The organism is Enhygromyxa salina (assembly GCF_002994635.1).
Classification (GTDB): Bacteria; Myxococcota_A; Polyangia; order Nannocystales; family Nannocystaceae; genus Plesiocystis; species Plesiocystis salina_B.
This window is the reverse complement of record NZ_PVNL01000019.1, coordinates 1-57,671: the sequence shown is the minus strand read 5'-3', so window position 1 is coordinate 57,671 and position 57,671 is coordinate 1. Positions and strand designations below refer to the sequence as shown.

Here is a 57,671-nt window from a genome sequence, read left to right as displayed (position 1 = left end):
TGCCGTCGACCTTGCTCGCGGCGCTGCGCACTGGCTCGGTGCTGGCCGTGCACGGCGGCAACTTCGACTTTGATGAGGTCGTCGAGCTGGTCGGCAGCGGCGTCGACGAGCTCGACCACCTGCTGAGCCGGGCGATCCAGCGCGACCTGATCAACGAGCGCCGCGGGGGCGATCACGTGACGCTGACGTTCACCAGCGAGCTGCTGCGCCGCATCATCCACGCCGAGCTCACACCGATCGCCCGTCGCAAGCTGCACCTGCACTGTGCCGCTCGCCTGCGCATGTCGGCGCCGCACACCCCGGGCCACGTCGCCCGCATGACCCACCTGATCGAGGCTGACGCGATCGTCGAAGCCCGGCCCTTGGTGCTCGAGCGGGTCCAGCGGGCGCTGGATGACGGGCGCCCGAACCAGGCGCTGCCGCAGCTCCTGAGCCTGCTCGAGCGGGCTGACTCGCTGCCCACCTTCGAGCGCGCCGAGCTGTCGCTGCTGCTCGCCGAGCTCGAGCTGGCCCGCGATGAGACCCACCGGGCCCTGGCCGCGCTGCAGCGCCTGGCGGCGACGCTCGATCAGGCCGACGAGCCCCGGCTGGCGCGACTCGGGGAGCGCGGCGCCGAGCTGGCCAAGCAGCTCGACCACCGCACCCTCGCGGATCGCTTGCTCGGCCTGCGGCCCCGAGATCGACGCGCGTCCGAGCGCCAGCGGCGGGCCCGGGCCGAGCTCGCCGCGCTGCGTCCGGCGTCGAGCTCCCGGTCGATGCACATCGGCGATCTATTGCTGATGCACGGCGAGTACACGGCCGCGCGCGAGGCCTACGACAGCGCCCGCCGCCGGGCCGCGAGCGACAGCGATCCCAACGAGCAAGCCCGGCAGCTGCAGAAGCTCGCGCGGGTCGCGAGCAAGCTCGGCCACTACGAGAGCGCGATCGGGTACTGCCGCGAGGGCCTCGAGCTGCTGGCCGGCAAGCGCTCGCTCGAGCGCGTGGGCCTGTGGGCCCTGGCTGCGTACTCGCACGGGGCCGCGGGTCACTACGATCGGGTCGAGGCCGAGCTCGCGGCCGGCGGGGCCGAGCTCGCAACCTTTCCTCCGCAGCGCAGCCCCGACCGCGATCGGGTGATGGCCGAGCTCGAGCGCAGTCGCGGCAACTGGCTGCTGGCCGAGGGCCAGGCCGAGCTCGCGATCGAGGCCTACGAGCGCTGCTTGGCCATGAACCCCGCGAATGATCGCTGGAGCATCTCGATCGCCCGCTTCAACCTCGGTCGGGCCTGCGCGCTGGCGGGGCACGCGAGCCGGGCGCTGCGGGAGCTCGAGCGGGCCGCGGCTGACAAGCGGGCGATCGGGGATCGGCGCGGGCTGGCGTACGCACAGGCGGCGCGGGTGGGCGTGCTGTGTGACCTCGGTCAGATCGAGGACGCGGGGGAGACGCTGATCGAAGCGCGAGAGCTCGCCGACGAGATCGAAGAACCGCGGCTGTTTGCCCTGGTCCACACCGAGCTCGGGCGCCATGCGCTGCTGTCGGGTGATCTCGACCTGGCCGCGCAAGAGGGCCGCCGCGCCAAGGACATGGCGCGAAACAGCAACGCGGCGGCCGAGCTCAGCGCCGCCTACGAGCTGCTGGCGTCCGTCGAGTTCGCGCGCAATCAGCTCGAGGACGCCCTGCGCTACGCGGGCAAAGCCGTGGAGGTGGCCGAGCGACATGGGCTCGACGGCGCGCTGATCGCTGGGTTGTTGGTGTGTGCACAGGTCAGCCCGGCGGAGCAGCAGCGGGCGCTGCTCGATCGGGCGCGGTCGGTGAGTGAGGGGCTGGCGAATCCCTATCGGGAGCTCGATGTGTCGCTGACGAGTCTGCGGCTCGGGCTGGGCGATCCCAACCACGCGAGCGATGACTACGTCGCGCTCGAGCAGCTGTCCGAGGTCGCCGAGCGGCTGGGGGCGCGGCGGCACGTGGGGCTGTGTCTGCTCGCGCAGGCCAAGGTGTTGGCGCCGCATGATCTACGCGGGGCGCTCGACCACGCGCGACTCGGCGAGGCGCAGCTGCGGGTCCTGGGCGCCGGGCTCGAGGCTGATCGCGCGGGCGAGCTGATCGCCAGCTTGACGCTTCGCTGACCCATGCTCGTCGCGCCGCGGCTACTCGCGCCGTCGCAGCCAGTAAAACCCGAGCTCGAGCTCGGGCCGACGATCGGCGCCGAGCCGCTGGCTGATCGCCTCGTGCTGCTCGCCACGGACCACGAACTCATGCACGCGCTCGAGCGTCCACTCGTCGCGCAGGCGCAGCAGCGGCGGCCGCTCGAGGCTGTCATCGACCGCGCCCGCCTCGATCTCGTGGGGCTGAAAGCTGCGCAGGCTCGAGCCCAGGTAGAACAACACGCGGGCGCCTGGCGCTGGCGGTTGCTCGGCGAGGCGGTCGAGCTCGATGATCGGCGCTGGCTCGAGCCCGCGCTCGCGCATCGCGTGGGCATAGAACCCGGCCGGAAACACGACCTCGAGCGGATCCCATTGGGTCGGTCCGTCGGTCGTGGGCTCGAGCAGGCGTGGCGGGATCACCAGGACATCGTGCTCGGGGAGCTGGGTGAACGCGAGCTCGAGCGCGAGCAGCTCGCGCTCGAGCACCCGCTCCCCGGTCGCCAGGCGCCAGCCTTCGGACGCGCGTGGGCCCAGCACGATCGCCAGCGACGCGAGCGTGACGGGCACGACCACCGAATAGCGCAGCCGGCCCGGCCAGCGGCGCTCGAGCGCGCCCACGATCCACGCGACGCCGAGCCCAGCCCACAGCGCGGTGAAGCACAGCTCCCAGTGGTGGTTGATGAACCCGACCGGATAGCCGCTGCCGACCACCTCGCCGGCCGCGAGCCCCAAGAACGCGGCCGGCACCAGCCACGCGTAGACCAGCGGCGCCACCGTGCGCAGCGCGTGCAAGCGCCGGCCCTCGGCCTGACCCGGCCACAGCCACGCGAGGCTGCACACCAGCGGCAACACCCACACCCGAGCGGAGATCCGGCCGTCGAGCAACAGCGGGTTGAAGCGACGGCGGATCTCCGCCAGCGTGATCGAGTCGTCGAGCCCCGACTCTCCGAATGCCCGGGCATAGCCAGCGAGGTAGTCGTGGCTCGCGACCAGCGCGAACAGCAGCAGCGCTGGCCCGCCGATCGCAGCCGCTCGGATCGCCGCCGCCCGCCACGGCTGCGCAGGCTGGCCCGACCAGGCCGCCGTCCAGCACAACGGCGCCAGCACCAGGCACGTACCCAACGTCAGCAGCACGAAGTTGCCACCACACGCGATCGCCCAGCAGCCGGCCGCGACCACCCACGCGAGCCCCCCGGCGATCCGCGTGACACGAGCTCGGCTGGCGGCCGCCTGGCTCGCCCACAGCCCCGCGACCGCGCCCGCCAGCGTCCACGCCAGGGCCCACGGCCAGAACGTCGCCGAGCCCGCGAGCCGCCACGCGACCGGGTGACACGCCAGCACCGCGACCGCCGACAGCCCCGCGACCGCGCCCAGCTCCGGTCGCCCGAGCGCGCGCATCAGCGTCCGCGCCAGCGCCCACACCAGCACCAACACGACGACCGAGCAGCCCAGGCTCACGCTGCTCAGCGCGGCCGCCCGATAGGGCACCAAAGACAGCACCAGCCCGTAGACATGCAGCGTCGTCAGGTTCCACGCGCTGGCGGGATCCTCCAGGCAACGATCATCGATCGCGCAGTCCGAGCGCGCGATGAAGCTGTTGTGCTCGTGCAGCGGCAACAGCGAGGTCACGCTGACGGTCGCCCCCACGAACGCGAGCAGCAGCAGCGCCAGCGCAGCCAGCTCTGGCCAGCGGATCGCCGCCGCCGTCCGCCGATTCTCCCGCGCCCCGAACCACGCGAGCCACAGCCCCGCCAGCCCGACGAGGATCGCGGCGCCGCGATCGACCCAGGCCAGCGATCGGCGCGGCCCCACCGTTGCGCTCGAGCTCCTCGGCGTCGCGTCCTGTTCATCGAGCTGCCACACCAGGTCGGCGACGGGCGCCCGGGCATCCGCGAGCCGACCCGCCAGCGCCCGCCATGGCTCAGCCTCGGCCGGCTCGCACTCGCGTGAGCCAGGCGGCGGACCGCAGCGCAGCAGCACCCCCGACGCCGCACCCCCGCGCGCGTCCTCGGGCACCGCCTGCGGGTGAAACAGCACCAGCTGCGGGAGCTCCGGACTGGGCACACCCGCCCGCGGATGCAGGGTCACGCTGACCCGGTCGCGCTCGATGTGGATGTCGACCGTCTCATCGAGCTCGACCGGCAGCTCCCCGGCCGCGCGCGCGAGCTCGATCCCCTCGTCGACGAAGGTCCGAATCCGCTGCTCCTGGCCAGGCGGGATCATGCTGTGCTTGCCGCCGCGCACCAGCGCCGGGAGCAGCAGCACCGCCAACACCCCCAGCACTGTGCAGACTCGCAGCAGCGAGGGCGTTGACGGGATCATCCGCGCCGAGTGTAGCTAGATTTTCCCGGAGACCGTGTCGGTGACGTGCACAACGCGGGGCAACTCGTCGTGGTAAACAAGAGTTCGTGCGCTGCAGCCTCATCGCCTCGCTGTGCCTCGCCCTCGCGCTGTCAGCCGGCTGCGACAAGCAAGGAGGGTCCTCGTCCCAGGCGACAGAGCTGCGCGATGGCCAGCCCGTAGCTCACGGGCGGCCGACGCCGCTGTACTCACCCAAGTTCGTGATCCGCGGGATGGCGGCCGACGGCGAGCACCTCTACGTCAGCGGCCTGCGCTTCGCCCAGACCAAGGCGGGCGAGCCCAACCCCGACGACGCCCCGAGCGGCGTGATCGTCAAGGTCCCGCTGCTGGGCATGCCCGAGGTCATCGCCGAGGGTGCGTTCGTACCCATGACGACCCTGCGGCTGATCGACGACCGCCTGTACTGGCACGAGCGCCACGACTCCCCCGATGGGCCGGGGCTGCGCTCGCTCACGCTCGACGGCCGCAGCCTCGATCGCATCAGCGACCTCGCCGGCCACAGCTGGGTGATCCGCCCAGACGTCGTGTACTTCACCCGGCCCGATGACGAGATCGACGAGGGTGGTTTCTACGAGCTCGCGCGCGGCGGCAACGACAAGCCCAAGCTGGTCGTGCGGCGCCGCGGGGTGGTTCGCACGCTGCTCGCCGACGACTCTGGCGAGGACCTGTACTGGACCACCCGCGCCCGTAACGACGGCACCTGGGCCGTCTACCAGTGGGACGGCGGCAAGTCGGGCAAGGAGCGGCTGCGCAGCGACGAGACCTTCGCCAGCCTGACCGTCGACGGCGACGACTTCCTGTGGGTGACCTGGGCCGAAGACGACGGCGAGCCCCTGCACAGCCTCTACCGCCGACCGATCGCGGGCGGCGACACCCAGGTGCTCGCTCGCAAGCGCGGCCAGCCGGGCTTCATGGAGGTGTTCGCCGACGAGCGCCACGTGTACCTGACGACCGTGCGCGGCGGCGAGCTGCGGCGCCTGGCCAAGACCGGCGGTGAGCTCGAGGTCCTGGGGGGGTCGGGCGATCGCAACGTTGCGAGCAACCGCTTCAACCTGTTTTGGCTGGACGACAAGCAGGTCTACTGGATGAGCAAGTAGCGGGCCCGCCCGCCGTCAGCTCATCAGCTTGTTGATCTCGAGCTGAAAGTGCTGACTCGTGTCTTGCAGGCTGGCCGCCCGCAGCATGTCGAGCGCGAACACGAACTCCTGCCGCTTGTCGCGCTGGAACAGCTTGTTCTTCTCGACCTCCATCACGACCTTCAAGTTGGTCCCCAGATACTCGATATCAAAGTTGATATCCGTAATGTTGAGCTGCTTGCGCAGGTGCATGGGTGGGTTGAATTTGCCCGTGTACCTCTGCCCGAGCGGCGCCGAGTCCAGGGTGTTGACCCGGTAGTCCAATGCTCCGAGCGCGTCGCGGATCTTCTCGATGTCGCGGTTGCGCATGGTGATCGGCGCGGTGGCTTCGATGTCCAGCGCCCACGCGATGTCCACGTAGCCGCGCAGGGCCCAGTGGCAGTCTGGCCCCGAGATCGAGGTGCCCGAGGGCACCCGCAGCTGGAAGGGCATGGGCAGCACGTCGCCCTTCTTGGTCTTCCACGGGCCCTGGCGGACCAGGCAGCGGTCCCACACGTGGCCCTTCTTGTGGCCCTTCTTGTGGTACTCGACCAGCTCGATGAAGATCGACGCGACGGTCTCGCGGTCGGTGGACGTGAACTCCAAGAACCCGTCGAGGGTCGACTCGTTGGCGAAGGTGTCGCTGGCCAGCGCGATCAACAGCGTGCCGTTGTTGTTGTTGCCCTGGCGGCGGTAGGTCAGCTCGGCGGGGGTTGGGCCCACGGTCCCGCCGACCCCGACCGTCGCGCCCACGCCGACCCCGGCGTTGGTCATGGCCTGGGTGGCCTGGTGGGCAGCCGGCGAGCCGGCGGCGGCTTGATGCTGCGGGTACCCCTGATGATGTTGCGGCGACGGCTGCTGGGCATAGCCCATTGGCACGGGCGCCTGGGCGGCGACCGGCGCGTAGCCCATGGGCGCGGCCGACCCGGTCATCTGCTGTTGCTGACGCTGCGCCATCATGGCCATGAGCTCGGGCGGCAGCGCGGCCATGACCGTCGCGGCCCGGCCACCGCCAGCTTGGGCCCACTCGACGCCGAGCGGCGCGTGACCGACGTAGACGATCTGTCCGGGAGCGAGCTGGACCGGCTGGGGACCCAGCGCCTGGCCGTTGACCCAGGTCCCGTTCGACGAGCCGAGATCGCGGATGAACACGTTGCCGCCCTGGTCGAGGAAGACCTCGGCGTGGCGCCGCGAGACGCTGTCGTCGTGAAGCCACAGCTCGCAGCTGTGCTCGTCACGGCCAAGCAACACCCGCGGGTTGGTGTGGTCGACCTGCCGCGTGTTGGTCCCGAACTTCAGCGATACGTTCATCGTGCCCAGATATACCAGGCCCAGCCGTGGGTCGTCAGCAACCTGCGCGGGCCCGCAAGCTATCCCAGTTCACCCGCCCAGCGCTCACGTAGATGATGCGATCGCCGATCTGCGAGCGCAGGCCCTCGAGAACGGTGTTGCTCTGGGTCCCCCGATTCACAGCCAGCACGTTGATGGCGTGGTCGTGCAGGGACTTGGCCATGTCGATGTACGCGACGCCCGATTCGGTCACCGCGGTGCTGAACAAGGTGGTGCCGCGGCGGTTGCTGGTCAGCACCTCGACCAGCTGGGCGATGCCCGGATCGTGGACCTCCTGGACCAGCAGGTTGCCCGCGATGCTCATGCCGAGGATCACCGAGTCGCAGTTGCAGGCCTCGAACAGCGGCAAGTGCTTCTCGTCGGCGCACTCGGCCACGATGTGGACGTCTGGCTTGACTCGGTCGATCACGCTGACGGCCGCGGCCACGATCGCGTCGCTGTTGCGGTCGCCGTAGTCGGGGCTCAGCACCATCGCCATCCGACACGCCTCGATCCGCGCCCGCTGGTAGGTGTTGATGTCGTGCGAGGAGCCGCGCACGAACACCACGTCCTTGACCTCGAACGGCAGCGATTCGATCGCGGTGCTGATCACCACGATCTCGCAGCTGCCATACTCGAGGTCGCTGCGGATCTCTTCGATGACCTGCCGAACCCGCTGCTCGCTTGGAAAGTGAACAATGAGGATGTGATCGTGGACCATGGCGCGGCGGAGTCCCTTTTGTGCGTTGGACACGGCCGTGCTCGCCCAGTCGAGCATCATGCCGAAGAACAGGCTGAAGCTGGTGAGCCCGAACAAGATGATGAACACGATCGTGCCCAGCCGCCCCCCGACGGTCGTGGCCGAGTAGTCGCCGTAGCCGATCGTGGTGACCGAGACCACGCTGTGCCAGCAGGCGTCGCCCCAGGTGATCGCCGGGTTCACGGCGTGCTCGAAGCTATAAAAGCACACCGCGTTGCCGGCGATCGCAATCGTCAGCATCAGGGCGACCAGCGTCAGCCCGACCTCGCGGCGAGCGCGAACGCGGCGGGCCAGGCGTATGAGTCGGAGCAGCAAGCTTACTCAGCCAGACGTACTCAGCCGCTGGGCGTCGAGGACACCGAGCTGAGCCCGAAGCCCGTCATGTCACTGTAGGTGTACGCGCCGACCAGGCCGCTGTAGGTGTCGAACAGCGCGGTCTCGGGATCGAGCCGGTAGACCGACGAGCCAGCGAAGGTCACGCCCCAGACCATGCCCTTGAAGTCGATGCTGATCCCGTGCACGTAGTTCGGGATCACGAACTCACCGATCGGCAGCACCGTGTCGGTGTCGATCGCGACGATGACCCCCTGCGGATAGCGGCTGTGGTAGAGCGTGCCCTCGCCGTCGGTCATGCAGCCGCCGATGCCCGAGGCCGCGCCCGGGGTCGACTGCCAGGTCTCGGTCTGGGGGTCGAAGCGCGAGGCGTGGCCGCCACCGCAGGTCCACACCCGGCTCTGTGCGTCGATGGCGATGCCGTAGCCGGGACCGCCCGGCACCGGCCAGTCCTGCACGGTGAAGTCGTTGCGATCGACCCGAATGATCTTGGAGCTGTTCTGCAGACCCCAGAAGTTGCCCTCACCGTCGACGGCGCCGCCGTAGAGGTAGCCAGCGCCGACGGCTGGGATGTTGATCGTCTCTTCGATCTCGCCGGTCTCGCCGTCGAGCAGCAGCACCTCGGTCTGGCCGTTGCCCGACCCGGAGGTCCACAGCTTCTCGTTCTCGTACTCGCAGGTGCCCTCGTTGAGCTCACCGGCCGCCCAGGCCATCGGCCGGTTCGAGGTGTAGTTCTTGCCCACGAACGGCTGGTGCCACGCGCGGCACTCTTCCATGTTCCACGCCAGGATGTCGTTGGCGCCCGAAGAGGTCTGAATGCCGGGCATGCCGTTGCTCTCTTCGCAGTCGGAGAGGTCGGCCCAGAACTTCGAGACCCCGCCGCCGCTCGAGCGCGCCGAGATCGCGACGTTGCCGCTGAGCGACACCGTGGTTCGCGAGGGACTGCCGCCACCATCGGGGCGCATGTAGTAGCGGCCCTCCTCGACCATGGTGTCGGTGTTCAGCTTGGTCATCGTCCCTTGCGACGAGTTCGCGATCCAGATGTAGGAGAAGTCGCTGTTGCCGTTCCCGCCGCCGCCGTCGCCACACGCGTGGTTGCCGTCTGGGATCGAGATTACGTCCCACTTGTGGTTGCCCGTGCCGCCGTCGCCGCTGTCATCGCCGTCGCCGCTGTCATCGCCGTCGCCGTCGCCGTCGCCGTCGCCGGAGCTGGCGGTGCTGTTGCTGCTGCTGTTGCCGCTGTTGCCGTTGCCGTCGGCGGCGGTGGTCTCACCGTCGAGCGAGCCGATCGACGAGCCGTCGCCGTCTTGCCGCGCGCCGGGATCGCCTCCGCACCCAGCGAACAGAGGCAGCAAGGCGAACGAAGCTAGCGGTACCCAAAGCGTGCGCATGACGGCGCGAGTCTCCCAACTGAACCGCGGAAGATCCAGGCGTAAACCAGATCGCGCTGAGCGGTATACAGCTGCCACTGAGCGCCGTTCCTGGGCGCTCCAGCCCCGAGTCGGGCGGGATCGCCGGCCGCCGAGGGTCTCCCCTCTCAGTCAGCCGTGTTCACGTGGCACGCCGCGTCGACGATGTTCAGCAGCGCCGCAGCAGTGTACGGCTTCTCCAAAAACGTGACCCCGCGGCGCAGCTGCAGCTCCCCGAGCGTCGAGTCCGAGCAGTAGCCGCTCGAGAACACGATCCGGACATCGGGCGCGATCGCACGCAGGCGGTCGGCGAGCTCGCGCCCGCCCATGCCCTCGGGGATCGTCAGATCCGCCAGGACCAGGTCGACCTCGTCCCCCCGCTGCTCCCACACACGCAGGGCCTCCTCGCCAGAGTCAGCCTCGATCACGCCGTAGCCGCTGGCGGACAGCACCCGAATGACCGAGGTCCGGATCGCGCGCTCGTCGTCGACCACGAGCACGAGCCTGCCGGTCCCGGCCGATTTGTCTCGATCCGGCTGCGCGCTCGAGCTCGGCGCCTTGGCCATCGGGCGGGACGAGACTGGCACGTAGACCTCGAAGCTCGTGCCGACCTCCACTTTACTCTGAACCCGAATCCAGCCGCGATGCTGCTGCACGATCCCGTAGACAGTCGTCAGCCCAATACCCGTCCCCACCCCGGTGTCCTTGGTCGTGAAGAAGGGATCCCAGATCCTGTCCAGGACCCCCGGATCGATGCCTTCGCCCGTGTCCTGGACCTCGAGCACCAGGAACTCGCCCGCGTAGGCCTCGGCGTCCAGGCGCTGCGCGGCGGCGGGCGTCAGTCGCTCGTAGCGAGTCGCGAGCGTCAGCTTACCGCCACCGGGCATGGCGTCACGAGCGTTGACGGCGAGGTTGACGAGCACTTGCTCGATCATGCCCGCGTCCCCGAGGATCGGCGGCAGCTCGCTGCCGAGCCGGAGCTCGACTTTGACGGCGCCGATGATCCGGCGCAGCATCTGACTGGTCGAGACCACCACATCGTTGAGGTCGATCGGGTGGGCCTCGAGCGCCTGAGTGCGGCTGAACGCCAGCAGCTGACGGGTCAGCAGCGCGCCGCGCTCAGCCGCGCCGCAGATCTCCCGCGCGCACGCGACCGCGTCGTCGAGGTCATCACAGACCTCGATCAGCGACGCGTTGGCCTGCACGATCGTGAGTAAATTGTTGAAGTCGTGGGCGACACCACCAGCGAGCTGCCCGATCGCCTCGAACCGCTGCGACTGAAGCAGCTGGTTTTGGATCGCCTTGCGGTCGATCGCGTAGCGAACCGCCCGCTCGAGCGCGCGCCCCGTGTGCTCGCTCTTGAGCAGGTAGTCGTGGGCCCCCTCGCGCAGCGCCGCGAGCCCCATCGCCTCGTCGTCCGAGCTGGTCAGCACGATGACCGGGACCCCGCGCGCCGCCGCCTGAATTCGGCGGTAGGTCGCGAGACCCCGCGAGTCCGGCAACCCGAGATCCGTGAGCACGACATCGACGGTGGCCCCGTCGGCGATCAGTCGCTCGGCGTCCGCGAGTCGGCTGGTGTGCGTCAGCCGAAATTGGGTGCTCGGCGAACCCGCGAGCGACTCGCGGACCAGCAGCGCGTCGGTCTCGCTGTCTTCGATCAGCAGCACGTGCAGCGGCTGGGAGCCGGTGCCCCTGCGCCGAACCGGGGCAACGGGAGCCGCGACGCTCTCGAACGCGGACGCGGGCGGTCGCGTCACGACCTCGAACCAGTACTTGCCCAGCATCTCCAGCGCCGCGCTGAAGCTGGCGAAGTCGACGGGCTTGGTGATGTAGCTGTTCGCGTGCTCGCCGTAGGCCCGGATGATGTCTTCTTCGGCGCTCGAGGTCGTGAGCACCACGACCGGGATGAAGCGCAGGATCGGGTCACCCTTGAGCTGGCTGAGGACCTCCCGTCCGTCCATCTTGGGCAGGTTCAGGTCGAGCAGGATCAGGTCGGGGCGGGGCGCGCCCTCGAAGTGGCCCTGCCTGCGCAGGAACGCCATCGCGTCGACGCCGTTGTCGACGACGTGCAGCACATGATTGACCCGCGAGTGCTCGAGGGCGGAGACCGTGACCAACCTGTCCGTGGGACTGTCCTCGACCAGCAAGATCTGTACAGGTCGGCGGTTCTTCGTTGCTTGCATCATTGCTCTTCTCCAACGTCCGCGAGCGAAGTCCCCGGCAGCGTGAAGCAGAACGAACTACCCCGACCGACCACTGACTCGACCCAGATGCGACCGCCGTGGCGTTGGACGATCTTCTTGCAGAGCGCCAGCCCAATGCCGGTGCCAGGATACTCCACCCGCGTGTGCAGCCGCTGAAACAAGGTGAAGATCCGCTCGAAGTAGGCGGGCTCGATGCCGATCCCGTTGTCACTCACACGAAACACCCGCTCTTGCCCCGCTCGCTCGGTCGTGATCCGGATGTGGGGGGGATCGGCGCCGCGGTACTTCAGGGCGTTGCCGATCAGGTTCTGGAACAGCTGCGCCAGCTGCCCCGCGTCCCCGCGCACGGGCGGGAGCGGGTCATGATCGACGGTGCCCTGGGTCTCGACAATGCTCGAGTGCAGGTTTGCGAGCGCCTGATTCAGCGCGCCGTTCGTGTCGACTTCGTCAAACTCGGCGCCGCGTGACGTGATGCGCGAATATGTGAGCAGATCCGTAATCAGCGCATGCATGCGGTTGGCGCCATCCACGATATGCCCAATCAGTGTATCGGCCGACTCGTCGAGCGCACCGTGATACTGTTTTTGAAGGATCTGCGCGCACCCGGCTACGGCACGCAGCGGCTCTTGCAGGTCGTGCGACGCGGCGTATGCGAACTGCTCGAGATCTCGATTGCTGCGCTCGAGGTCATCCCGTTGCCGCTGCAGCAGCAATTCCATCTGCTTGCGCCCGGTGGTCACCTGGCTAAACAGCAGCAACCCTCCGATCTCACCGTCAGGTTGGTGCCATGGCCGCACCTCCCAGTGGAACCAGTCGACGCTGCCGTCGGCGTGCGGAAACGGGTCATCCGTGCAGCTCTCGATCGCGCCGCGCAAGGCCCGCTGGTGGGCTTGCCTCCAGCGCTCTGGAAGCTCGGGAAAGACCTCGTAGTGAGACTTGCCAACGATATCCTGCTCGTCGAGTCGATAGTCGCGAATCCATCGCGCGCTCGTCTGAATGTAGCGAAGCTCCGTATCGAACATGGCGATCGCCGCCGGGACGTATTGAACGAACTGATCGAGGAGTCGTTTGTTGCTGAGCAGCGCCAGCTCGGCCTCCCGCTTGGCGCTCACGTCGTGGTTGACGCCCAGCATCCGAACCGGCGCGCCCTCATCGTCGTAGAACACCCTCCCCAACGAATGCAGATGTCGAATGACGCCGTTGGGGCGGACAATCCGAAACTGTATCTCAAAGTCACCCGTACCCGTCAGTGCCCGGGTCACGGCGGCCTCGGCGGCGGCCCGATCGTCGGGGTGCAGCGCCGAAGCCCAGGTCGCGTATGTCGCCATTCCCTCGCCCTCCGGCACGCCGTAGAGCTTGTACATCTGAGTGTCCCACATCAGGTGATCGGCGCGCACGTCCCAGTCCCACACGCCCATCCGCGCCGCGAAGGTAGCCAGGCGCAGGCGCTCTCCAGACGCATCGCGCTCTCGCTGGGCGTGGACCAGATCGGTCACGTCTTGCAGGGTGCCCAACAGTCGAATCTGTCCATGTTCGTCGCTCACACGCTGGCCTCGGGAGATCGCAATACGATGCTCTCCGCTCGGCCGAGTGAACTCGACCTCGATCTCATAGCTCTCCCCGGTGTCGCGGCTGCGGTCCAGCGCCCGCTGGAGTCGCTCGAGGCTGTCTGGCGCAAACACTTTTCGCTGGGTGGAGGTGCTTGGCAGCGGCTGCTCGGGGGACAGGCCAAAGATTCGAAACAGCTCGTCAGACCACTCCACCTCGTCCGTGTCGGGTCGGAGCGACCAGCTGCCGACATGCGACAGACGCTGGGCGAGCTCGAGCTGTGCGTTGGCCTCCTGGAGCGCCGCCGTGCGCTCGCGGACCCGCGCCTCGAGCTCGAGGTTCACCTGCGCGAGTCGGTCCTGGGTGTCACGGAGCTCCTGCACATCCGTGTTGCTTCCCAGCCACTTCACCAGCTGTCCGTCGGCGTCGAAGATCGGCACCGCGCGGGTCGAGAAGCAGCGATACGAGCCGTCGCGGCCGCGCAGGCGGTACTCGATGGTGAAGGGCTCGTTGCGCTGGGACGCCGCCCGCCAGCCAGCGTCGGTCCGCGCGCGATCGTCGGGGTGAAGCTGGTCCAGCCAGTTCCAGCCCAGGTGCTGCTCCATCGGTGTGCCCGTGTACTCGACCCACTGTGGACTCAAGTAATCACAGGTGCCGTCTGGCAGGCACGTCCACACAAAGTGAGGCAGCGACTCGACCATCTCGCGCTGGCTGTCGGACAGGCCGATCGCGGGGGCTGGGGCGCGCGCCGCCCGGTGTCCACAGAGCAATCCAATGGGAGCACCGCCCGCTTGAATCAGTAGACCGCGGCAATGACTGTTCACCGCCGCTCCGTCTGCCAGGTACCAGCGCAATCCCGGCTCGTATTGACTTGGCGCGTCGCGACCGTGGACGCGAAAATGGGCGATCATGCGCTCGACCTCTGCTTCGTCGGGCGTTGGCGGGAGCGCCGGGTCTCCGTCTTCACGGTTGCTCAGCGCCGCTCGCAGCGAGGGGCTCAGCCAGACACACTGGGTCTCGCACGGACCCGCGAAGGTCCAGTACGCGAGTCCGTCACCGTCGGCGGTCAGCACGAAATCGAGCACGCGCGCGTCAGCCTGCGCGGCGACGCGCAAATCACGCGGAACCGCGGCGAGATCGGCGATGCTCATCATTGACCCAGCTAGGTTAGGGCGGTCTACCCCACCCGCAAAACATCCAGCCGCTCGTCACCAAGTGACATGCAAGAAACGTCTCTCGGTGTTTGGATGGGTATAGCCGATGCCTCCTTGCGATGCAGCGCCGGCCACCGCGAGTTGAGCCAATGACAGCAGCAAAGCCAACCAGTCGGGCAGACGACGCGGCCCCAGTCGCCAACTGCAACGAGTCGGTGGGCGTTCATCTAATTTGCGATGTCCCTCGGTGGCTTGCGGGGACGAGACCGCGTGACTCACGCAGTCGCGTTACCTCGGCTTCCAACACACCGTCAACCTGGTGAGCGCGTTGGTGTAGCTGGTCCCGGGGTGGCGGCTCTGCCGATATGTCGCGCCGCGCGACGCAATGCTAGGCTCGCCCCGATTCCCGACCCGGATAGACATCTAGCTGTCTTCGCGCATGGCCCAGTTCTTCAGCACTGCCGCTCTGATCCTGACGGCCAGCGTGGTCCTGGCGCCGGGCGATCCGGTCGGGATCAGCGACGACCCTGCGCAGACGGATCTCGAGCTCCGGCAGGTCTCGCTCGAGCTCGCGCGATGGGAGGCCCTGCGGGCGCTGGCGGAAACCGAACAACCGATCGTGACCGCCCCCGGACCGTGGGCGGCTGATCGACAGGTGCTGATCGAGCGGTCCGCAGCGGGCGTCCGCGTCCACGTCACCTGGAAGCTCGAGACGATCGAGGCCGGATGGTGGACGGGCCCGCTGATCGGTCCCGTCACGGGCCTGCGGGTGGAGTCGGTCACGTGGCGGGGCCGCGAGCTTGGCGTCACGCACACCCCCGCGGGTCAGGACGTCGCGCTGGAGATGACGGCCAGGAGTCGCGGGGAGCTGAAGCTCGTCGCGCTCGTGCCTGCTGATCAGCTGTCTGGCGGCGTGAACGGTAATTTCAATGTGTGGCTGATGCCCGCGGTGCGCGGTGAGCTGCGGCTGGGCACGACAGACGCGCCGGTCGGGCGGGTCCCCGAGCTCGTCGCTGATGGACAGGCGCGGCGTCTGATCAACGATCGATTCTGGGCCAGCGAAGCTCACCTGGGCCTGAGCTTTGTCGAGGCCGAGCAGGCGACCGACACGCTGCAAGGCCCGCTCGCGGTCGCGCAGGCGGCGGTGGGTCTGACCTTTGGTGATGGCGAGGTGCGTGGTCGGGCGCGCGTGAGTTGGTTGGTGCGCCGCGGCCAGCTCGACGCTGTGAGCATCAACACTGCCGGGCTCGGCCGCGATCTCGAGGTCGCGGGGCCCAACGTGCACAAGTGGGTCCGCAACGGCGAGCGCGTCGACATCGAGCTCAAGGACGCGGCGAGCGGGCGCGTCGACGTCGACCTGCGCTGGACCCAGACGGTGCCGGGCGGGGCCGAGGTCGAGTTCGCCGCCCCACGCATCACGCCGCAGCAGACCTACCGGACCGAGACCTTCATGCAGATCGCCCGCGACGGTGAGCTCGAGGTCCTACCCAAGCTCTCGGGCTGGTCAGCGGTGGCGCGCGCCGAGCTCCCGGACTGGGCGAGCGGCCACATCCAAGGCACGGCCACGGCGAGCTTCCGCAGCGACGGCGCGGATCGAGGCGCGAGCTTCGAGCTGCTCCGCTTCGTGCCGCTGTCGGGTCCACCGGTGGTCGTCGACGTGGCCGCCTACGAGATCGCCACGACCGACGAGGGTCGCAGCCTCGTCCAGGCTCGCTACGACGTGCGCAACGAGAGGGCCTCGCACCTGCGCGTTCAGCTGCCCGCGGACTCACACTTGCTCGGCGTGCGCGTGAACGGGGAGACCGCGACCCCCTCGCGCGAGCCAGGCTCGACCGCAGCGAGCACCGAGGCGTGGCGGATCCCGATCGTCCGATCGCTCGAGTCGGTCAAGGGAATCCTGTCATTCCCAGTCGAGGTCATCTTCATCAGCGAGTCCGACAGCTGGGCCAAGAAAGAGTCGCGCGAGCTGCAGCTGCCCACCCTCGATGCCCCCGTCGCGGTCTCACGCGTGCGCGTGTACCTGCCGCCTCGGTATGACAATCGGGTGGCCGTCGGCGACTTTCATCGCGTCAATGACTTCTCCGAGGGCGAGGGGATCACCTACGGGCTCGGCGTCGGGGCCGGAGCCGCCGAGCTCGGCCGCGCCGACGAGCTGTACCGCGAGGCGCTGTCCGGGTGGATGGCGAATGACTTCCAGCGCGCCCAGGCTTCGCTCGACGAGCTCGGGCTGCTCGGGGCCTCGAGCGCGAACATAGAAGGGCTGCAGGCCAACCTCGATCTGGTCCAGGGCCGCGGCGAGGACAAAGACGACGAGCCTGGCAACAGCGCTCAATCTGCCGTCGTCTCGCGCCGGATCAAGGACCAAGCCAAGATGCGGGCGGCCGACGACAAGATCGCGCTGCTCGAGAAGACGCGCGAGGCCGAGCAGCTCGAGGCCCAGGGACAATACGGCGAGGCCGAACAAAAATTGGCCGAGGCCCAGCAGCTCGGCGACCAGCTGGCCATGCTCGAGCAGAGCGAGTCGAAGGAGCAGGCGGTCTACAATCAACGGTTGAGCTCGAGCTCCGCCCGCGTCGCCAGCAAGAAGAAGCGCAAGGTCAGTCGTGAGGCCGAGGCGACCAAGAGCGCGAAGGCGGCCCCGAGCGTCCGGACCTACGACTTCGAGGACGACGACGTCGACGGGAACCTGCTCGTGATCGACAGTGAGGACGGCGGTGAGCTGACGCCACCGCCACCTCCGCCAGAGCCAGCCTCGACGCCGGAGGAGGAGGAGGAGTTGCCGCTGCTCGAGCCCGACGACTTCGACATGAGCGTTGTCGAAAACGACGCGAACGCCCCGTCGCCGGTCGCCAAGGCTCGCGGCAGCCGTCGCAGTAGCCTCCAGGAGCTCGGTGGCGGCAAGCACAAGGCCCCCAGGCCCGTCGAGAGTCGCGACGAGCGCGCGGCGTTGGTGCCTGCCTCGCCCGCGCCCGATCCCAACGCCGCGCTGGCCGGCCCCGTTGCGACCGCGTCAGCCGTCTCTGTCCATGTTCCCGCTGTCGGCGAGGCCGTGCTGTACCAGCACATGCTGTTGCCCGAGGGCACCGCCCTGACCGTGCACCTCGAGGCACGCCGACACAAACGATCCAAACGCAAGTCCAAGTGACGCAGTCAGAAAGTCAGACAATGAGCCGCCCCTACCCTATCGTTCAAACCGGACTTTGCTCGCTCGCGATCCTCGCGCTGCTCACGGCCACGCCCACCGACGCCCGGGCCAATTTCCAGGACCCGCCCGAGCGGGTGGTCATTGGCCTCGATCAATTCCTGGACATGTACGAAAAGGCCAAGGCCAAGGCCGATCAGCCCGAGGCGCCCCCGCGCACCCACGCGCTGTCGTCGGCGGCGTATGACGGTGAAGTGATCATTCAAGACGGCGAGCCCCGATTCGCGCGCTTCACCGCCACGCTGCGGGTCGAGGTGCTGAGCAAGAAGGGCTGGGCCCGCGTCCCCGTGCTGCCCGCCACGGTCGCCCTGCACGCCGCCAAGGTCAACGGCAAGGAGGCGGCGATGGTGATCGAGGACGGGTTCTATACCCTGATCACCGAGCAAAAAGGCGCCTTCAACCTCGACCTCGAGTTTGGCGCGTCGGTCTCGACGGCGAACGGGCAGAGCAACGTCGGGTTCGAGCTGGCTGGCTCGGGCGCGACCACGCTGAAGTTGAAGGTCCCCACCAACGAAGACCTGGACTTCTCGGTCGCCAACGCCCACCTGCAGTCTGACCAGGTCGTGGGCAGCTTTCGCCAGGTCGAGGCGACCCTGCCGAGCACGGGCACCTTGATGGTCACCTGGCAGCGCGAGATCCCCGAGGCCGACGCCGCCGCCAAGCAACAATCGCAGGTCTACGCCGAGATCTATACCCTGGTTGGGATCAGCGATGGTCTGATGCGCGCGACGACCACGATCGAGCACACGATCCTGTTCGCGGGTAAAGAGAAGCTCGAGTTCGACGTGCCCAAGGGCATGACCTTGGTCGACGTCCAGGGCGCCGGGCTGCGCGACTGGAACCACAAGGACGACGGCAAGCTCGAGGTCCTGCTCAACTACGCGGCCGAGGGCAACTACACGCTGACCATGACGATGGAGCGGGTCGTGGCGACCAGCGGCGAGGATCTGTTCGCCCCGATCGTGCGTCCGCTCGGGGTCGAGCGGGCCAAGGGCTGGGTCGGCGTGGAGTCGCGCGGCAACCTCGAGATCCAGAGCGGCGCGGTGGTCCAGGCCACGCCGGTCGACGTCCGCTCGCTGCCCGCGGCGATCCTGGGGATCACCGAGCAGCCAGTGCTGCTCGGCTACAAGTACCTGACCGACGACGCCAGCGTGCCGCTGAAGATCCAGCAAAACGACGATGTGGAGGTGCTCGTCACCCTGCTCGACGAGACCCGCGCCCGCACGATGTGGACCCCCGAGGGCCGGCGGCTGACCTCGGTGATCTATCAGGTACGCAACAATCGCAAGCAGTTCTTGCGCCTGGTCCTGCCCCCGCAGGCCGAGCTGTGGAGCGCGTCGGTGGGTGGTCGCGCGGTCCAGCCGGCCAGCGCGCCCGACGGCAAGATCCTGATTCCGCTGGTCCGCAGTCAGGCGACCGGCGGCGCGCTCGCGGCCTTCGAGGTCGAGGTCGTGTACGTGGAGAACGGCGAGCCCGTGCCCGAGAACGGCAAGGGGACCTTCGCGGCGACCCTGCCCACTGCCGACGTCCCGAGCACCTACGTGGCCTGGATCATCTACGCGCCCGACCAGACCAAGGTGAAGCGGCGCAGCTACGCCGGCAGCTTGGCCCACGTGGACCGGCTCTCGAACCCGATCCCGACCGGGCACGTCGCCTACATCGAGACGGTCACGCCCGAGGTCCAGCAGCAGGCCAACGTTCAAGCTGCAGGCGGCGGGATGGGCGAGGGCGCCGTACCCGTGCCGGTCAGCCTGCCGCTGCAGGGCAAGGCCGTGAACTTCGAGAAGCTGATCGCGCTGGGCGAGACCCTGGAGGTCAGCTTCGAGTACAAGGGGTTGAAGCGGAAGTAGAGTGCCCCCGCCATGCCCGGACCGCCGCGCGCCATCCCCGAGCGCACGCTGCGAGTGCTGCCCACGCGCGACCGCGTGGCCGAGCTGCTGCGCGAGCGCGTCCGGGCCCAGGGCGTCGCGCTGGCGCTGGGGGTGATCGATCTGCGATCACTCGAAGACCGGCTGATCCGCGCGGCGCGGCTCGATCCGATCGGCACGACCGAGGCCCGCCTGGTCGTCAGCGCGGTCGCCCCCGACGCAGCCCGCGGCACCACGCTGGCCGAGCTCGCAACCCAGCCGGGCTTCGCCGAGTCGTTCCTCGAGCTGTGGGACACGCTGCGCCGGGCGGGCATCGATCGGGTCGGCTTCGAGCGCCTCGCCGCGCAGCTGTCCCGCCGGCCCGACAGCCTGAGCGGCCGCCGGTTCACCGCCCTGAGTCGGATCGCCAGCGCCTATGAAGCCCGGCTCCATTCCCGGGGCGCGCGTGATGGCGTGGGTGCCCGGTTGCTGCTGCCGCGGGCGATCGCCGAGCTCGGGCGCGCCCGCCTGGCCAGCCTGGTCGATGGTGCCCGGGTGATCGAGGTCGAGCGCAACGCGGAGCTGCCGGTCGTCCGCGCGCGCATGTGGGAGGCGCTGGCCCGGGCCGGGCTCGCGATCACGATCGAGGTCCCGGTGCTACCGGCCGGCGATGACGTCGTCGCGCCCGAGCTCGTGGGCGCGCTCGAGCTGCTGCGCCGCAACCTGGTTGAGGAGGCGCCGAGCGTCGACCTGCGCCCGATGCCGCTGCTGCACGACGACGCCAAGCTCGCCGCGGCTGGGTTGATCCCGTTCGTCCCGCCGAGCCGCGGGCGCGCGCTGGTCAGCGCGACCGTCCGCAACGAGCTCGAGCTGATCGACGCCGAGGATGAGCGCGCGGCCCTGCGCGGGGTGTGTGCGGCGATTCGCGAGCTGCTCCACGAGGGGGTCGCTCCGCATCGGGTCACGATCGCGGTGCCGAGGCTGGGCCTGGCCCGGCACCGGGTGCTCGCGGCCCTCGACGCGGCCGAGCTCCCCTGTGAAGAGACCCGGGGTCAGCCGGTCTTGCAGGCGGCGCCGCTGCGGCTGACGATCGCGCTGATTGACGCCGCCGAGCGCGACCTGCCCCGCGAGGCGCTCGCGGGCGTGCTGGAGTCCGCCTACGTCGCGCGCCGCGACACGACATTGCTGCTTTCGGCCCTGCGTGAGGCGGGGTCGCGGGACAATCGAGGGATCGGGCACCTCGGTCGGCTGCGGGTCCACGCAGACAAGCTGGCCCGCCAGCCGCCCGCGCCGTTTGGCGCGCCGACGCCGACCGAGCCCGGCCGCGCGCAGCAGCGGCGCAGCGAGCAAGCGGCCCGTTACCACCAGCTCGCCGATCGCTGGGAGCACCTGTTCGCCAAGCTTCGCCTGCGCCGGATGGCCACGCTGCGCGAGCACCTCGACGCCGTGTTCGCGGCCCTGCGCGCGCTCGGGATCCCGCGTCGCTGCCTGGCGCTGCCCGAGCTCGGCGACGGCTCGCGCGAGCGTCGACTCGAGCGGGACGCCGTCGCGGCGCTGGCCCGCGATCGCGCCGCGCTCGAGGCCCTCGAGGCTGCGGGGCACGGACTCGACGATGCCGCCTCGGCGGTCGGGGTCGCCGACGCAGCGGTCTCGCTCACGGACTTCCGCGCCCACCTCGAGGCCGCGCTCGCGGGCGTGCGCGAGCGACCAGCCGGGGTCAGCGGAGCGGGCATCGCCGTGCGCGACCTCGTCGATCTGGCCCGCTCGCCGAGCGACTACGTGTTCGTGATCCATGCCGTCGAGGGCGAGCTGCCCGGGCCCGGCCGCGTGCTGCCGTTCCTGGACGACGAAGATCGCCAGGCGCTCGATCGGGCCGCCGGTCGCCCAGTGCTCGGCGCACCCACGGCGGCCGACGCTGGCACCTTCGCGCTCGCGTGCGCGGGCGTGCGCGAGCGGCTGGTCCTCGCCGCCCACCGCCATGACGCCGACGGCCGCGAGGTCATGCGCTCGCGCTACTTCGCGGCCCTGGCCGCCGCGCTCGGTCACGATCACCCGCCGCGATCCCTCGCGGCCGGCGTGGTCCCCAGCTGCGCGCAGTCCAGCACCCGCGGCCAGCTGTTGACCCGCATGAGCATGCTGGCCCGCGAAGGTCGACCGCTCGCGGGGCTGGCCGAGCTCCCCGGTCGCGGCGAGCTCGAGCGCGCGCTCAGCTGGGCCGCTGGCCACGCCCACGACCTCGCCCGCGCCAGCGTGCGGCTGCCCGACCACAGCCGCGCCCTCGCGCTCGCCCGGCTCGACTTCAGCTGGTCCGGCCAGCGCGAGGCGGCGCCGGGCTTGGTCTGGCAGGGCTCGGCGACCTCGCTCGAGGACTACGCCGCCTGCCCGTTTCGGTTCTTCGCCCAGCGGATCTTGCGAGTCCGCGCACCCGCGTCGATCCGCGACGAGCTCGACGCCGCCGAGCAAGGCAGCGTTCGCCACCTGGTCCTCGCCGAGGTCATGCAGGCGCTGCGCGACCAGGGCCTGACGCCGCTCGAGGGGGGCGATCGCACCGGCCACGAGAACCGCCTGGCCCGCGAGGTCTGCGAGGCGGTGCTCGATCGCTGGCAGCAGCACGAGCGCACCGGTCCGCTGCCGCTGTGGTACCTGCACCGCGATCTGGTCGTCCGCGATCTCAGCCGCACGCTCGAGGGTGAGCGCCGGTTTGCGATCGAGGCGTGGGAGCCGGGCGAGTTCGAGATCGGGTTTGGGGTGCCCGCGGAGGACGGCAGCGGGGCGATCGACGGCACCCCGCTGGCGATCTTGGACCGCGACGGCGCGCGCCGGTTCGAGCTGGTCGGCCGCGTCGATCGGATCGACTATCGCGGCGACGGGCGCGAGCTCGAGGGGTTGATCATCGACTACAAGTCCGGCCGGGTCAGCGACCGCCTGCGGTTTGACCAGATCGCCCGCACGCAGCTGCAGCTGCCGCTGTACGCCGCCTGGCTCGCGACCCGGCGGCCGGATCTGGGCGACGCGGACGCGGCCTACGTCTCGCTGCGCGACGGCGAGCGCTCGCAGGCCAGCTTGCTGGATCTGTGCCTGTCGAGCGTCGAGCTCGACGGGCTGCTGGCCCTCGATCCCAACGAGCGACGCGATCTGCGAGCGCGCGCCGCCAGCGAGCAAGACCAGCCGCAGCAAGTCGGCCCGCCAGACATCGCCGCCGGGGCCCTCGATCTACCCGAGATCGGCCAGCGCAACCTCGCCGACAACGTCTGGGCGCTGCTCGGCGGCGTCGCCGAGGGTCGGTTCGACGTGCGCCCCCACGATCCCGGCCGCGCGTGTCGCTATTGCTCGTTCGGTCCCGTGTGTCGGGTCGAGCGGGGTGACGAGCTCGACGAGGCCGACGCGTGAACGAGCTCGAGCCACATGAATACGAGCTCGAGCCCGAGCCCGAGCCCGAGCCCGAGCAGGGTTCGCTCGAGCTCGACGCCAACTTGGTCCTGGCCGCGGGCGCGGGCGCGGGCAAGACCCACGCGCTGGTCACCGTCGCGCTCGGGCTCTACGTCGGCGCTGGCCGTTCGCAGCGCGAGCCGCTCGAACCGGCGCAGGTCTGGGCGGTCACCTTCACCGAGAAGGCCGCCCGCGAGCTGCGTCAGCGGATCGTCGCGCGCGCGGCCGCCCTGGCCGACGACCCCGAAGCCGCGCTCGCCGACGAGCCCGAGCTGACCGAGATGCTCGGTGATCGCCAGCTCGGCCCCGGCCGCTGGCGGGCGATCCTCGACCAGCTCCCGGCCGCGCCGATCGGCACCTTCCACTCGCTGTGTGGCCAGCTGCTGCGCAGCTTCGCGGTCGAGGCCGGCGTCGATCCCAGCTTTGGCGTGCTCGATGAGAACGCCGCCACCGAGCTGTTCGCCCGCACCCTCGACGAGGTGCTGCTGCGCGAGCTCGAGGACTCCGACGACGGCGGCGACAGCGACTCGCACACCCGCGCCGCCGCCCGGGCGCTGGGCGGGCCCGACATCTTGCGCGCTGCCCTGCGTCGCCTCCATGGAAAGCTCGGTGAAGAGGGCCGGGATCCACAGTCGCTGCTGACCGACGCGACCGGCCAGCCGCAGCCGGGCTTCGATCGCAAGCTGGCCTGGGCCGCGTTCGCCGACGCCTGCCAGGCCCTGGCCGACAGCATCGCGCTGCTCGAGGAGTCCCGCGAAGATCGCCTGCGCCCGACCCTGCGCGCGCTGGCGATCGAGCGGCGCAGGATCGGCGACTGCGCGCCCCGGCAGGTCGAGCGCTGGTATCCCGCGATGGTCCGCGTCGCCAGCCAGCGGCGCGGCAAGGGCACGCTCCCCAAGCGGGCCAAGCGGGTCTGGGAGCCGTTCGCTGCCGCCTGGGAGCAGGTCCAGGACTGCGTGGCGAGCCTCGAGGAGCAGGAGCTCGCGCGCCGGATCGTCGCGCTGCTCGACGCGATCGCGCGCGCCTACGCGGCCGAGAAGCAGCGCCTGCAGGTCCTGGACTTCGTCGATCTGGTCCGCGGCGCCCACGATCTGCTGCGCGATGATCGAGTCGTGCGGCGGCAGGTCAAGCAGCGGCTCGGCGCGCTGTTGGTCGATGAATTTCAGGACACCAACGGGCTCCAGCTCGACCTCGTGCACCTGCTCGCCGAGGCCCGCGATCTCGAGCGCGCCGTGCCCCGCGGCGCCCGGGCCAGCGCCCTGCTCCCGCTCGGCGCGCGCTGCTTCGCCGCCGTCGGGGATCGCAAGCAGTCGATCTACGAGTTCCGCGGCGCCGACGTGTCGCTGTTTCAGAGCTTGGCCGCGCGTGCGCGCAGCGGCGGCGCGGGGCTGCGACTCCACGCGCTGCGGCGATCGTGGCGCTCGCGCCCGCGGCTCGTCGAGTTCTGCAATCAACTGTTCGCCCGCCTGCTGATCAGCGACGACCCCGAGGGCTTCGCCGTCGACTGGATCGAGGACGTCGATCGCCTGACCCCGGTCCGCGAAGATCACGAAGATCAAGTCGGGATCCCCGCGGTCCAGCTGCTGTGCAGCGATCCCACCGAGGACGCCCGGACCCGCCGAACCCAGGAAGCCCGGCGCATGGCCGAGCACCTGCGGCTGCTGCTCGACGCCCGGCCGCCGCTCGGTCGCACCGACGCCGACGGCCGCCCCAAGCCGCTGCGCGGGGCCGACGTGGCGATCTTGATGCGGACCCACAGCCACGTGGCCCGCTACCGCAAGGCCCTGAGCGAGCTGGGGATCGCCTCGGTCGTCGTGGGTGGGCGCGGCTTCTATGCGGCCCGCGAGGTCCGCGAGCTGGCGGTCTTGATGCTGGCGATCGCCGATCCCCGCGACTCGCTGGCCTCGGCGGGCGTGTGGCGATCACCCGTGTGGGGCATCTGCGACGCGAGCATCGTCGAGCTCGCGACCGCCGAGCAGCTGCGCCTGGCCGACCACGTGGCCGGGTGCGCCGTCGAGCTCAGCGCCCCCGAAGACGCCGCCACCGTCACCCAGGTCGCGCGCCTGGTCGACCGCCTCCACCACGAGCTCGATCGCCTCGGCCCCGCCCGGGTCCTGCGCTTCGCGGTCGATCGTCTGGGCCTGCGCCAGGTCCTGGCCTGGGACGACGCGGGCGAGCAGCGGATCGCCAACGTCGACAAGCTGATCGCGCTGCTGGGCTCGCGCGAGTTTGCCGGGCTCGGCGCGGTGGCCACCGCCCGGCGCCTGATCGAGCGCGGCGAAGATCTGCTCGATCGCGAGGCCCCCGCCGAGGTCGCGGCCGCGGCCGATCCCGACGCGGTGCGGATCATGACGGTGCACGCGGCCAAGGGGCTTGAATTCCCGGTCGTGATCGTGCCCGAGCTCGGCGCCGAGCCGCGCGGACAGGAGGGCCCGGTCGTGTTCGAGCGCGAGCTCGGGCTCGCCGTCGTCAGCCCCGACTTTGTGGGTCGCCGCCGCCCCAGTCCCCATGCGCAGGCGATCAACGAGCGCCTCGCCGCGCGCCGCGACGCCGAGAGCCGCCGGCTGCTGTACGTCGCGTGCACCCGCGCCCGCGACCTGCTGGTGCTGATCGGCGACGCCCCCGAGGGCCGCGGCAGCGAGGGCAATTGGCGCAAGCTGATCGACGCCGCGCTGCCCGAGCTCGACGAGCTGGTCGAGGTCGTCGACGCGGGCCCCGTGATCCAGACCGACGAGCACGCGCCAGCCAGCGCGATCCAGTGGCTGCTCGACCGCGTCGAGGCCGTCCGCCGCGCGGCGACCAGCGCCCCGGTGCCAGCCCCAGCTGCGAGCGACGCGAGCAGCGACACTGTCCTGGATCGTGAGTGGAAGCCGGTCGCCACGACAGCCCCGCAGCCGACGCCCGACCGCGACCCGCGAGACCCGGACGAGTCACCCGAGCAGCTGCGCCGGGCCTACCAGCGCAGCGAGGCCCTGCACCTGCGCGACTGCGAGCTCGAGGTCTCGCTCTCGGGCCTGGCCGAATTCGACAAGTGCCCGCGCCGCTACCTGCTGACCCATGTCGTCGGGCTCGAGACCCCGGAGCACGAGCAGCGAGAGGCCATGCGCGGGCTGCAGCTGCTGCCCTTCGTGCCCCGCGATCGCGGCGACGAGCACGACCCGGGAGATCGCCGACCGCCGAGCCTGGCCGAGGCCCGCGCCCGCGGCCGCCTGGTCCACTACCTGCTCGGGCGCGTGGATCTCGACCGCCTCGGTCGCAACCCCGCGCAGGCGCTCGATGGCTTCGCCGCGCAGGACCACATCCCCGACTCGCTGTGGGCCGAGCTGCGCGATGACCTGCTCCGCTTCGCCGCCCGCCCGTGGGTCCACGAGCTGATCGAGATCCAGCGCAGCGATCCGCGCCGGGTCCTGCGCTCGCTGCCGTTTGCGCTGCAGGTGCTGGGCGAGCACGCGCCGGCCCAGGAGCCCCCCGATCAGACCACCCGCCCGCAGCTGGATCTGTTCGCGCCGATCACCACCGCCGCCGCCGCGCCGCCCGAGGGCTGCGTGATCGTGCGCGGCCGCATCGACCTGGTCTGGATCGACGACGACGGTCGCCTCAACCTGGTCGACTGGCAGTACGGCCGCGCCCCGACCGACCCCAGCTCGATCCTCGATCCCGATCAGGTGGCCGGGTTTCGTCGGCTCACCCAGGCCTGGGCGCTGCGGCGGCTGTGGGGCGACGCGATCGGGCTGCGCGCCGGCGCCGTGTTCCTGCGCGAGCACGAGGCCGACCCCGGCCTGCGGGAGCTCGACGCCGCCACGCTCGCGCGCTTCGACCAGCGTCTGCGCGGGACCGCGGCGCGGCTGCTGCGTGTCGAGCTTGGCGACGACACGACCGCGCAACCCTGGCCCAAGCTCGAGCAACCGGCCGCCTGCGGCGAGTGCATCCACATCGCTCGCTGCTGGCGACCGGAGCGCGAGGCACCCGAGCCACCCCCCGAAGAGTGACGAATCTCGATTGTCGTGCAGCTTCACTTGGCATACCCTCCGCCGCCATGGAACTGCGCAGCGAATCTTTCCAAGCAGGCGGCCCAATCTCCGGAGAGTTCGCGTTTTGCGTGCCAGCCGAGCGACCCGAGGACGGCCACCTCAGCATGGCCCCCAACCGCAACCCGCAGCTGTCATGGACCGGCGCGCCCGCGGGCACCAAGTCCTTCGCCATCATCTGCCGCGACCCCGACGCCCCCGCCGTCGCCGACGACGTCAACAAGGAAGGAAAAATGGTCTCCTTCCGCGTCCCGCGGGTCGACTTCTCCCACTGGGTGCTGATCGACATCCCGCCCAGCACCACCGAGATCCCGGCCGGCTCACACAGCGACAGCGTCACGCCGCGCGGAAAGGCCCCCGGCGCCGCCCCCAATGACCAGGGCCTGCAGGGGGTCAACGACTACACCGGGTGGTTCGAAAACGACGACGACATGAAGGGTGAGTACGCCGGCTACGACGGCCCGTGTCCGCCCTGGAACGACGAGCGCCTGCACCACTACCACTTCGCCGTCTACGCACTCGACGTCGAATCTCTGGGGTTGTCGGGCAGCTTTGATGCAACCCAGGCGCTCCAGGCAATGGAGGGTCACGTGCTCGACTGGGCCGAATTGGTGGGCACGTATACGCTCAATCCAAAGGTCGCCGGAGCGATGTCGGGCGAATAGTCGCCAGCTGAGGCTCCGGGCGTTCTCGCCCGTGAAAAATATTCGCCCGACACGACGCGCTCGGTTCCGAGGAACTCGCTGCTCTTCTTGCGCTTGACCGCTCGAGTGGTGTCACGCGATGCTCGCGCAACCATGCCTCGCGCGAAAGCTTTTGATCCAGATTTGGTTCTCGACCGGGCAATTGAGCTGTTTTGGCGCCGCGGCTACGAGGGCGCGTCCATGGCCAAGCTGCTGGAATTCATGGGTATCAGCCGCCAGAGCCTCTACGACACATTTGGGGACAAACACAGACTCTTCTTGGCGGCCATCGACCGCTATTGCGTCAATCTCCGCTCCGAGTTCGAGCGCATCGTCAGCGCCCAGGCGTCCGGGACCGCGGGAATTCGTGCGGGCTTCGACTGGGTCAGGAGCGAGGTCGTCGAGCACCCCGAGCACCGCTCCTGCCTCATGGCCAATTCAGCTCTCGAGCTGGGCCAGCGCGATCCCGAGCTGCGCGCCCGCGTCGCCGAGCACCTGCTCGAGATCGAAGAGGTGTTCTTCACCGCGCTCGAGCGCGACAGCGTGACCGGCGAGCTCAATGGCAGGCGCGACAACCGAGCGCTCGCGCGATTCTTGACCAACTCCATGTACGGCCTGGGCGTGCTGTCGCGGGGCGGCGCCTCGCAGATGGCCGTGCGCGACACGATCGAGACCACGCTCTCGGTCCTGACGGTGTGACAGCTCGCTGTCGCGGCGCCCGCCCGCCCGTTGTAAAATTTCCTGCGTGCCCCCTCAAATTCTCGAGCGCGCCGCCGAGCTGCTCGCACCCGCCCAGAGCATCTTGTTCATCACCGGTGCCGGGATCTCGGCGGACTCCGGGCTGCCCACCTACCGCGGAGTCGGCGGGCTCTACGACGCCGACGACACCGAAGAGGGCCTGCCGATCGAGGTGTGTCTCTCGGGCGAGATGTTTCGCGCCCGGCCCGAGGTCACCTGGCGCTACATCCGGCAGATCGAGCAGCGCTGTCGCGGCGCCCAGCCAAACGTCGCGCATCAGCTGATCGCCACGCTCGAGCGTCGGCTCGAGCGCGTCGTCGTGCTCACCCAGAACGTCGACGGTCTCCACGCGGCGGCCGGCAGCGACAAGCTGATCGCCATTCACGGCGACACCCAGCAGCTGCGCTGCACCGCTTGCTCGTGGCGCGAGCGGGTCACCGACTACGCCGCGCTCGATCCAGTGCTCCCACGCTGCCCCGACTGCGCAGCCGTGATCCGGCCTGACGTGATCTTGTTTGGCGAGATGCTGCCGACCGACGCGGTCGACATGCTCTACCGTGAGCTCGATCTCGGGTTCGACGCGGTCGTCTCGATCGGCACCAGCGCGGTGTTCCCGTACATCTCGGGCCCCGTCCACCAGGCCAGGCAGGCCAGGCGACCGACGATCGAGATCAACCCCGGCGACACCGAGATCTCGCCGCTCGTGGATCTGCACCTGCGCCTCGGGGCCAGCGCGGCGATGACGGGCATCTACGCGGCGCTCGAGCGCCGCTGGGCTACACTCCCGCCATGCTGACCGTCCACCACCTCGATAATTCCCGCTCGCAGCGAATCCTGTGGCTGCTCGAAGAGCTGGGGGTCGAGTACGAGATCCAGCGGTATCAACGTGACAAGCTGACCAGCCTCGCGCCGCCCGAGCTGCGGGCCGTGCATCCGCTGGGCAAGTCGCCGGTCATCACCGACGGCGACCTCACGATCGCCGAGTCCGGTGCGATCACCGAGTACCTGGTCGCCAAATATGGCGATGGCCGGTTGGTCCCCCCAGCCGACACTCCCGAGCGGCTGCAATACACCTATTGGCTGCACTACGCCGAAGGCACCTTCATGCCATTCATGGTCATGACCCTGGTCTTCAATCGTCTCGAGACCGCGCCGATGCCGTTCTTCATCAGGCCGATCGCCAAGAGCATGGCCGGCAAGGTGCGGGCGAACTTCATCAACCCCAACGTGACCCGCAACCTCGAGTTCATGGAGTCGACCTTGCGCGAGACCACGTGGTTCACGGGTGACGAGATGACCGCCGCGGACATCCAGATGAGCTTCCCGGTCGAGGCCGCCGCCGTCCGGGCCAACCTGGCCACGAAGTACCCCAAGCTCAACGAGTTCTTGCAGCGGATCCACGCGCTGCCGGCCTACCAGCGCGCGCTCGAGCGCGGGGGCGCCTACCAGCTGCTCAGCTGATCGAGCCCGCTCTGGCGCTGACGCGGTTTCGGTTACACTCCGCCGATGACGCGTCCTTACTTGCTGGCTGGCTGGCTCGTCCTCCCCTTGCTCGCGTGCGGCGGTGAACCAGCCGCCGACACCGACCCCGACGCAAGCGGCACCGACACGGGCGATGGCGACGGTGACCCGGGCGACGGTGACGGCGACCCGGGCGACGGTGACGGCGACCCGATGCCGCGCCCTGGCGAGTGTGAGGTCCCGATCGAGCCCGTGATCGCCCCGCACGCCCGACTGCAGCTAGTTGGCGGTGGCGAGCTACGCGACGCGCTGGGCCGCGACGTGGTCATGCGCGGCCTCAACACCGGGAACCGCAACAAGACGCCGCCGTTTGTGCCGTTCCCGATCACCAACGACATCCCGCTCGACGAATTCCGCCTGGCCGCGGACGTCTTTTTCGCGCGCATGAACGAGTGGGGTCAGGACACCGCGCGCCTGCCCTTCTCCTGGGGCGCGCTCGAGCCCGCGCGCGACGTATGGGACGAGCAATACCTGGATCGCTATGAGGCCATGGTCGACTCCGCCTGGGCGCATGGGCTGCGCGTGATCATCGACTTTCACCAGGACGTGTGGGCCGAGAATTTTTGTGGTGACGGATTCCCAACCTGGGCCGTCGCCGATCCCAACGCGCCCTGGCACGAATGCCCCGACGCAAAGTGGGGCCTGAAGTATGTGTCCGACCCCGACGTGCGCGGGTCGTTTGATCGGTTCTGGGCCAATGAAGATCAGCTGATCGACGAATTCCACGAGATGTGGCTCGAGATGGCCGATCGCTTCGCCGATCACCCGGGCGTGGTCGCGCTCGAGGTCCTCAACGAGCCGGGCTGGGGCACCAGCAACGACGTACAGCAGTGGAAGCAGGACGTGCTCACGCCCTTTCACGACGAGATCATCCCGGTCATGCACGACGCGGCGCCGGACTTGCTCATCGCGTTTGACAATCCGGGCGTCGACGCCGTCGGCCTGTACCCGGAGCTGTTTCACCCGCGACCGCTTGGCGACTACTTGATCTACGGGCCGCACATTTATGGCGCGAGCAACTATGGGCCCGATCAGCCCGACCCCGGCGTGCTGATCTTCGAGTTCGCGGATCACGGCCGCACAGAGGACATGCACGTGTTGCTCGGCGAGTTTGGGTTTCAGCCCGGCGAGCAGGATGGACCCGCGTGGTTGACCGATGTCGCGGAGTCGCTGGACCTCGAGCGGATCTCGGCGACCATGTGGGAGTACAGCCACAACGAGCAGCTGTGGAACTACGAGAATTTCTCGATGATCGACGCAGCCGGCAATGAGCGGATCATGCTCGACGCCTGGGTCCGGCCGTGGCTGCGGGCCGTGAGCGGGCAGGCCCCGTACTTCGAGTGGGACGCCGCGCGAGGTGTCGGGTACTCGAGCTGGAACAGCGATGGCGGGGTCACGGAGATCGTGCTGCCGCGGCGGTTGTTTGGCGCGGATGGGCCGAGCGTGATCGAGGTCGGCGGCGACGGGGCTTGCTTCACGCTGGATATGGCGCGCGGGGAGCTGCGGGTCACCGGGCAGGTCGGCGCGGCGGTGACTGTCGATCTGGCGCTGTGAGGCGCTGTTGGGCTCCTCCGATCATTGCGCACCGCGTGCGAGCAACCCTCTATGTCTCGTTCGTGGGTTTGCGGGTCTGCTTCTTCTTCGCGGCTTTCTTCTTCGCAGGCTGCGTGCTCGCCGGCGGGCTGCCCCTGTCGAGTTGGTCGAGTTGGTCGAGCTGCTTGATCAATCGCTTGGGCGCCTGCGCGCGGTAGCTCTCGTCAATCCACGCCTCGAGCATCGCTAGGTCGGGCGCCGGTCCGTCCTCGAAGTTCGCCGTCACCCAGCCGCTGCGGCCCAGCCCGTACGCCGTTGGCGTGGTGTTTGGCAGCATCAGCGCGACATCTTTGGAGTGCGGCAGCTTGCACCCGATGCTCAGCGGATCGCCCTCGAGGCTGAGGTACGCGAAGGTCTTGTCGTTGACGGCGAGGTCCATGTGCCCCGGCCACGGGCTCTTGTAGTGCGTGCCGGGATACTTCAGCCCAAACGCGCGCAGCGCCTCGAGCACCTTGTCGTGCGGACCCCGTTTCTTGGTTTTGGCCATGCGCTCGCCTCTCCTCGATCATGATGGTGCGGTCAAAGCGTGGGCGAGCGCAAGCTGTAGCCTTCACCGCGGACCGTCGTATGGTGCGATCGCGTGGCCAACGGCAGCTCAACGACAGCTCGAACCCGACGCGAGGTCCTGGCCTCGCTGATCGGTCTGGGGTTGGCGGCCTGTGTCCCGCGGGAGATCAACGAAGCGATGTCGAGCGAGACGACCACCACCGAGACGCTGCCCACCATTTTCTTCCCGCACGGCGGCGGCCCGTGGCCGCTCATGGACCGGCCGCTCGGCGGCGACGAAGGGCTCGCCGAGCTGGCCGGCTACCTGCGCGGCATCAACGTAGCGCTACCCCGGCCGCCCCGAGCGGTGCTCATCATCTCGGCTCACTGGGAGGCGCCCGTGGCCACGGTGATGACGGCTGCCCAGCCGCCGATGTTGTACGACTACTACGGCTTCCCCAAGGAGACCTACGAGTTCGTGTGGCCTGCGCCCGGGGCCCCGGAGATCGCCGCCAACGTCCGCGAGCGGCTCGAGGCCGCGGGCTTCACCACCGCGGTCGACCCCGAGCGTGGGTTCGACCACGGGACCTTCGTCCCGCTGATGCTCGCGGATCCTGCCGCCAGCATCCCCACGTTTCAGCTCTCGCTGCTGCGCGGGCTCGACCCCGCCAAGCACCTCGCGCTCGGCCGGGCGCTCGCTCCCCTGCGCGAGCAAGGGGTGCTGATCGCAGGCAGCGGGATGAGCTATCACAACCTTCCTCGGTTTCAGGCTGCGTTCCGTGATCCGTCCGTGGGCGAGCAGGTCGCACGTGAGTCGCGGGTGTTTGACGAGTGGCTCGTCGAGTCGGTCCTGGCCGAGCCCGACACCCGCCACGGGCGACTGCTCGAGTGGGAGCGAGCGCCCGCAGCTCGGGCGTGTCACCCCCGGGAGGAGCACCTGTTGCCGCTCATGGTCGTGGCCGGGGCGGGCGGCGACGCTGCGGCGACGCTGCCCTATCGCGGTGCGGTCTTGGGCGCGAGCGTGAGCGCGGTGCACTTCGGTTAGCTCGATTCGGGTTTGCAGCGCTTGACGACTATCGCGACCACGCAACCCATGCGACACTGCCCGCGTGGACGGTTGGGTCGCGGTCACCGACTACCGCTGGTATGAGCGCCTGCTCGAGGACCAACTCGACGACGACGAGGTCAACTTCTGGCAGCCCTCGGCGCGCGCGCCCAAGCACATGCCGACTGGCACGCCGTTCTTCTTCAAGCTCAAGGCGCCCCACAACGCGATCTGCGGCTTCGGCTTCTTCGCGGGGTTCTCGGTCCTGCCGGACTGGCTGGCCTGGGACAGCTTTGGTCGGGCCAACGGTGTCGCGTCGTTGGTGGAGCTTCGCCAGCGACTGTCCAAGATCCGCCGTGGTGCCAAGATCGCTAGCCGACCCGAGATCGGCTGCTGCATGATCGCCGAGGCTCGAGTCTGGCCGCGCGAGCGCTGGATCCGACAACCCGACAACTGGCACCCGCGGACTGTGGTTGGCGCGACCTATGACTTGACCAAGTCGGAAGGGCTCCGGATCTGGCTCGAGGCCAAGCGCCGGGTGCCGAGTCCGCCGGTCAGGTTCGCGGCCGAGCCCGCTGTGCGCTACGGGCAACCCGCCCTCACGCGCCCACGCCTCGGCCAGGGGATCTTCCGCGTGTCCGTCCTCGATACTTATGGTCGCGCTTGCAGCGTCACGAACGAGCACTCGCTGCCGGTCCTCGACACCGCACACATCCGCCCGTTCGCCGACGGTGGTCCGCACGACATCGACAACGGCCTCGCGCTGCGGGTCGACCTGCACCGGCTGTTTGACCGCGGATACGTGACCTTTGACCGCGAGCGCCGGCTCGTGGTCAGCCGACGCCTCCACGAGGAGTTCGACAACGGCAAGACCTACTACGAGATGCACGGAAGGCCGCTCCGCGAGCCCCACGGAGCGAACCCCGATGCCGCGCTCGCGTGGCATCGTGACAACGTCTTTGTCGGGTGAGCCGTAGGGCCAAGCCTACTGCGTGCCGAAATTCTGCGTCCAATAGTGAGCGTAGTCCCCACCCGGGTAGTAGCCGACCCCGATCTCCTCGAAGTTCGGGTTCATGAGGTTGGCGCAGTGACCATCGGAGTCCATCCACGCGTTGACGACGGCCGCCGGGGTCGCCTGTCCAGCCGCGATGTTCTCGCCCGCCAGGCTCCACGGATACCCGGCCAGCGACATGCGGGTCCACGGCTGCTGGTTGTCGGGGTTCACGTGGGCGAAGAAATCACGCACCACCATGTCCCGCGAGTGCTTGCGAGCCGAGCAGCGTAGGGCCGCGTGCATGACCAGCGGCGGCGCCGGCCCAAACACGCCCTGACTGTGACAGTTGGCCCCGGCCGCACGCTTTTGATTGGTCCGGACCAGGACCTGCTGCTCCCAGCCCGCCCAGGTCGGGTCCCAGTTCGCGACCACCGCGCAGTAATTATTGTTGGGCACCTCCAACACACACGCGCCGCTGCAGCCGTCGTGGCTCTGGTTGTCGCCGTCGTCGCACTGCTCGACGCCCTGCTGCTTGAAACCGTCGCCACACGTGGCCGCGACGCAGCTGTTGAGGCACGCGTCGTTGTTCTGGTTGTTCCCGTCGTCGCAGGCCTCGACGCCCTGGTGCTTGAAACCGTCGCCACACGTGGCCGCGACGCAGCTGTTGAGGCACGCGTCGTTGTTCTTGTTGTTCCCGTCGTCGCAGGCCTCGACGCCCTGGTGCTTGAAGCCGTCGCCGCACACGTTCGCCACGCAAGCGTTGAGGCACGCGTCGTTGTTCATGTTGTTGCCGTCGTCGCAGTCCTCGCCGGGCTGGACGATCCCGTCGCCGCAGCTGGCGAGGGCGCAGCTGTTGGTGCACGCGTCGCCGTTGTTGGCGTTGCCGTCGTCGCAGGCCTCGCCAGGCCCGACGAATCCATCGCCGCACGTGGCCGCGCTGCAGTCGCTGAGGCACGCGTCCTCGTTGCTGGCGTTCTCGTCGTCGCACTCCTCGACGCCCTCTTCCACGAAGCCATCGCCGCAGCTCGCGGGTGTGCACGTGTCGAGGCAGGCGTCGCTGTTGTCGGCGTTGCCGTCGTCGCACAGCTCCGAGCCCTGGACCGCGCCGTCTCCACACGAGCTGAGCTTGCACTCGTTCGTGCAGTCGTCGTCGTTGATCGCGTTGCCGTCGTCGCAGCCCTCGCCAGGTCCGACGTAGCCGTCGCCGCAGACGTTGGTCGTGCACGCCTCGGTGCACGCACCCGAGCCGTTGAGGTCGCCCTCGTCACACTCTTCACCCGGCTGCAGCTCGCCATCGCCACACGAAGGATCACCGTCACCCGGATCGCCGTCGCCGTCGCCGTCGCCACCCGAATCGCCGTCGCCACCCGAATCGCCGTCGCCGTCGCCACCCGGATCACCGTCGCCAGCGCTGCCCGCATCCCAGCCGCCGTCGAAGTCGCCCTCCGACTCACTCCCGCTGGCTCCCGTGAACTGCTCGTCGAAGTCGACGCCGGAGTAGCAGCTCGACAGTGGCAGCAGCAGTCCACAGCACAGGGCGACGCGACGCAGAGCGCTCATCGCGACACTCTATGTCAGATCGCCACCGCAGATCAGGACCTGCGCGGTTACGTGAGAGACCTGCGCAGGTCAGGACCCGCGATTACTTAAAAATCAGCCGGCTCAGCTGCCGCCGTCGATCACGGTGAACGCGGCCCGACGGGTCTTCACCTCTTGCTGATCCGCCCGGGGCTCGGGCTGCGTCTCGGTCTCCGTCTCCGTCTCGGTCTCCGGCTCCTCGTCGGCCGGGCTCTGCTCGACCGCCGCGAGCTCGAACACCGCCGGTGGCTTCGCGGAGCCACGACGCTTGCGGCGAGATGTCCCCCGGCCGCGCTCCTCGTCGCGGGCCTTGGTCAGCTTCGGGTCGACGCCCGCGGGCGTCGGCGTCAGCTCAGCCCGCAGCGACGCCGGGATGTTCTGCTCGAACACGCGCCCCCGACCGGTGTCGCGCTCCGCCACGATGTAGATCGCCACCCACGGGAACGTGCAGCGAGTCACGTAGCCGCCGAACGACAGGTTGGCCTCGACGCCGATCTCCGTGAACTCGAGCTCCAGCGGATAGCTGGGATCGAGATCGATGATCAGTCGCTGGGTCCACTTCTCGCGCACGAAGTCTGGACACACGGCATCTTCGTGGGTGACGTTCACGTGCAGGCGCGGGCACTGGCCCTTGGCCTGGAGCGACTCGATTGCGCTTTGAACTGGCTGCATGCGGGGGCGAAGCGTAGCAGGGTGCACCCGCATGTGACACAGCGTCCAGCGCCACAAAACGAGCGCCAATCCGGCGATTTTCGCGATTCTGGCGCGCCCAGCTTCGGAGCCGTCCGTGCTCGCGCCCACGCCGTTGACGCCCACGTGAGCGCGTGAGTCAATGCGCTCCCGCCGACCTGCGGCGTAACGCCCGCCATGGACATCAAGAAGCTCGCCCTCGATCTCGCCACTCGTTACCGCGCCGTGATCCTCGTCGGCGTCGGCCTGCCCGTCGGGCTCGCGTTCGACACCGGTCTGCGACTGCGCGCCAAGATCTACGATCTGCTGGGGGCCGCGCCCGAGCGGCACGACGAGAAGGTCGCCGAGGTCCAGGCCCAGGTCCGCCGCTGGGCCGCGCAGCCCGCCGACCTGCGCAAGCCCATGTGCACGGATCGCAAGACCTGGATGAACCTCTCGACCCGGTTCGAGCCCAAGCACCAGTGGCATCAGATCCGCATGGGCAACCTGCGCGACATCCTGCACGTCGACGTCGACGCCAAGACGATCCGCGTCGAGCCGTTCGTGACCGTCGGCCAGGCGACCAGCTACCTGATCGACCGGGGCCACATGTTGGCCGTCAACCTCGAGATCGCCGAGGCCACGCTCGGCGGCCTCGCGATGGCCGTGGGCATGACCACGCACTCGCACAAGGTCGGGCTGCTCAGCGAGACCGTGGTCGCCTACGAGGTCGTGACCGCCGACGGCGAGCTGCTGCGCGTGACCGCCGACTCGCACCCGGATCTCTACCGCGCGCTCCCGTGGTCGCACGGCACCCTCGGGCTGCTCGTGGGCCTAGAGCTGAAGATCATCCCGGTCAAGTCGCACGTGCACATGCGCTACGAGCCCGCCCACTCGCAGGCCGACTACTGCGCGCGCATGTACGAGCTGTCGACCATGGACGACGCCCCGGACTTCATCGAGGCCACGGTCTACTCGCGCGATCAGGCCGTGATCATGAAGGGCGAGTTCGCCGATCCAGTCACGCCTGAGCAGCGCGCCAAGATCAACCCGATCGGGCGCTGGTACAAGCCGTGGTTCTACACCCACGTGCGCGAGTACCTCAACGGCGAAGGCGACGAGTACATCCCGCTTCGCCACTATCTGCTTCGCCACAATCGCAGCATCTTCTGGGTCGTCGAGCACATGATCCCCGGCGGCAACCACCCGCTGTTTCGCGCGCTGCTGGGCTGGATGATGCCGCCCAAGATCGCCTTCTTGAAATTCTCGACCACCCCCGCCGTGCGCAAGATGACCTTCACCATGCAGGTGTTCCAGGACATCACCCTGCCCATGAGCGCGATGGCCGACGCGGTCAACAAGTCCGACGAGCTGTTCGACATGTACCCGATCCTGCTGTACCCGTGCCGCGTCTATGATCGCGGCCCCGGCAGCGGCCAGCTCCGCAACCCTGCCCTCAAAGATCGGGTGCTCGGGCGCGACTACGCCATGTACTTCGATCTTGGCGTCTACGGCGTCCCGGGCCCGATCCAACGGGGCGAGCAATTCAAGACCGTCCACGCCATGCGCGAGATGGAGGCGTTCACCCAGAGCGTGCGCGGGTTCCCGTTCCTGTACGCGGACACGTTCATGACACCCAAGGAATTCGAGGAGATGTTCGACCTCACCCTGTACCGCAAGGTCCGGGCGCAGTACGCCGCCCAGGGAGCGTTTCCGCAGCTGTACGACAAGATCAAGCCCGAGGTCGACGTCCTCGCCGTGCTCGACGAAGAGGACGAGTGGGATGACGACTGGGGCACGCGTGACCCCAGCGCCATCGGGGGCTAGGCGCCCACTGGACCGCTGCCCCGGCTCGATCTAGGTTGCGCCCATGGCCAACCCAACCGCCACCCTCGAGACCTCCCTCGGCACCTTCAAGGTCGAGCTCTACACCGACAAGATGCCGGTCACCGCGGGCAACTTCGTGAACCTCGCGCGCAGCGGTTTCTACGACGGCCTGCACTTTCACCGCGTGATCAACAAGTTCATGCTGCAGTTCGGCTGCCCGCACAGCCGCGACCCGAACAGCCGCCGCGCGGGCACGGGCGACAGCCCCAACGGCACGATCCAGGACGAGCACCCCGCAGACGCCAAGCTCTCCAACGAGCCCGGCACCCTGTCCATGGCCAACACCGGCCGGCCCAACAGCGGCAGCTGTCAGTTCTTCGTCAACACCGTGCACAACGCCTACCTCGACTGGTTCACCGCTGGGCAGTCGAAGCACCCGGTGTTCGGCAAGGTGATCGAGGGCATGGACGTGGTTCACGCGATCGAGAAGACCCCGACCGACGGCAACGACCGCCCGCGCACGCCCGTGCAGATGATCCGCGTGACCGTCACCGACTGACCGCCGCGAGCTTCTGACCGCACGCCGCGGCCCAGTCGTCGAGCCGCGTGAGCGTGCTGTCGAGCACATCGGCCGAGCGCGCGATGCCGGCCATCGCGGCCTCGAGCGCGTCCCGTGCTCGGATCAGACGGCTGCGGACCGTGCCCGATGGGATCTCCAGCACCACGGCGATCTCCTCGGTGCTCATGTCCTCCCAGTAGTGCAGCTCGAGCACCACCTGGTAGTTGATTGGGATCGCGCGCAGACCCTCGAGCAGCAGCCGCTGCTCTTGGGCGTGAACGATCACCGAGGTTGGGCTCGCGTCCACGTCCTCGATCGGGACGGCGTCGAGATCGACCTCGCCCTGCTTGCGATAGTTCGCCCGCAGATGCCCGCAGAACACCCGATAGGCGATGCACAGCAGGTAGCTGCGGAACCGACTGCCATCCTCGATCCTGTCGCGGCCCTCGAGCGTGGCGGTGAACGTGTCCTGGATCAGGTCGGCGACCTGATCCGCCCCGACCTTGTTGCGGAAGAACCGAGCGACCGGGGGATAGTGGCGGACGAACAGCACCTCGCCGGCCTCCGAGTCCCCGCCGCGCCAGGCACCGAGCAGGTCGGCGTCGCTGCGCGGGTTGGCTGAGGTGGCTGGCTTGGGCGTGGTCGGGGGCATGATCGATGACGCAGCGGGAGCTGGCCTGCCGTGCCAAGGATAGTCGAGCGGCGGCTGGGTCGCACCCCCGTCTGGGCCGCTGGGTGGTTGGCGAGGCGGTCGACGCCGCGCCTTTTGCGGATGTAGACTCGAACCGTGGTTCGAGGACGATCGCTGTTGGTGCTCGCGCTGTCGCTCGCAGTGTTTGTTCCCGGCAGCGCCTTGGCCGGCTCACCGCTGGGGGGCGGCTCCTCGGTGGGGGGCGAATACGAGGAAATGCCCGAGCAGCCCACGATCGAAGAGGTGATGTCCCCACCAACCGTCGAGGTTGCGCCACCGCCGACAGGTCGCGCAATGCTAGGGCTCGGCATCGTCGGGGTCGTGACTGGCACGGCCGCCACGGTATTCGGCATGACGTTTCTCATTGCCGACCCGGACGGCGTCGGGGTTTTTGGCGTCGCACCGCTCACGTTGGGCGCAGCATTCGTGACCGTGGGTGCGCTCGGGATCCACTATGGAAGGCGACGCCACGCCGCGCTCCGGCGGTGGGAGGATGAGGCTGGCACCGACCTCGCGGGGTGGCGATCGCAGCACGGCAAGGGCCCAGTCCCCGGCACGGGGTTGGTGGTGACGGGCTCGCTGGTAGGCGCCGGAGGCCTCGCGCTGCTGGTCAGCAGCGCGGTGATCTATGATGGGTCTCGCCATGACAATCGCAGCCCGCGCCCCGTCGTCGGCCTTGGCATCCTCGCAGGCACGCTGGGGACGATTGCTGGCGCGATGATGTTGGGGTTCGGGAGCGTGCGAGTTCATCAACATCGCCGCAAGCAAAGCGCGAGGGTCCAGCTAATGCCCGTGCCCTCGTTCGGCCCACGGACCTACGGTTTCGGCGTAGCCGGTCGGTTTTGAGCGGGCGCGGCCCTCAGCTCGAATGTGGGGTCTAGAGATAGCTCCACTCGCAGATGTTGTCGACGCATTCGAACCCATCCGCGCTGGGGCAGTCGCAGTCACTGTAGAGGCCGAGGTCGCACTCGAGCAGGCTCGCCTGCTCGATGATGGCGTAGAAGCAGGTCGCATCGGCGTCGGTGCGGGCCACCCAGTCGTGGGTGCAGCCGCAGCTGGTGCCGACCAGTTGCTGGCCACACTCTGCGTCTTCGGTGCAGCTGCGGATCACCGTGGTCTCCTCCTCGAACGCGCCCTGCACGTCCTCGCAGGTCTGAAACGCGACCGCGAGGCACCCGTCACCGTCACCGTCACCATCGCCCGTGGGATCGCCGTCGCCATCGCCCATGGGATCGCCGTCACCGTCGCCCATGGGATCGCCGTCGCCGTCGCCATCGCCATCGCCGTCGCTCATGGAGTCGCCGTCGCCGTCACCATCCGGCTCGTCGCCGATGTCCTTGTATCCAATCTCGCAGGCGAACACGGACGTGGCCGCGAAGAGCAGCAGTCCGAGAGAGAGCGTGGTCGACATGTTCATGCTGGTGTTCATGCTCTGGTATTGGCCGGGTCCCAATGAATTCGTGACGCGAGATTCTAAAATGTGTCGGCCAGAGCTGGGCACGCCGCTGAGATGCGCTCGAGCAGCGGAGAGTTGGGGCGGCGGGTGGCCACCGCGTGCGCGCGCGTCGAGGCGTCGTCGAGGTCCTCGCGCGCACAGCTGGCGATCGCCCACAAGGCGTCGCGCTCGTCGCTCAGGGTGCCGCGTGGAAATTGACGCGCGTGCTCGGCCAGCTCGACGATCACGGCGCTCGGCGACGTGGCCGCGCGGGCCGCCCCGAGCAAGCGCAGCTCCGCGGCGATATCGACCGCGAGCGGGTCTGGGTCTACTTGATCCATCGACGCTGCAGCAGGCTTCGAGCCGTGTTTGGGCAGCATCGAATGGCTCGCCAATTCGGGCGGGTCTGTCGCGGACTCGCCCGACTCGGGACCCGGCTCGCTCGTGCTGTGCTCGTGCCCCAACTCGGTGTCCGGCGCGGCGACGCGCGGCTCGCCGAGCAGCTCGGTCTGCGCGACAGGCTCGACTGCTGCGGCCGCGTCCGGTGTGAGCGAAGCCAGCGTGAGCGCGCCCAACTTGAGCACCAACAGGCCACCCGCCGTCATCGCTGCGGTCGCGGCGACGACCTTGGCAGCAAACACGCCGCTCGAGTTGCTGACAGCTCCGAGCCCGCCGTCCCCGAAGCCGCCACCTTCAGCGCCACCCCCTCCAGGGCCGCCCCCAAGCCGGGCCTCGAGCAGCGCCAACACCTGCGCCTGTTTTCCCGCCGGTGGGCTGCGTTTGGCTCGCAGCGCATCAACGGCCCGCTCTAGATCGTGTGTGCGCTCGTCCATGTCACGCCCTCTCAAACTTTGTCTCGCCGGTAAGTTTTCCGAGTGCCTTGGCGACGGCTACTCGTGCCTTGCGCAAGCGCGAAGCGATTGTGTTGGGGTTGACGCCAGTGGCCTCGGCGATCTCGCGGCTGCTCATGCCCTCGAGCTCCGCCATCACGAAGGCGTCCCTCGGCCCGGGGTCGAGCCCGGCGAGGGTCTGTTCGAGCAGCGCGAGCACCTGTCGATCCGCGACCTGGCCGTCGAGCGCGGGGCCCTGATCGGGCGGGGGCAGCGCGTCGATCTTGCGTTGGTGTCGACCGTGCGCGCGCCGATGGTCCGCCGCGACACGACGACAGATCCCACAGATCCAGGGCCGCACGCTGACCGACCGATCCCACGTGTCGAGCCGCCGGTGGACCACCACGAACACGTCCTGCACGGCGTCCTCCACCTGGTGGGCGGGGACCCCGAAGTGCAGCAACATCCGCCAGGCGAACGCGAAGTTGTCGGCATATAGAGGCTCGAACTCGTCCCCGAGTCGAGCCGCGCGGGGCTCCAGGAGCATCTCCTACCAGTTTGGCCGGGTCCGCGGGTTTTCGTGACGGAGATTCATGGGAGCCGAAATTCGACGCCAGCGAAGCCCTGCACGCCGACTGGCGCGAACTCCTGCGCGACGGTGGTGCCGATCGTGAAGCCGCCGCGGGTCAGGGGCGCGAGCAGCTCGAGGTCGAGACCCAGGGCCACGTGCTCGTGCACGACCCAGCGCAGGCCCGGGCCCACGAGCAGCGCCGCCCACGGGAGCCCCGCGTCGCGCGGCGCCAGGGTGGTCCCGGTTCCGCGACCCCGCAGCGCGCCTGCCTCCACGCCCGCGCAGATCGGAAACTCCACGCGCCCCGCCCACGGCACCGCGCAGCCGCGGGCGGCGATCGAGAATCCGTCGAAGCGAGCCTGGGATCCGCTCGCCAACGTGTGCGTGCGCGGGGTGAGCCAGCGCCCGCGCAGTGCGACGCGCCACCATGGGCCGAAGCCGCTCAGCTCGATCCCCAGGGCGCCCTGGCCGAGCTGCAGCGGACCGTAGCCGCCGCCGCCGAGCGGGGCGATGCCGACGCGGATGTTCGGCGGGTGTTCGTCGGTGGCTGAAGATCCTTCAGTCTGATCCGACAGCGCGCGCCGAGGATCCTGGCGTGGGTCGGGGTTGGGATCCGACTTTGGGATTGGCTCGGGTTCGGGCTCGGGCTCGGGTTCGGGCTTGGGTTCGACCTGCTGGCGCTGCGCGAGCTGGGTCGAGACTCCGACCGGATCGACGCCGAGCGCGATCACCAGCGCAGCCGCGTCCCCCAGGGCCTGACAGTCCGGTCCTGAGAACGTCCGTTCGTCGACTCCGCGTGCGCTCTCGAACCGCAGCGACACGACCCAACGCTCGCTGTCTTGCAGATCGACCCGCCCGCTCACCTGGACGTCGGCGGGGGTATCCACACCGACAATTTCGCCCAGACTCGGCAACAGCTCGTGGACTCGGGCGTCGATCTCTGCGCGCTGCGGGCAGCTGTGGGGCGCCTGCCAGGTCAAACCGAGCGGGCTCGTCCGCGTTGGGGTCTGGACCTCGGGGGCGAGCAGCAGGGCCACGAGGGCCACGATCCCGGTCGGCGACATCGGTGGCGTGGCATAGCACAAGCGCACCATCGCCACCAACGTCGCGTACTAGAGCTTCACCAGCCGTCGTCCCAATGAGGCGCACTCGAGCTTGCGTGCCTTGCGCGATCCTGTATGTTGTTTGGCATCGAACCGACGATTGAGACCGGGCGCAATTTGCATCGTCCCGGCCGATCATAGTGACAGCATTACGAGAAAACGACATGCACGCAACCAACGCAAATAAACACCAGGACGTCATTCGAATTGTGGCCAGCTCGACCAAGAGCTTCGATGACGCTGTCAGAAACGGGATTAGCCAGATCCTCCAGGGGCCCCACCACGACAACCTTCGATTCACCAACTACGAGGTCGTCGGGTTTCAGGGCACCATCAAGCACGACGACAACAAGTGTGAGGTCATGCTGTTCCAGGTCGTGATGGAGGCCGCTGGCGATCACATCCAACAGCCGACTTGAGGCCGAGGTCCAACGCCGCTCTTCAGGAGCTCGCAGCGCCGCGGCCTCGAGGGCCGCGGCGGCTCGTTCGCAGACGTGGAGCTCGGCGCAGGGCTCTGCGAGCGGCGGCAGGGTGATCACTACTGAGTCGAGACAGCCAGCTTACGCGAGGCGGTCGTGGTTTAAGGTCGTCGACGCCACCTGCCAAACCCGTGTACTCGTCGAGGCCATCGGGCCCGAGTTCGTACGCGGAGCCTAAAGTCGCGGCGAGCACCGCAAGCGCATGAGCGCAGAAACAGCGGTGCCGCGCAGAATGTGGAGCGGATGCTCCATCAGCTTGCGCATCACGTCGTTCCCGAGCGATCGGTTGAGACTGGAGTCGATCATTCGATAGTTGAGCGGATGATCAGCGCCGCCCCGGCTCTTCGGCAGCCCGTGATCGGCGTCGAGTCCGTCGAGGTCGATGCCTTCTTTGCGAAGCTTCTTGCGGTATGCAGCTGTCGTCATGCGGGTGTGGCAAAGGTGACCGGCGTAGTCCCAGTTCGCTGCGGCGAGCAGCGTGATGGTGACCAACCTCCACCTGCGACTCGCTACTTCGTAGTCGCTGGCCGCGCGCTGGAACGCCTGCGAGCTCGCGTCACCCGAGCGTCGTGCGAGCTCATACTTGTGCTCGGCGGCCTCCAGCGTGTCGGACGCCTGCTGGTATAGATCTACCAACTCGTCAACGGTGCGCTCGAAGGCAGCAACCCGCTCGGACAGACCTACGATGATCTCGTCGTCCTCCTGCGCTTGTGTCTCGAGCTGGCTCAGTCGGGCCTGCCCCGACGCCGAACTGCAGCCGGCCAACACGACGGCGAACACTGCGGCTGTGCCGTTCATCCCTCGATGCATTCGAGCTTGATCCTGGCGGTCGCTGCCCCGGCCGACACGTCCAATGCTTCGCTGGTGTCCGCGGGAATGATACTGCGAAACACCGCGATGGTCTCCGAGCTTTGCTGGTCGGAATCTAGCAACTGGATGGAGAGCTGCTGTTGAGGCGCCACGCGGACCTCAGCCTGGGGCTGGTGACGCCACTCCAAGGTCTCGTGCACCGGTGACTCATAGAGCTTTTGGCCCTCGATGTAGATCGTGTAGCGCAGGTCGGGGACGCCCCCGCGCGCATCCCAGCTCCTCCCGTCAGCCTTGCGCGCCGGAACGACAAACTCGACCCAGGCGACCCGCTGATCCGTGCAGATGGTCCGCCGTTCGACGGGGGCGGGTCGAACCACGGTGGGCGCCGCGACTTCGCGGGGCTTGGGAGGGTCGACTCGCTCTGGTTCCGGTGGCTCGGTGCACGTCGGGATGGCCGCGAGACCCAGCCTGGTCAATACGACTCGCTCCATGCTGTTGAGCTGTGCCGCGCACCGGGGCACGTCACCGCATTTGGTCCTCGTCGCGTGAACGACGACTGCGCCACCGGCACAGCCGGCCAGGGCAATGGGTGCCGCGGCGCCGCCCGTCAAAACCGCGAAGCCGATACCAAGGACACAACCCGCGGCAGTGGCGTTCGAGCGGTTCTTTTCATTGGTAGCGACACACTCGGTGTGTTCGGAAATTTCTTGAAAACAACCTGCTCGTTGGAGAACCACCTCGGCCTCGATGCCGGCGACGAGTGCGTTGCACTCGTGGTATTTGGCGAGAGCCTTGGCATGTTTGACCCGCAGCTCCGCCGAGGTGATCTGATGCTCGAGCGTGTCGAGCTTCGCTTTTCGACGAACCTCCTCGGCTTCGAGAGTCGCCAGGCGACCTTCAAAATCAACCGGCGAGCAAGCCAACAGCGGGATGAGCCCGAGCGTGCAGAGCTTTCCTTGGCCTGCTCGTGGTTGAGGTCCGCGAGCCGGATCCAGGGGCGTTCGGGAACTCAGAGACCGTGGAGGTCTTCTCAGCCGGACTCGTGCAGGGCGGAACGATCGCATCGGCGAAGGATAGACAGCGCACCGATGGCTTGTCCACCATGCTCTCGTCTTGCCTCGGGCCCGTCCCCACCTCGACGAGCAGTCCTCGCCGAGGTGGGTGACCTTGGTTGGTCGGTCTCCTACGTGATGCGCTGCAATTTCCACCACGCGCTTTTCTCGGCGGACTTGATCGGCGGGAAGGTCTCGTTTCGCGTCAGCAGGATGACACGCTCCTCTGTGGTCGGTTGGGGTGTTGTCGTGCCGTCGACGTACGTATCGAATACGTACGATCCGCTGGTCGTGCACGACGCTCCGGTCTTGAATCGATCGCCTACGTTGTTCATCTGGCCGCTGGTCGTGTCGAGCACGAGCACGGCCGCGCGAGGGGAGCATTCTGAACACTGCAGTCGCGTGTTGGCATCTCCAGAACGGTGAGCACCCCGTCCGCCTGGATCAGCCCAAATGCAACCATGCCCCGTGAGTACTCTCTCGGATGCACAGTCGCCCGTTGTGGGGGCACCGAGAGCAGGCGGCCTCCAGCCGAGTTGCGTCTGTGCTGGGTTCAGCAGCCGGTACCAGAGCGTCAAGGCGAAGCCGCAGCAAGCGCCTTGCGCCGTGGCAAGACGCGGAGGGAAGTAGAAGTACGCTTCGCCGGTCAGGGCCGGGCCTTCACTCAGGTCGGACAGGTCGTGCGCGGCTTGAAGATGATCGTCGTCGTAGGCCCCCGCATCCCGACCGCTTGATCGGGCGAGCTATCACGCACGCACACCGAGAAGTCGACCGCCTCGCCGTTAGGATTACTAAACACCACCGTAGGGCTAGCAACACTCGGGAGCGGGTAGTTCGTCGGCGGCGTCGACTGTGGATCGCACACGACCCCCAAAATACTGTAACCCGCAGGCGCAATGAAGGTAACGGTGATCGTCGAGTTGGTCTCGAAGCTCAAGCTCTGCGGATCCACAGGACCCCCAACAGTGATGGAGTAGTTTGATTGATGACAGCTCATCTCATGACCCATTCTCGTTCACTCGCCAGCAAGCCGGCGCTCTTCGTCGGTCGCGTTGACGCTGGCAAGCAAGATCGCGAGCGTCGCCTCCCCGGAAGCCACCGTCTTCGCGTGAGCCCGGGCCGAAGCCAGCGCCGCCGCCCCAGCGGCATGGTCAGCACGGTCAGCACGGTCGCCACGCAGCGCGAGCAGCCCGCGAAACAGCTCCAGCTCCATCGCCTCCATGCCCGCGAGCTCGTGCCCGTCAAACCGCGCCAGCCGTGCGCGCGCGGCTTCGAGCTGGTGAGAAGCCAGATCAACGCTGATCAACCCAAAGCGCGCATCCACGGCCTGCGTGCTGCCGCCGTCCTTGGCCTCGATCACCACGAGCGCGGCCTCGAACTCGACGCGGGCGGCTTCGATCTGCCCGTCAGCCAGCAGCGCCCACCCCAGGCCGACCCGAAAGTAGGCCACGTAGACGTCGTCTTCCCCGTAGGCGTTGGCGTAGCCCTGAATCGCCCGACGGTAGGCCAAAACGGCAGGCCCCGCCTGGGCCAAGAAGTAGTGCGCAGCAGCGGCCAGCGACGCAGCCTCGGCCTGCTCGATCGGCATCCTGGTCGCGCGCTCGAACGCCGTCGCGGCCGCGGTCGCGTGGTCGAGCGCCGCGTCGGTCCGACCTTGGGCGAGCGCGAGCTGACCAAGCACCAGCTGCGCGCGCCCGACGTTGCGCAGCTCGAGCTCGTCGGCGAGGGCCCAGATCTGCACGGCGCGCTCGAGCATGATCTGGGCCAGCTCGGCGTCCCCGGCCTCGAGCGAGAGCTGTCCAAGGTTGTAGGCCGCGAGCGCGACGTCGGGGTGACCAGAGCCGTGAACCCGCTCGAGCAGCCCAAGCGAGCGCCCGAACAGCTCGATCGCGCGGTCCCGATCACCCTGGTTGAGCACGGCCACGCCCAGCGCCGTGGTGGTGTGAGCGGCGAACAGTAGATCCTGGTGATCGACTTCGTCCTCGAACACCGCCACCAGCGGCTCGAGCTGATCGAACGCGGCAGCAAACTGCCCCTCGAGCAGCTGAAGATTGCCGCGAACAAAGTCCAGCCGCGCCATGTCGGCGGGACCGAGCGGGCCGAGCGGAGCGACACCGACCCGCCGAGCAGCAGCATCGGCGCGCCGCAGCCACCGACGCCCGGCGTCGAGGTCCCGCTTCGTCGTCGCGGCGAAGCCCGCCATGCGCCGCCAGCTGTCTGCAACCACACGATCGTGATGGCCGGCCTCGCCGAGATCGGCGGCTTGCTCCAAAGCCTCGAGCCCGTCCGCCGTGTGCCCACCGTCGAGCAAGGCGCGGCCACGGGCGTGGGCGAGCTCGGCGCTCAGCGGCAGGTAACCCAGCGCCGCCACGCGTGGCCCGAGCTCGTCGATGCTTGCGAGCGCCGTCGCATGATGGGCGATCAGCAGATCGGCCTCGACCAACGCCAGCTCGCGCCGAACCTCCTCGACCTCAGCAGCGACCGCGCGCGGCGGATCGGGTGGGCCGCCCTGCCTGGCCTCGCTCGCGCAGGCCCGCGGATCCTCCAGCCGCACCACCGCCCGCGGGGCCTCGCGCAGGGTCGGGAGATCGGCGGCCAGCATCAGCCCGACCAAGGCCTGGGTCGAGCGGTGATGACGTTCCAGGCACGCGCCAACGCGATCGAGCACGACCGGATCGCCGCCGGCTCGCCCGCGGCACAGCTCAGCCCGGCTGTCGAGCCAGCGATCGCGCCAGCGATCCAGGCCCGCGACGATCGGCGCCTCGCTGTCGGTCAACCAAGCCGCGCCCGACGACTCGGCCGCGCTCGCCAAGGCCTGGCTCAGCCGCGCGCGCTGATCTCGATCCCACGTGTCCGCGAGCTCGCGGGCGACGTTTGTGCAGTCTTCGACGCCGGGGGCCCCACCCCACCAGGCCACGCCCACGCCGCTGAACAAGCCGACGGCGAGCGCGACGACGCCCGAGCCGATCAGCCGAGCTCGACGACGTCGCCGACCGAGCCCGCGCTCGAGCGCCGCGATCAGATCGTCGACGCTGTCCCAGCGATCATCGGGATTGACCGCGAGGCCGCGTCGGATCAGCGGCCAGATCCACTTGGGAACCCGTGCTCGCGCGGGTGGTGTGAGCGGCAGCCAGTCGACCTCCCCGTCGAGCATCTCGCCGACCGTGCGCCGGGCGAACGGCCGCTGGCCCCACAGGCCCTCGTAGATCGACACACACAGCGCGAACTGATCCGCGCGCGCGTCGGACCGGCCGCGGAACTGCTCGGGTGGCATGTAGGCCGGCGTGCCCTTGACCTCGCCTGGGCGACTGACGAACGAAGCGCTGCCGTCGTCCTTGCTGCCGGGCGTTGCATAGGTCTCGGTGACGCTGGCTTCAGCGCACGGATAGCGCGACGCGGGCCGAGGCTCGGGATCCTCGTCGTCCGCGGTCGGGGGTCGGTCGAGCGCCGCGAGCCCAAAGTCGGCGACGGCGATCCGACCCTCCGCGCCACGCAGGACGTTGTCGGGCTTGAAGTCGCGGTGGATCACGCCGGCCGAGTGAGCGGCCGCCAGCCCGCGCGCCGCCTCGAGATAGGCCGACAGCACCCGCTCCCAGCCGGGCGCCTGCGCGATCCAGTCGCGCAGGCTCTGGCCGTTGATGTACTCCATGGCCAGGAACACGCGGCCGTGCTGCTCACCAACCTCGTAGATGTGCACGACGTTGGCGTGCGCGAGCCGGGCGAGGGCCCGCGCCTCTACGCGCAGCCGCTCGGTGAAGCGGTGGTGGGCGAGGTGGGCGTGGACGAATTTGACAGCGACCGCGCGATCGAGCTGCTCGTCGATCGCGAGCTGGACCTCGCCCATGGCCCCCGCGCCGAGCCGACGCACGATCCGATAGCGACCCACTCGCAGAACCCCGCTGCGAGCGAACATCCGCGAACGGACCAACGCAAACACGCGCTGGTCCTCAATGTCGCCGGCCCAGTCGAGCTCGGGCCGCTCGCTGGCGTGAGTCACGGCGCCGCGCTCGTTCGGGCGGCCCTGGAACGTCGACTCTGCGTCCGTGAGCACCACCGGAGCGCCCGGCTCAGGTGCCCCCGTGTTCGGCATTGTCGTCAACGTCATCCGCTCCCGCCCGATGGCCCGAGCATAGCGTTGGTGGCGTCGCTGGACGACCGCTGACACGCGAGAAACCGCGCTTGCAGCCGCGATTGTGGATGACAAAGATCACCACGGTTTTTTGCAGCGGTTCGGGCTCGAACACCACGCCATCACAGCAGCCGCATGAACGCGAGCAAGGCCGCGCGCTGCTCATTGTCGAGACCCACGGCCGCACCGCTCGCGGGGCCCAGCTCGTGATCGCACGAGTCGCCGAAATCCTCGCGCAGGCGCACCCCCTCGAGCACGGCGTCCAGGCTGTCGGCGCCGCCGTTGGTGAAGTAGGGCCACTTCAGATACAGCCGTCGCAGGGCGGGCACCCGCGCCCCGTCCGGGTGCACCCACGGGACAATGCCGGTCTGGGCGTAGGCGTCGCTGGCCCAGATCAGCGGCGCGTTTGCGGCGAAGATCAACCGCCGCCACGGCTCGAGGTCACCGCCGGGCCCCAGCGCGACGCGGGTGCTGGGATCATCGGCGACGAGCCGGGCCTGGTGACAGCCCTCGCAGTAGCGCGCGAACAATGTGGCGCCCTGGGCCTCGAGCGGCTCGAACTGGTCGCGGCTACGCGTCACGGGGTTGCTGGGCATCGACCACCGGATCAAGAACCGCAGCAACGCCCGGCGCAGGGTCTCCCCGTCGACGCCCTGTTCGGGCCAACCCGGGAGCTGGGCCAACCACGGGAGGGTGTCGACGTCGAGCGCAAACCACGGCTCGCGGCCGCTGTGCCGGTTGGCCACGCCAAACTCGTTGTCGATCATCTTGGTCGTGGTTCGATCGAGCGCGCGGCTGAAGTGGGGGCGGTTGGGGAACAGGCCCAGCAGCGGCTTGCTGCTCGCATGGACCGGGCGGCCCTCGAACTCTCGACCCGTGAAGTGCACGCGACCGTCACCGCGCCCCTCGAAGTGGCAGGTCTCGCAGGTGAAGCGGCTGCGCTTGCCGGTCGCGGGGTTCCACGGCGCCATCGCGGCCGTGAACACCAGGGCCTCGCCAAGCCGCTCCTCGAAGCTGCGATCATCGGGCGTCGCGGCGGGGCCAGAGGCGCCTTCGGCGGTGAGGTGCAGCCAGCGATCCAGCAGCGGATCAGCGGCCCACAGCTCATTGTTTCCGAGCAGCGCGGCGTCGGTGGTCCCGGGCAGGCCAGGGCCGCGCGCGACCTCGGGGGCCGCGTCGAAGCCGTTGGCCCAGCGCAGGGTCAGCAGCTCGGGTGTCGCGTAGCCAGCCAGCCGCAAGGTCGGCGTGGGATCGGTCTGAGCGTCATCCAGCCACTGCGACCACTTGGGCGTGACCACCCCGAGCTCCGAGACATTGACGCTCGTCAGTCGCTCGACGCTGGACTCGCGCAGCGCGTAGATGAACACGAACGAGTCGATGTAGCCAAAGCCGCCGTCGCGGCGCTCGAGCGGGTGGTCCTCGACGCCCGTGAGCGCCAGCAACCGGACCCCCTGCGCATCAGCACGGCCCAGCTCGAACGACCAGATCGGCCCGTCGTGACGCGGGCCCTCGAGCGGGTGCAGCTCGCCATCAATGATCCGGTCGACGCGGATCCGATGGTCGAGCAGGCAGTTGCCAAGCAGCAGCTCGGGCTCGGCATGCAGCGCGATCGGTCCGCGACAGTAGGCCTGTCGCTCGACCACCTCGAGCTCGCCGCCGTCACCAGGGCGCAAGCGGTGCAGCTGGCCGTGCCCCTCGTCGGCGACCCACACGACGTCGGGCGTGGCCGCGATCGCCCGCGGGGCCAGGCTGTTGGGTAGCGCGACATCGCCGAGTCGCTCGAGGGTGCTCGCGTCGTAGCGCACCACTCGAGCCTCACCGGTCCCCACGACCAGGAGCTCCCCGCCCCGCGCGGCCACGTCGGTTGGATCGTGCGGCGTCGCGGCCGTGTGGAGCACCGCGCCGTGCTCGTCGAACACGACGAGCTGATCGGCGCCGCGCAGCAGGCCCGCGAACCGACGATCCGGCAGCGCGATCACCCGGTAGGGGTTGGACCCGAGCCGCTGATCCGAGGCAGGGATCGTCGCAAAGTCGAGCTGCTCCCGCTGTGCTCGCTCGAGCTCGAGCAAGCGAGCCCGGGCGTCGGCGTGGGGATCTGGAGCGTCCTCGATGACGTCGTGCTCGACGTCGGCCGCGACCGGCTCGGGCTCGCTACAGCCGAGCAGCGCCCCCGCCACACAGGCGACGACGATCACTCGCTGCGGCGCGACTACCAGCCGCCGTCTTCCTTGTCGTCGGCCTTGTCGTCGGCCTTGTCGTCGGCCTTGTCGTCGGCCTTGTCGTCGGCCTTGTCGTCACCCTTCTTGTCGTCGGCCTTGTCGGCCTTGTCGTCGGCCTTCTCATCCTTCTTGTCACAGGCGACGGCCGTGAACGCGAAGGTCAGGGCCATGGTCAGCGCGAGCGCGTACTTTTGCATGGGCCGGAGTCTACCCGACCGTCAGCTCGAAGATCACGGTGCTCGTCACATGCGGCGGCGGGTCGAGGGCGATCCACCCGGTCTTGGAGGACGTGACCGTGTGGGCTTCCGTGCTCGTCGTCGGGCCCCCCGACCAGCCTGAGGCCTGCCAGCGCAGCGTGGCCGGGCCCGCGTCGGGTCCGAGATTGACCGACGACGGCCTGTCGATCTCGCAGCGCAGGCGCTTCGCCTCGATCTGACACGCGAGGGTCACGGGGCCTTGGGTCGCCTGTAGCAGCGGACCGCGCTCGTCCGTGAGGGTGCGAAGGCCGTGACCCACGACCGTGCGCACCCCATCGCGCTCAGAGCTGCTCGCCATGCGCAGCGGACCCGTCAGCCGCACGGGTCCGAGCGCCAGCGTGCGCTCACCTGGCTTGCGCGCGAGGTCGACCCAACCCAGCCCACCGTCCGCCCAGCGAACCGTTGCGTGACTCCCCTCGAGCTCGACAACTGGCGCCGCGGCGAGCACCGCCGCCGGATCAAACGGCTCGGCCGACACGCGCTGCAAGCTCGCGAAGCAGCTCGATCGTGGAGACGCCTGATCGACGCCAAGCCCGATCCACACGGCCTCGCCACCGAGCACGTGTTGGGCTGGTCCAGTCCAGTCCAGCCGCGGCCCCGCGCGCGTCCAGCCGTGGAGCCCGGCCAGCAACACCGCGCCCGCGCCCACCCCCTCGCTGGTTTGCATGTACCACCACGGCGAGCCCGCGTCGGTCTGGCCGTGATCGATCAACCCGCGATCGATCAGCGCCAGGCTGCCCTCGTAGGCGCGCGCGGCCGAGTTCATGGCCGGGTACACGCAGCTGACCCGCACGCTCGTGTTTGGGGCCGGGTCCGCGGGGGTCGGATCCAGCGACACCGACGACGTGAGCACCGCGCTCGAGATCCAGTCGACCGGCAGCTTGGCCGACGTCTCGCCGAGGCGCTCGGGCGCGATCGCATAGCGCGACCACGCCAACCCCGGCGCCACCGCCCACGCGTTCGCGCCCGCGCGCCGCATCTCGAACCGCCGATGCAGCGCGCTGACCAGCGTCGCGTCGTAGGGCCGCGCGCCCTCGGTCTCGCTCGCAAACCATGTCGCCGCCGCGTAGCTGAGCTTCTTGTAGCGATCGTGATAGCTGGCCTTGCGGGTGCTCGAGCCGACGTTGTGGAGCACCAGCCCGGCGCCGTCTTTGTCGTGCTCGATCATCCAGCCGATCGCTGGGATCGCGCGCACGAAGTCGCCAAGATCGGCCGGCAGCGGCTGCTCGGGCGTGGTCCAAAACGCGTGCGTCGGCGGCAGGGCCAAGACCCCGAGCGCGCGGGTCATGAAGTACTGCGAACCTGGCCGGACGTAATTCTCGAGCACCAGCGGCTGCTCGCCGTGGTGGCCGCGGGTCAGGACGTGCTCGTCGTCGAACATGCCCGCCTGCACGTGAAAGCGCAGGTTGCCCGAGCTCATGCGCCGGGCGAGGCCTGGCTCGACGAAATGATCGCCGGCCACCACCGAGCTGTGCAGCGCCGCCAGCACGGCGCTGCGGTAGGCCAGCGAGCGACCCAGCGGCGGTACCCGTCCCTCGCTGTCGAACAGGTAGGGCAGCTGGCGCAGGAACGCCTCGGTCCGCGCGGCGACCCGATGCGCTCGCGCCTGCTCGCGCGCACCCTCATGCTCGATCGCCGCCCGCCAGAACGTGAGCTCCGGGTGGATGACGAACGCGTTGTACCAGTCGAACCGCTGCGGGGCGCCGTCACCGTAGAACCCGTCGCCCACGTAATCGGCCTCGAGCAGGTCGAGCTGGCGCTCGAGCGCGCCGCGGGGGACCGGCCGATCAAACGCCACGCGGGCGCTGTTGCGGGCGATCTGAAACCCGAGCCAGTTGGCCGCCAGCGGCTCGTCGGCGGCGCGCAGCCACAACATGATCCGGGCCTGCTCGAACGGGTCGAGGTTTTCCCACACGCGCGCGCGGGTGTGGACCAAGAACTCCGCCACGCTCGCGGCCTCGACCTTGCGCTGGGCCCAGCCCTTGCCGATCGGGTACCAGTAGTCGGCGCTGGCCGGGTTGGTGCCGTTGCTGACGATGTCGCGCGCGAGCGTGGCCACGTCGAACTCCTGGTCGTTCACCCGGACGCGATCGGGGTTGCAGTCGCACGCCAGCCAGGCACCCAAGGCCGGGAGCATGCGGATCGCCCCCTCCATCGACGCGGGCAGCTCGTCGCCGCCTGGGTAGCGGGTGCGGGCGCCCGCCGGGGAGCGGTGGGCGACGAAGCCCAGCAGCAAGCGAGCGAACACGGCCTCGTAGTGGGCTCGGGTCCACCCGGTGTAGGGCGCTCGCTCCCAGTCCGAGGCGGGGTCGAGCTCGAGGTTCTTCGCGGGGCGCTGGGCCTGCAGCGTTGGGTGTGGATCGGCGGCTGGCGTTGCTGGTCCGCACCCGAGCGACGCGCACAGCGAGCAGGCCGCCAACCACCGCCACGGCTTGCGATCGGTGCCGACGATCGTCGCTGCTTGCTGCGGCTCCACGCGCTCCCAGAGTAGCAGGACGAGCCCCGGTGCTCTCGACTGGGCTACGCCAACGTCAACGCGTACGCGCCAGCCGAGTGGGATCTGAAGCGCCGGTTGGCAGCGAGGTTTCAGGGCGCGAGCACGCAGGCGCCGACGTCCTCATAGCCGATCGGCGCCCGCATGAAGAACGGCTCGCACGAGTGCGCGGGGTTGAGCATCTGACACGGACCGTCGCCCGCCATCAGGCTGCAAAAGGGTGTGCAGCAGCCGTCGTCAGCGCAGCCATCGACAGCCTGGCTGTTCGCGCACAGCAGGCCGGACGCGCAGTCATTGACGAACATGCAGGCTTCCCCGGCCGCGGCCGCCTCGCCCTCGTCGATGCACGTGAACAGCGAGCCGGTCCACACGCACTCCGAGCCGGCCCCGCAATTGTCGGCGAGCGGGTCGCACTCCTGGACGCAGACTGACGGACCCTGAGCCGGGACCGAGCACACCCAGCCGTCAATACACTCGGGCATGGTGATGTCACCGGTACAAAACGGATGGCAGCGCCCGCCCGCGTTGTCTTGGTCGTAGCCAAAGCAGAAGCTGGTCGCGTCGCAGTCGTCGTTGGCCGCGACGATGCCGTCGGTCGTGCATGGCTCCCCGGGGGCGCCTGCGCCGGTGACCGGCACGCACTTGGCGTTGTCCCAGCTTGGACCGTTCTCCGCGAACGGCACACACTTCTCACCGTCGGGGCAGTCCTGCGCGAACATGTCGCACTCGGTGAAACCGGGCAGGTCTCCGTCGTCGGTGGTCTCGGGCTGCGTGCTCGTCGTGGTCTCGTCGCTCGTCTCGGAGTTGGTGCTCGTGCTGGTCGCGTCGCTCGTCTCGGGGTTGGTGCTCGCCGACTCGCCGGTGCCGCTGTCGGCCGAGCCAGACCCGCAGGCGCCGAGTAGCAAGAGGAGGCCTGCGCTCACGAACCGACGCTGCGTGGTCATCCGCGCATGGTAGCGCGCGAGCACCACCCGCGGGCACCCTGCTTGATGTGCCTGCGCGCAGGGCATAGCGTAGCGTTCGAGGCTGCCCGCCTTGCGACGCATGCGAGAGCACGAGCCAACCCCTTCGCATCACGCCGGCCCCCGCCCGCGCTTGGCGATCCCAGCGTGGATGGCTGCCTGGCCGCCGGGCGTGCGACCCGTCAGCCTGCGCGCCAACACTCGGGGCGTCGAGTTCTTGTATCGGGCGCCCAGCGACACGTGGTTTCGAGTGGAGGCTTCGATCGATCCGCATCGCCCGGCGGCGCTGCGTGTGCGGGGGCTTCCCTGCCCCGATCAGGCCACGCTCGCGCGGTTGAGCAAGGCTGTGGAGCGCTGCTTGCTGCGTTCACCACCCGCGCGGGCCTGGCTCGCCGACGCGCGGGCGTTGATCAGCGAACTCGAGGACATGCGGGTATTTGGTGGGTCGGGGGTGAGCTCGAATCATGCGATTGTGGTTGTCGACGAGTTGCTGGGTGGCGCCGCTCGTGTCCGAGACGCTGCGGAGCTCTCCGCGGATGAGATTGCGAGTATCGAGGCGGCTCTGGCCGGCGCGAGTGAGCGGCTGAGGCCATCCACGCTCGCGCAATTTGGTGTTGCGCTGTGGCTTGCGAGCGGCGCGTTCGAGCGCGCGCTCGCGTGGTGGGGGCGACATGCTGATTTGATCGAGGCCGATGACAGCCGGGGCGCGCTCGCGTGTGCCGCGATGATGGCCGCCTATCGGGGCGATGTCGCTCGTGCTCAGGCTAGCGCCGAGCGGTTGGCTGCATGTGTGCGCGATGGCAACGACGCCCGTCATGCTGGGGAGCTGCTCGAGTTGCTGGGTCAGCCCAAGCTCGCGGCGCCGCTGCTGGCGGTTGCGGCCAGCGACGCGGGCGAGGACGCGAGCGCGTTCGATGTCCACTTTCGACTTGCGTATGTCGCCGCGGCTGCTCGTGATCATGAGCTCACTCGGTCGGCCGCGACGCGCATGCTTGGGCTGGCGCGGCGGCCCGAGCAGCTGCTGGCGACGGCTCGAATGCAGCGTGAGGCGGGTGATTTTTTGCTCGCCGAGGCTACTCTGGAGCTGATCGTGCGTGAGCACCCCGGTGCTCATGAGCGCACTCGTCGGGAGGCGAGCCTGGAGCTTGCGACGTCCAGGCTGTGGCGCGGTGAGCATGAGGGCGCCGCTTCGCTGGCTCGGGGGCTGCTGGTCGATGATCCCAGTGACGCCGCGGCCTTGCGCACGCTTGGGATTGCGATGCACCTCGGTGGCCGGTCGGGTGAGGGGCTCGCGCTGCTGGTGCGCGCGCTGGAGCTCGACCCGCGCGATGACGAAGCGCGGCTGTGGCGGGCGGAGATTCTCGATCAGCAGGGTGAGTACTCGGCGGCGCGCTTTGAGGTCAATGAGGTCTCGATCGGCGACTTTCCGGCCTGGCAGCTGCTGCGCGCGCTGGTTGAGGAGCACCATACGCCGAATCGGCGGATCGATCACGATACTTGGTTTATTGTCGACACGAACATTCGTGCGCTGCTTGGTGACGATGCGCCTGGCGATACGAAGGCCGATCATCAGACAGCGGTCAACAGCATCGCGCGGGCGCTTGGGCGACTCGGGGGCAACCGCTCGAAGCGACTGACGACGGCGAGTGAGGATGGCTCGCTGCGGTGGCTGGAGATCGAGTCGCCGCGTCACCGCGCGGAGCTTCTGCAATTGCAGGCTTGTCACCGGCCGCTCGATGAGGTCATCCGTGAATTTGAGCGGCTGGCTGCTGAGTATCCGGCGGTTCCGTTTTTTGTTACTTACGCTGCCGAGTTGCTGATGTGGCGTGGTGAGTATGAGCGGGCGTTTGTGCTGTTTGAGCGGATCTGGTACGCGACCCGTACGCGGTGGGGGTATGTCGGCGCGGGAGCGGCGGCGATGCTGCTTGGGCGTGGGGACCGGGCGCTGGAGTTGTGGGAGGAGGGGAAAGCGCACTATTTGTATATTGATGCTGAGGCGACCTATTGCTATCGGGGGGAGTTGCTGCGTGAGCGCGGTGAGCTTGGGCTTGCTCGGGGGGATCTTGAGCTCGCGGTGCGGGCTCGACCGGAGCGGTTGGGGGGG

At 68.9% G+C, this 57,671-nt stretch carries 42 protein-coding genes (1 of these 42 running past the window's edge); 18 read left to right on the top strand and 24 right to left on the bottom strand.

The window, feature by feature from the left end:
* Positions 1 to 2,105, top strand: the 3' portion of a protein-coding gene (locus tag ENSA7_RS03935; protein WP_181233094.1) for a serine/threonine-protein kinase. Its footprint begins 1,918 nt before the window's first position; only the last 2,105 of its 4,023 coding nucleotides appear in the window; its start codon lies beyond the left edge, outside the window; the stop codon is at positions 2,103 to 2,105.
* A 21-nt stretch (positions 2,106 to 2,126) separates the two neighbouring features.
* On the opposite strand, the gene ENSA7_RS03930 is transcribed toward ENSA7_RS03935, so the two are convergent.
* On the bottom strand, positions 2,127 to 4,445 hold the full coding sequence (locus ENSA7_RS03930) for a hypothetical protein (protein WP_146157297.1): 2,319 nt from the start codon (positions 4,443 to 4,445) through the stop codon (positions 2,127 to 2,129).
* An 86-nt stretch (positions 4,446 to 4,531) separates the two neighbouring features.
* Here ENSA7_RS03930 and ENSA7_RS03925 point away from each other — a divergent pair, with 86 nt between their 5' ends.
* On the top strand, positions 4,532 to 5,581 hold the full coding sequence (locus tag ENSA7_RS03925) for a hypothetical protein (RefSeq protein WP_106087845.1): 1,050 nt from the start codon (positions 4,532 to 4,534) through the stop codon (positions 5,579 to 5,581).
* A gap of 15 nt (positions 5,582 to 5,596) precedes the next feature.
* Here ENSA7_RS03925 and ENSA7_RS03920 read toward each other — a convergent pair whose 3' ends face one another.
* From ENSA7_RS03920 to ENSA7_RS03895, 5 genes are all read right to left on the bottom strand, one after another.
* On the bottom strand, positions 5,597 to 6,910 hold the full coding sequence (locus tag ENSA7_RS03920) for an FHA domain-containing protein (protein ID WP_106087844.1): 1,314 nt from the start codon (positions 6,908 to 6,910) through the stop codon (positions 5,597 to 5,599).
* A 34-nt stretch (positions 6,911 to 6,944) separates the two neighbouring features.
* A complete protein-coding gene (locus ENSA7_RS03915) occupies positions 6,945 to 8,003 on the bottom strand; it encodes a potassium channel family protein (protein WP_106087843.1) in 1,059 nt (352 codons plus the stop codon).
* A 20-nt stretch (positions 8,004 to 8,023) separates the two neighbouring features.
* On the bottom strand, positions 8,024 to 9,376 hold the full coding sequence (locus tag ENSA7_RS03910) for a Vgb family protein (protein WP_181233092.1): 1,353 nt from the start codon (positions 9,374 to 9,376) through the stop codon (positions 8,024 to 8,026).
* A 182-nt stretch (positions 9,377 to 9,558) separates the two neighbouring features.
* Entirely contained in the window at positions 9,559 to 11,613 is a 2,055-nt protein-coding gene (locus ENSA7_RS03900) for a response regulator (RefSeq protein WP_181233090.1), read from the bottom strand.
* Positions 11,613 to 14,333: a PAS domain-containing protein gene (locus ENSA7_RS03895; RefSeq protein ID WP_181233088.1), complete on the bottom strand. Its 2,721-nt coding sequence runs from the start codon at positions 14,331 to 14,333 to the stop codon at positions 11,613 to 11,615. Before ENSA7_RS03895 ends, ENSA7_RS03900 begins: the two co-directional genes overlap by 1 nt.
* Positions 14,334 to 14,775: 442 nt before the next feature.
* Here ENSA7_RS03895 and ENSA7_RS03890 point away from each other — a divergent pair, with 442 nt between their 5' ends.
* The 9 genes from ENSA7_RS03890 (at position 14,776) to ENSA7_RS03850 (ending at position 31,338) form a co-directional block, all read left to right on the top strand.
* Positions 14,776 to 17,481 carry a cell envelope integrity TolA family protein gene (locus ENSA7_RS03890; RefSeq protein WP_106087838.1) on the top strand — a complete coding sequence of 902 codons (2,706 nt, stop codon included), beginning with the start codon at positions 14,776 to 14,778 and terminating at the stop codon, positions 17,479 to 17,481.
* 20 nt (positions 17,482 to 17,501) lie between these two features.
* Complete coding sequence (locus tag ENSA7_RS03885; RefSeq protein ID WP_106087837.1) at positions 17,502 to 19,388, top strand: hypothetical protein; 1,887 nt, start codon at positions 17,502 to 17,504, stop codon at positions 19,386 to 19,388.
* 12 nt (positions 19,389 to 19,400) lie between these two features.
* Positions 19,401 to 22,775, top strand: coding sequence for a PD-(D/E)XK nuclease family protein (locus ENSA7_RS03880; RefSeq protein ID WP_106087836.1), 3,375 nt, complete (start codon positions 19,401 to 19,403; stop codon positions 22,773 to 22,775).
* Complete coding sequence (locus ENSA7_RS03875; protein WP_106087835.1) at positions 22,772 to 26,803, top strand: UvrD-helicase domain-containing protein; 4,032 nt, start codon at positions 22,772 to 22,774, stop codon at positions 26,801 to 26,803. The genes ENSA7_RS03880 and ENSA7_RS03875 overlap by 4 nt, the downstream gene beginning before the upstream one ends.
* Before the next feature lie 47 nt (positions 26,804 to 26,850).
* Entirely contained in the window at positions 26,851 to 27,507 is a 657-nt protein-coding gene (locus ENSA7_RS03870; protein ID WP_106087834.1) for a YbhB/YbcL family Raf kinase inhibitor-like protein, read from the top strand.
* Between the two features lie 132 nt (positions 27,508 to 27,639).
* A complete protein-coding gene (locus ENSA7_RS03865; RefSeq protein WP_106087833.1) occupies positions 27,640 to 28,224 on the top strand; it encodes a TetR/AcrR family transcriptional regulator in 585 nt (194 codons plus the stop codon).
* Positions 28,225 to 28,270: 46 nt separating this feature from the next.
* Complete coding sequence (locus ENSA7_RS03860) at positions 28,271 to 29,059, top strand: NAD-dependent deacylase (protein ID WP_106087832.1); 789 nt, start codon at positions 28,271 to 28,273, stop codon at positions 29,057 to 29,059.
* Positions 29,053 to 29,724: a glutathione S-transferase family protein gene (locus tag ENSA7_RS03855; protein WP_106087831.1), complete on the top strand. Its 672-nt coding sequence runs from the start codon at positions 29,053 to 29,055 to the stop codon at positions 29,722 to 29,724. Before ENSA7_RS03860 ends, ENSA7_RS03855 begins: the two co-directional genes overlap by 7 nt.
* A gap of 45 nt (positions 29,725 to 29,769) precedes the next feature.
* On the top strand, positions 29,770 to 31,338 hold the full coding sequence (locus ENSA7_RS03850) for a glycoside hydrolase family 5 protein (RefSeq protein ID WP_146157295.1): 1,569 nt from the start codon (positions 29,770 to 29,772) through the stop codon (positions 31,336 to 31,338).
* 49 nt (positions 31,339 to 31,387) lie between these two features.
* Here ENSA7_RS03850 and ENSA7_RS03845 read toward each other — a convergent pair whose 3' ends face one another.
* Positions 31,388 to 31,864 (bottom strand): MmcQ/YjbR family DNA-binding protein, encoded by a 477-nt coding sequence (locus ENSA7_RS03845; protein ID WP_106087829.1) that lies wholly within the window; start codon positions 31,862 to 31,864, stop codon positions 31,388 to 31,390.
* A gap of 198 nt (positions 31,865 to 32,062) precedes the next feature.
* Here ENSA7_RS03845 and ENSA7_RS03840 point away from each other — a divergent pair, with 198 nt between their 5' ends.
* Together ENSA7_RS03840 and ENSA7_RS03835 are read left to right on the top strand one after the other, a co-directional pair.
* On the top strand, positions 32,063 to 32,908 hold the full coding sequence (locus ENSA7_RS03840) for a DODA-type extradiol aromatic ring-opening family dioxygenase (RefSeq protein ID WP_106087859.1): 846 nt from the start codon (positions 32,063 to 32,065) through the stop codon (positions 32,906 to 32,908).
* A 64-nt stretch (positions 32,909 to 32,972) separates the two neighbouring features.
* Positions 32,973 to 33,878, top strand: a complete 906-nt coding sequence (locus ENSA7_RS03835) for an HNH endonuclease (RefSeq protein WP_106087828.1) — start codon at positions 32,973 to 32,975, stop codon at positions 33,876 to 33,878.
* Between the two features lie 15 nt (positions 33,879 to 33,893).
* On the opposite strand, the gene ENSA7_RS03830 is transcribed toward ENSA7_RS03835, so the two are convergent.
* Together ENSA7_RS03830 and ENSA7_RS43145 are read right to left on the bottom strand one after the other, a co-directional pair.
* On the bottom strand, positions 33,894 to 35,462 hold the full coding sequence (locus ENSA7_RS03830) for a DUF4215 domain-containing protein (RefSeq protein ID WP_106087827.1): 1,569 nt from the start codon (positions 35,460 to 35,462) through the stop codon (positions 33,894 to 33,896).
* Positions 35,463 to 35,564: 102 nt separating this feature from the next.
* Entirely contained in the window at positions 35,565 to 36,152 is a 588-nt protein-coding gene (locus ENSA7_RS43145) for a ClpXP protease specificity-enhancing factor SspB (protein WP_181233086.1), read from the bottom strand.
* Between the two features lie 195 nt (positions 36,153 to 36,347).
* Between ENSA7_RS43145 and ENSA7_RS03820 the strand changes: the two genes are divergently transcribed.
* Complete coding sequence (locus tag ENSA7_RS03820; protein ID WP_106087826.1) at positions 36,348 to 37,976, top strand: FAD-binding oxidoreductase; 1,629 nt, start codon at positions 36,348 to 36,350, stop codon at positions 37,974 to 37,976.
* A 43-nt stretch (positions 37,977 to 38,019) separates the two neighbouring features.
* Positions 38,020 to 38,535, top strand: a complete 516-nt coding sequence (locus ENSA7_RS03815; protein WP_106087825.1) for a peptidylprolyl isomerase — start codon at positions 38,020 to 38,022, stop codon at positions 38,533 to 38,535.
* Here the strand turns inward: ENSA7_RS03815 and ENSA7_RS03810 are convergent.
* Positions 38,525 to 39,187 carry an RNA polymerase sigma factor gene (locus ENSA7_RS03810; RefSeq protein WP_106087824.1) on the bottom strand — a complete coding sequence of 221 codons (663 nt, stop codon included), beginning with the start codon at positions 39,185 to 39,187 and terminating at the stop codon, positions 38,525 to 38,527. The two genes, ENSA7_RS03815 and ENSA7_RS03810, sit on opposite strands and share 11 nt — an antisense overlap.
* 159 nt (positions 39,188 to 39,346) lie before the next feature.
* Between ENSA7_RS03810 and ENSA7_RS03805 the strand changes: the two genes are divergently transcribed.
* Positions 39,347 to 40,072: a hypothetical protein gene (locus ENSA7_RS03805; protein ID WP_146157294.1), complete on the top strand. Its 726-nt coding sequence runs from the start codon at positions 39,347 to 39,349 to the stop codon at positions 40,070 to 40,072.
* A gap of 31 nt (positions 40,073 to 40,103) precedes the next feature.
* On the opposite strand, the gene ENSA7_RS03800 is transcribed toward ENSA7_RS03805, so the two are convergent.
* From ENSA7_RS03800 to ENSA7_RS43140, 4 genes are read right to left on the bottom strand one after another with little or no spacing between them, the layout of a single operon-like run.
* A complete protein-coding gene (locus ENSA7_RS03800; protein WP_106087822.1) occupies positions 40,104 to 40,655 on the bottom strand; it encodes a hypothetical protein in 552 nt (183 codons plus the stop codon).
* Between the two features lie 44 nt (positions 40,656 to 40,699).
* Entirely contained in the window at positions 40,700 to 41,494 is a 795-nt protein-coding gene (locus ENSA7_RS03795) for a hypothetical protein (RefSeq protein WP_106087821.1), read from the bottom strand.
* 1 nt (position 41,495) lies between these two features.
* Positions 41,496 to 42,038, bottom strand: a complete 543-nt coding sequence (locus ENSA7_RS03790) for an RNA polymerase sigma factor (protein WP_106087820.1) — start codon at positions 42,036 to 42,038, stop codon at positions 41,496 to 41,498.
* A 44-nt stretch (positions 42,039 to 42,082) separates the two neighbouring features.
* Positions 42,083 to 43,126 carry a hypothetical protein gene (locus ENSA7_RS43140; RefSeq protein WP_181233084.1) on the bottom strand — a complete coding sequence of 348 codons (1,044 nt, stop codon included), beginning with the start codon at positions 43,124 to 43,126 and terminating at the stop codon, positions 42,083 to 42,085.
* A 203-nt stretch (positions 43,127 to 43,329) separates the two neighbouring features.
* Here ENSA7_RS43140 and ENSA7_RS03775 point away from each other — a divergent pair, with 203 nt between their 5' ends.
* Positions 43,330 to 43,584 carry a dodecin domain-containing protein gene (locus ENSA7_RS03775; RefSeq protein WP_106087818.1) on the top strand — a complete coding sequence of 85 codons (255 nt, stop codon included), beginning with the start codon at positions 43,330 to 43,332 and terminating at the stop codon, positions 43,582 to 43,584.
* Between the two features lie 234 nt (positions 43,585 to 43,818).
* Here ENSA7_RS03775 and ENSA7_RS03770 read toward each other — a convergent pair whose 3' ends face one another.
* The 10 genes from ENSA7_RS03770 to ENSA7_RS42020 all read right to left on the bottom strand — a co-directional run bounded on the left by ENSA7_RS03770 (position 43,819) and on the right by ENSA7_RS42020 (position 56,528).
* Entirely contained in the window at positions 43,819 to 44,442 is a 624-nt protein-coding gene (locus tag ENSA7_RS03770) for a hypothetical protein (RefSeq protein ID WP_106087817.1), read from the bottom strand.
* Positions 44,439 to 45,377, bottom strand: coding sequence for a hypothetical protein (locus ENSA7_RS03765; RefSeq protein ID WP_106087816.1), 939 nt, complete (start codon positions 45,375 to 45,377; stop codon positions 44,439 to 44,441). The genes ENSA7_RS03770 and ENSA7_RS03765 overlap by 4 nt, the downstream gene beginning before the upstream one ends.
* A gap of 260 nt (positions 45,378 to 45,637) precedes the next feature.
* On the bottom strand, positions 45,638 to 45,871 hold the full coding sequence (locus tag ENSA7_RS03760; RefSeq protein ID WP_244923704.1) for a YjzC family protein: 234 nt from the start codon (positions 45,869 to 45,871) through the stop codon (positions 45,638 to 45,640).
* Positions 45,872 to 46,170: 299 nt separating this feature from the next.
* Complete coding sequence (locus tag ENSA7_RS45695) at positions 46,171 to 46,305, bottom strand: hypothetical protein (protein WP_280523970.1); 135 nt, start codon at positions 46,303 to 46,305, stop codon at positions 46,171 to 46,173.
* A 216-nt stretch (positions 46,306 to 46,521) separates the two neighbouring features.
* A complete protein-coding gene (locus tag ENSA7_RS03755; protein WP_181233082.1) occupies positions 46,522 to 49,557 on the bottom strand; it encodes a serine/threonine-protein kinase in 3,036 nt (1,011 codons plus the stop codon).
* 200 nt (positions 49,558 to 49,757) lie between these two features.
* Positions 49,758 to 51,830, bottom strand: a complete 2,073-nt coding sequence (locus tag ENSA7_RS03750) for a YncE family protein (RefSeq protein WP_106087814.1) — start codon at positions 51,828 to 51,830, stop codon at positions 49,758 to 49,760.
* 14 nt (positions 51,831 to 51,844) lie between these two features.
* Entirely contained in the window at positions 51,845 to 52,051 is a 207-nt protein-coding gene (locus tag ENSA7_RS03745; RefSeq protein ID WP_106087813.1) for a hypothetical protein, read from the bottom strand.
* A 10-nt stretch (positions 52,052 to 52,061) separates the two neighbouring features.
* On the bottom strand, positions 52,062 to 54,587 hold the full coding sequence (locus ENSA7_RS03740) for a DUF2264 domain-containing protein (RefSeq protein WP_181233080.1): 2,526 nt from the start codon (positions 54,585 to 54,587) through the stop codon (positions 52,062 to 52,064).
* Between the two features lie 110 nt (positions 54,588 to 54,697).
* Positions 54,698 to 55,549, bottom strand: coding sequence for a hypothetical protein (locus ENSA7_RS03735; RefSeq protein WP_106087811.1), 852 nt, complete (start codon positions 55,547 to 55,549; stop codon positions 54,698 to 54,700).
* 385 nt (positions 55,550 to 55,934) lie between these two features.
* Positions 55,935 to 56,528: a hypothetical protein gene (locus tag ENSA7_RS42020; protein WP_146157293.1), complete on the bottom strand. Its 594-nt coding sequence runs from the start codon at positions 56,526 to 56,528 to the stop codon at positions 55,935 to 55,937.
* Positions 56,529 to 56,555: 27 nt separating this feature from the next.
* Between ENSA7_RS42020 and ENSA7_RS42015 the strand changes: the two genes are divergently transcribed.
* Positions 56,556 to 57,671 (top strand): tetratricopeptide repeat protein (locus tag ENSA7_RS42015; RefSeq protein ID WP_146157292.1); only part of this gene is annotated, 1,116 nt, incomplete at its 3' end.

Excerpts from the sequence above, each read along its gene's own strand:
- ENSA7_RS03870 (WP_106087834.1), top strand. The coding sequence starts at position 26,851 with ATGGAACTGCGCAGCGAATCTTTCCAAGCAGGCGGCCCAATCTCCGGA.
- ENSA7_RS43140 (WP_181233084.1), bottom strand. The coding sequence starts at position 43,126 with ATGTCGCCGACCGGGATCGTGGCCCTCGTGGCCCTGCTGCTCGCCCCC.
- ENSA7_RS03930 (WP_146157297.1), bottom strand. The coding sequence starts at position 4,445 with ATGATCCCGTCAACGCCCTCGCTGCTGCGAGTCTGCACAGTGCTGGGG.
- ENSA7_RS03820 (WP_106087826.1), top strand. The coding sequence starts at position 36,348 with ATGGACATCAAGAAGCTCGCCCTCGATCTCGCCACTCGTTACCGCGCC.
- ENSA7_RS03890 (WP_106087838.1), top strand. The coding sequence starts at position 14,776 with ATGGCCCAGTTCTTCAGCACTGCCGCTCTGATCCTGACGGCCAGCGTG.
- ENSA7_RS03735 (WP_106087811.1), bottom strand. The coding sequence starts at position 55,549 with ATGACCACGCAGCGTCGGTTCGTGAGCGCAGGCCTCCTCTTGCTACTC.
- ENSA7_RS03770 (WP_106087817.1), bottom strand. The coding sequence starts at position 44,442 with ATGAACGGCACAGCCGCAGTGTTCGCCGTCGTGTTGGCCGGCTGCAGT.
- ENSA7_RS42020 (WP_146157293.1), bottom strand. The coding sequence starts at position 56,528 with ATGATCACGAGCAGCCGCGGCGACATACGCAAGTCGAAAGTGGACATC.
- ENSA7_RS03790 (WP_106087820.1), bottom strand. The coding sequence starts at position 42,038 with ATGCTCCTGGAGCCCCGCGCGGCTCGACTCGGGGACGAGTTCGAGCCT.
- ENSA7_RS03855 (WP_106087831.1), top strand. The coding sequence starts at position 29,053 with ATGCTGACCGTCCACCACCTCGATAATTCCCGCTCGCAGCGAATCCTG.
- ENSA7_RS03810 (WP_106087824.1), bottom strand. The coding sequence starts at position 39,187 with ATGCCCCCGACCACGCCCAAGCCAGCCACCTCAGCCAACCCGCGCAGC.
- ENSA7_RS03845 (WP_106087829.1), bottom strand. The coding sequence starts at position 31,864 with ATGGCCAAAACCAAGAAACGGGGTCCGCACGACAAGGTGCTCGAGGCG.
- ENSA7_RS03880 (WP_106087836.1), top strand. The coding sequence starts at position 19,401 with ATGCCCGGACCGCCGCGCGCCATCCCCGAGCGCACGCTGCGAGTGCTG.
- ENSA7_RS03900 (WP_181233090.1), bottom strand. The coding sequence starts at position 11,613 with ATGCAAGCAACGAAGAACCGCCGACCTGTACAGATCTTGCTGGTCGAG.
- ENSA7_RS03815 (WP_106087825.1), top strand. The coding sequence starts at position 38,020 with ATGGCCAACCCAACCGCCACCCTCGAGACCTCCCTCGGCACCTTCAAG.
- ENSA7_RS03895 (WP_181233088.1), bottom strand. The coding sequence starts at position 14,333 with ATGAGCATCGCCGATCTCGCCGCGGTTCCGCGTGATTTGCGCGTCGCC.
- ENSA7_RS03865 (WP_106087833.1), top strand. The coding sequence starts at position 27,640 with ATGCCTCGCGCGAAAGCTTTTGATCCAGATTTGGTTCTCGACCGGGCA.
- ENSA7_RS03840 (WP_106087859.1), top strand. The coding sequence starts at position 32,063 with ATGTCGAGCGAGACGACCACCACCGAGACGCTGCCCACCATTTTCTTC.
- ENSA7_RS03745 (WP_106087813.1), bottom strand. The coding sequence starts at position 52,051 with ATGCAAAAGTACGCGCTCGCGCTGACCATGGCCCTGACCTTCGCGTTC.
- ENSA7_RS03775 (WP_106087818.1), top strand. The coding sequence starts at position 43,330 with ATGCACGCAACCAACGCAAATAAACACCAGGACGTCATTCGAATTGTG.
- ENSA7_RS03830 (WP_106087827.1), bottom strand. The coding sequence starts at position 35,462 with ATGAGCGCTCTGCGTCGCGTCGCCCTGTGCTGTGGACTGCTGCTGCCA.
- ENSA7_RS43145 (WP_181233086.1), bottom strand. The coding sequence starts at position 36,152 with ATGCAGCCAGTTCAAAGCGCAATCGAGTCGCTCCAGGCCAAGGGCCAG.
- ENSA7_RS03800 (WP_106087822.1), bottom strand. The coding sequence starts at position 40,655 with ATGAACACCAGCATGAACATGTCGACCACGCTCTCTCTCGGACTGCTG.
- ENSA7_RS03920 (WP_106087844.1), bottom strand. The coding sequence starts at position 6,910 with ATGAACGTATCGCTGAAGTTCGGGACCAACACGCGGCAGGTCGACCAC.
- ENSA7_RS03850 (WP_146157295.1), top strand. The coding sequence starts at position 29,770 with ATGACGCGTCCTTACTTGCTGGCTGGCTGGCTCGTCCTCCCCTTGCTC.
- ENSA7_RS03885 (WP_106087837.1), top strand. The coding sequence starts at position 17,502 with ATGAGCCGCCCCTACCCTATCGTTCAAACCGGACTTTGCTCGCTCGCG.
- ENSA7_RS03795 (WP_106087821.1), bottom strand. The coding sequence starts at position 41,494 with ATGGACGAGCGCACACACGATCTAGAGCGGGCCGTTGATGCGCTGCGA.